General features: G+C 71.5%; 34 protein-coding genes and 1 pseudogene. 23 read left to right on the plus strand and 12 right to left on the minus strand.

Annotated elements, in window-relative coordinates:
• The coding region (locus ACIOKD_RS31675) for a hypothetical protein (RefSeq protein WP_402090790.1) at positions 1-666 on the minus strand (666 nt) is incomplete at its 3' end.
• Positions 667-794: 128 nt separating this feature from the next.
• Positions 795-1319 (minus strand): annotated as a pseudogene (locus tag ACIOKD_RS31680) (YbhB/YbcL family Raf kinase inhibitor-like protein); the annotation flags it as partial.
• A gap of 129 nt (positions 1320-1448) precedes the next feature.
• Between ACIOKD_RS31680 and ACIOKD_RS31685 the strand changes: the two are divergent.
• Positions 1449-2144 carry a GntR family transcriptional regulator gene (locus ACIOKD_RS31685; protein ID WP_402090792.1) on the plus strand — a complete coding sequence of 232 codons (696 nt, stop codon included), beginning with the start codon at positions 1449-1451 and terminating at the stop codon, positions 2142-2144.
• A gap of 107 nt (positions 2145-2251) precedes the next feature.
• Here ACIOKD_RS31685 and ACIOKD_RS31690 read toward each other — a convergent pair whose 3' ends face one another.
• The 4 genes from ACIOKD_RS31690 to ACIOKD_RS31705 all read right to left on the minus strand — a co-directional run bounded on the left by ACIOKD_RS31690 (position 2252) and on the right by ACIOKD_RS31705 (position 5525).
• On the minus strand, positions 2252-3157 hold the full coding sequence (locus ACIOKD_RS31690) for an SMP-30/gluconolactonase/LRE family protein (protein WP_402090794.1): 906 nt from the start codon (positions 3155-3157) through the stop codon (positions 2252-2254).
• A complete protein-coding gene (locus ACIOKD_RS31695; RefSeq protein ID WP_402090796.1) occupies positions 3154-3927 on the minus strand; it encodes an IclR family transcriptional regulator in 774 nt (257 codons plus the stop codon). Before ACIOKD_RS31695 ends, ACIOKD_RS31690 begins: the two co-directional genes overlap by 4 nt.
• Positions 3928-4128: 201 nt before the next feature.
• Positions 4129-5370, minus strand: a complete 1242-nt coding sequence (locus ACIOKD_RS31700) for a PucR family transcriptional regulator (protein ID WP_402090798.1) — start codon at positions 5368-5370, stop codon at positions 4129-4131.
• A gap of 2 nt (positions 5371-5372) precedes the next feature.
• On the minus strand, positions 5373-5525 hold the full coding sequence (locus ACIOKD_RS31705; RefSeq protein ID WP_189777135.1) for a hypothetical protein: 153 nt from the start codon (positions 5523-5525) through the stop codon (positions 5373-5375).
• 348 nt (positions 5526-5873) lie between these two features.
• On the opposite strand from ACIOKD_RS31705, the gene ACIOKD_RS31710 reads away from it, so the two are divergent.
• The 10 genes from ACIOKD_RS31710 to ACIOKD_RS31755 all read left to right on the plus strand — a co-directional run bounded on the left by ACIOKD_RS31710 (position 5874) and on the right by ACIOKD_RS31755 (position 18664).
• Positions 5874-6851: a DUF3068 domain-containing protein gene (locus tag ACIOKD_RS31710; protein WP_402090801.1), complete on the plus strand. Its 978-nt coding sequence runs from the start codon at positions 5874-5876 to the stop codon at positions 6849-6851.
• A 362-nt stretch (positions 6852-7213) separates the two neighbouring features.
• Positions 7214-8401 (plus strand): glycosyltransferase family 4 protein, encoded by a 1188-nt coding sequence (locus ACIOKD_RS31715; protein ID WP_402090804.1) that lies wholly within the window; start codon positions 7214-7216, stop codon positions 8399-8401.
• Positions 8402-8502: 101 nt separating this feature from the next.
• On the plus strand, positions 8503-9225 hold the full coding sequence (locus tag ACIOKD_RS31720; RefSeq protein ID WP_402090877.1) for a class I SAM-dependent methyltransferase: 723 nt from the start codon (positions 8503-8505) through the stop codon (positions 9223-9225).
• Entirely contained in the window at positions 9222-13814 is a 4593-nt protein-coding gene (locus ACIOKD_RS31725; protein WP_402090806.1) for an alpha-(1->3)-arabinofuranosyltransferase family protein, read from the plus strand. The genes ACIOKD_RS31720 and ACIOKD_RS31725 overlap by 4 nt, the downstream gene beginning before the upstream one ends.
• Positions 13811-15184 (plus strand): condensation protein, encoded by a 1374-nt coding sequence (locus tag ACIOKD_RS31730; protein WP_402090808.1) that lies wholly within the window; start codon positions 13811-13813, stop codon positions 15182-15184. The genes ACIOKD_RS31725 and ACIOKD_RS31730 overlap by 4 nt, the downstream gene beginning before the upstream one ends.
• On the plus strand, positions 15181-15975 hold the full coding sequence (locus tag ACIOKD_RS31735; protein WP_402090811.1) for a class I SAM-dependent methyltransferase: 795 nt from the start codon (positions 15181-15183) through the stop codon (positions 15973-15975). The genes ACIOKD_RS31730 and ACIOKD_RS31735 overlap by 4 nt, the downstream gene beginning before the upstream one ends.
• A 3-nt stretch (positions 15976-15978) precedes the next feature.
• Entirely contained in the window at positions 15979-16986 is a 1008-nt protein-coding gene (locus ACIOKD_RS31740; RefSeq protein WP_402090813.1) for a DMT family transporter, read from the plus strand.
• The gene (locus ACIOKD_RS31745; protein WP_402090815.1) at positions 16898-17209 is read left to right on the plus strand and encodes a Trm112 family protein; all 312 of its coding nucleotides are present in this window, start codon (positions 16898-16900) and stop codon (positions 17207-17209) included. Before ACIOKD_RS31740 ends, ACIOKD_RS31745 begins: the two co-directional genes overlap by 89 nt.
• Positions 17206-18054 carry an FkbM family methyltransferase gene (locus ACIOKD_RS31750; protein ID WP_402090817.1) on the plus strand — a complete coding sequence of 283 codons (849 nt, stop codon included), beginning with the start codon at positions 17206-17208 and terminating at the stop codon, positions 18052-18054. The genes ACIOKD_RS31745 and ACIOKD_RS31750 overlap by 4 nt, the downstream gene beginning before the upstream one ends.
• The gene (locus ACIOKD_RS31755) at positions 18023-18664 is read left to right on the plus strand and encodes a hypothetical protein (protein ID WP_402090819.1); all 642 of its coding nucleotides are present in this window, start codon (positions 18023-18025) and stop codon (positions 18662-18664) included. The genes ACIOKD_RS31750 and ACIOKD_RS31755 overlap by 32 nt, the downstream gene beginning before the upstream one ends.
• On the opposite strand, the gene ACIOKD_RS31760 is transcribed toward ACIOKD_RS31755, so the two are convergent.
• A complete protein-coding gene (locus tag ACIOKD_RS31760) occupies positions 18645-19541 on the minus strand; it encodes a RimK family alpha-L-glutamate ligase (protein ID WP_402090879.1) in 897 nt (298 codons plus the stop codon). The genes ACIOKD_RS31755 and ACIOKD_RS31760 overlap by 20 nt on opposite strands.
• Positions 19542-19717: 176 nt before the next feature.
• Between ACIOKD_RS31760 and ACIOKD_RS31765 the strand changes: the two genes are divergently transcribed.
• Positions 19718-20836: a MerR family transcriptional regulator gene (locus tag ACIOKD_RS31765; protein ID WP_402090881.1), complete on the plus strand. Its 1119-nt coding sequence runs from the start codon at positions 19718-19720 to the stop codon at positions 20834-20836.
• Between the two features lie 49 nt (positions 20837-20885).
• Here the strand turns inward: ACIOKD_RS31765 and ACIOKD_RS31770 are convergent, their stop codons facing one another.
• Both ACIOKD_RS31770 and ACIOKD_RS31775 read right to left on the minus strand, forming a co-directional pair.
• On the minus strand, positions 20886-21425 hold the full coding sequence (locus ACIOKD_RS31770) for a GNAT family N-acetyltransferase (RefSeq protein ID WP_402090821.1): 540 nt from the start codon (positions 21423-21425) through the stop codon (positions 20886-20888).
• Positions 21410-22672, minus strand: coding sequence for a twin-arginine translocation signal domain-containing protein (locus ACIOKD_RS31775; protein WP_402090823.1), 1263 nt, complete (start codon positions 22670-22672; stop codon positions 21410-21412). Before ACIOKD_RS31775 ends, ACIOKD_RS31770 begins: the two co-directional genes overlap by 16 nt.
• A gap of 157 nt (positions 22673-22829) precedes the next feature.
• Between ACIOKD_RS31775 and ACIOKD_RS31780 the strand changes: the two genes are divergently transcribed.
• Positions 22830-23252: an ATP-binding protein gene (locus ACIOKD_RS31780; RefSeq protein WP_402090825.1), complete on the plus strand. Its 423-nt coding sequence runs from the start codon at positions 22830-22832 to the stop codon at positions 23250-23252.
• A 74-nt stretch (positions 23253-23326) separates the two neighbouring features.
• Here ACIOKD_RS31780 and ACIOKD_RS31785 read toward each other — a convergent pair whose 3' ends face one another.
• Both ACIOKD_RS31785 and ACIOKD_RS31790 read right to left on the minus strand, forming a co-directional pair.
• Positions 23327-24130: a Type 1 glutamine amidotransferase-like domain-containing protein gene (locus ACIOKD_RS31785; RefSeq protein ID WP_402090827.1), complete on the minus strand. Its 804-nt coding sequence runs from the start codon at positions 24128-24130 to the stop codon at positions 23327-23329.
• Positions 24131-24254: 124 nt separating this feature from the next.
• Positions 24255-24977, minus strand: a complete 723-nt coding sequence (locus ACIOKD_RS31790) for a FadR/GntR family transcriptional regulator (protein ID WP_402090829.1) — start codon at positions 24975-24977, stop codon at positions 24255-24257.
• Positions 24978-25168: 191 nt separating this feature from the next.
• On the opposite strand from ACIOKD_RS31790, the gene ACIOKD_RS31795 reads away from it, so the two are divergent.
• The 3 genes from ACIOKD_RS31795 (at position 25169) to ACIOKD_RS31805 (ending at position 29539) form a co-directional block, all read left to right on the plus strand.
• A complete protein-coding gene (locus ACIOKD_RS31795) occupies positions 25169-26530 on the plus strand; it encodes an SLC13 family permease (RefSeq protein ID WP_402090831.1) in 1362 nt (453 codons plus the stop codon).
• Between the two features lie 107 nt (positions 26531-26637).
• Positions 26638-28155 carry an acyl-CoA synthetase gene (locus ACIOKD_RS31800; RefSeq protein WP_402090833.1) on the plus strand — a complete coding sequence of 506 codons (1518 nt, stop codon included), beginning with the start codon at positions 26638-26640 and terminating at the stop codon, positions 28153-28155.
• Positions 28148-29539 carry a carboxyl transferase domain-containing protein gene (locus tag ACIOKD_RS31805; protein WP_402090835.1) on the plus strand — a complete coding sequence of 464 codons (1392 nt, stop codon included), beginning with the start codon at positions 28148-28150 and terminating at the stop codon, positions 29537-29539. The genes ACIOKD_RS31800 and ACIOKD_RS31805 overlap by 8 nt, the downstream gene beginning before the upstream one ends.
• Positions 29540-29546: 7 nt before the next feature.
• On the opposite strand, the gene ACIOKD_RS31810 is transcribed toward ACIOKD_RS31805, so the two are convergent.
• Positions 29547-29702 (minus strand): hypothetical protein, encoded by a 156-nt coding sequence (locus ACIOKD_RS31810; RefSeq protein ID WP_402090837.1) that lies wholly within the window; start codon positions 29700-29702, stop codon positions 29547-29549.
• 86 nt (positions 29703-29788) lie between these two features.
• On the opposite strand from ACIOKD_RS31810, the gene ACIOKD_RS31815 reads away from it, so the two are divergent.
• The 7 genes from ACIOKD_RS31815 (at position 29789) to ACIOKD_RS31845 (ending at position 41891) form a co-directional block, all read left to right on the plus strand.
• Entirely contained in the window at positions 29789-30274 is a 486-nt protein-coding gene (locus tag ACIOKD_RS31815; protein WP_402090839.1) for a hypothetical protein, read from the plus strand.
• 53 nt (positions 30275-30327) lie between these two features.
• Positions 30328-31365, plus strand: coding sequence for a rod shape-determining protein (locus tag ACIOKD_RS31820; protein WP_402090841.1), 1038 nt, complete (start codon positions 30328-30330; stop codon positions 31363-31365).
• 61 nt (positions 31366-31426) lie between these two features.
• On the plus strand, positions 31427-33046 hold the full coding sequence (locus ACIOKD_RS31825; RefSeq protein ID WP_402090843.1) for a GAF domain-containing protein: 1620 nt from the start codon (positions 31427-31429) through the stop codon (positions 33044-33046).
• Positions 33047-33221: 175 nt separating this feature from the next.
• Positions 33222-34442 (plus strand): hypothetical protein, encoded by a 1221-nt coding sequence (locus tag ACIOKD_RS31830; protein ID WP_402090845.1) that lies wholly within the window; start codon positions 33222-33224, stop codon positions 34440-34442.
• The gene (locus ACIOKD_RS31835; RefSeq protein WP_402090847.1) at positions 34439-39595 is read left to right on the plus strand and encodes a hypothetical protein; all 5157 of its coding nucleotides are present in this window, start codon (positions 34439-34441) and stop codon (positions 39593-39595) included. The genes ACIOKD_RS31830 and ACIOKD_RS31835 overlap by 4 nt, the downstream gene beginning before the upstream one ends.
• A gap of 1121 nt (positions 39596-40716) precedes the next feature.
• Positions 40717-40941, plus strand: a complete 225-nt coding sequence (locus tag ACIOKD_RS31840; RefSeq protein WP_402090849.1) for a hypothetical protein — start codon at positions 40717-40719, stop codon at positions 40939-40941.
• Positions 40942-41075: 134 nt separating this feature from the next.
• Positions 41076-41891 carry a DUF6236 family protein gene (locus tag ACIOKD_RS31845; protein ID WP_402090851.1) on the plus strand — a complete coding sequence of 272 codons (816 nt, stop codon included), beginning with the start codon at positions 41076-41078 and terminating at the stop codon, positions 41889-41891.
• Positions 41892-42208 lie beyond the last annotated feature (317 nt).

Raw genomic sequence — 42208 nt, forward strand, 5'->3', positions numbered from 1 at the left:
GGCGTCCGTGGCCTCGGAGTCGAGCCAGCCGCGCGCCACCAGACGTGCCGTCGCCGCGGCCCACTCCTCGTCGTCCCACTTGCGGGTCGTCCGCACGAGAGCTGTCGGGAGGGCGCCCGCCGCGGTGCTCAGGACCAGGCAGTCGCACGGCCCGATGCCGTTGTCCGCGAGCACGACCAGATGTGCGTCGCCGCGCCACTCACGCACCACAGTGATCTGCTGCCACAGCGCGACGAGCGGGTCCGGCGGAAGCGCGACCGACGCGTTCGCGGCGGCCAGCGGCTTGCCCGCGTAGTCGGCGCCCGCGATAACCGGGTCGATCAGCGAGCGCGCCTCGGCGAGCTGGTCGGCCGTCATGCGCACGCCCACCCGCCGCATCGCCCGCCCGGCGGCCAGGAATCGGGCGGCCTGCCACCGCTCGGGCGGCGCGGCGTCCCACACGCCGTCCATGGCCCGGACCGCCCGGGGGCTGAAGTTGTAGAAGGCCGCGAGCGTGACCTGCCACGGAACCGCGCCCATCGCGGCCGACCGGAACGCCATGTACGCCGGTCCGCGGTCAGTGACGCCGAACTCGGCCGCCTCCAGGGCTCCTTCGGGGGCGAAGTAGGTGAACAGATGGGCCGCGCTGACGGCGTGGCCGGCTTCGCGGACGGTGTCGAGGTTCATCACGGTTGCCTCTCTTGGAAGGTGGGGCGGCGCCATCAGGCGGAGGTCTCGGCGGGGGTCTCGGGAGTGGTCTCGGCGGAGGTCCGGGCGGGGGTCTCGGGAGCGGTCCCGGGAGTGGTCTCGGGAGTGGTCTCGGCGGTGGCGGTCAGGACCGCGCGGCCGAGGATGTGGCCGGCCATGGTGAAGCCGAGGACGGCCGGGGTGGCGTCGGCCGGGACGCCGATGGAGGCGGTGTCGAGGGCGTGCACCACGACGAAGTAGCGGTGCGGGCCGTGTCCGGCCGGCGGGGCGGCACCGATGTAACGGGCCGCTCGGGCGTCGTTGGGCAGCTGGTAGGCACCCTCGGGCAGGCCCGAGCCCGTGTCGTCGCCGGCGCCCTCGGGCAGTTCGGTGACCGTGGCGGGGATGTCGGCGACCGCCCAGTGCCAGAACCCGGACCCGGTGGGGGCGTCGGGGTCGTAGACGGTGACGGCGTAGCTCCGGGTGCCGTCGGGGGCACCGCTCCAGGACAGCTGCGGGGAGATGTCCCTGCCGCCGGGCAGGCCGGAGGCGTGCTGCCCGGGCGACCAGCAGGCTCCGTCGGCGACGGTGGTGCTGGTGACGGCGAAGGACGCCGCCTCGGGAAGGCGGGCGAAGGGGTCGTTGGAGGTCACGCGGTGGTCCTTTCAGGGTTGTGCGCCGAGGGCGGGGAGGTGGTGGCAGTGGCGGGATCGGCGACCCATCACAGAATCGACAGTAACACCAATAATCGATTATCTGCGAAATCGTCTATGCTGCGGGTCATGACTGACACGCCGCCCCGCCCTCCGGCTCCCGCCGGGAAACAGATGCTCTCCGAGCGGGTCTACGCACACCTGCGGGACGCGATCATGCGCGGGGACTTCGCCCCGGGGGATGCCCTCAAGCCGCAGGACCTCGCCAAGGAGGAGGGCGTGAGCCTGGCCGTCACGCGCGAGGCGCTGGTGCGGCTGGTCGGGGAAGGGATGGCCGACCGGCTGCCCAACCGCGGATTCACGGTCCCGTCCTTCTCGGACCGGCGCTGGCAGGAGATCGCGGAGGCACGCAGGGCCGTCGAACCGGTCGTCCTGCGCATGTCCGTCGAGCGCGGCGACCTCGACTGGGAGGCCCGCGTGCGGGCCGCCCACCATCGACTGGTCCGGACCCCGGCGTACGTGCCGGAGGAGGGCGAGTACTACACCGCCGCCTGGGCCGAGGCCCACCGGGCCTTCCACCGCACGCTGCTGGAGGGGTGCGGCAACCCCACGCTGCTGGAGACCTTCGACCGGTTGTGGACCGCGAGCGAGCTGGCCCGCCGCTGGTCGGCGCACCGCAACCCCGGCCGGGACGGCGCGAAGGAACATCGCAGGCTGGAGGAGGCGGCGCTGGCCCGCGACGCGGACACGGCGGCGGCGGTCCTGGTCGAGCACCTCACCATGACCGCCGCCGCCCTGACCGACGATTCAGGTCGGACCGTCTGAGGCCGGGCCCTGACGGGGGCAGGTCAGGGCAGGGCAGGACAAGCCCACGACCGGCTACCGGCCATCGGCTACCGGCTACCGGCTACCGGCTACCGGCCAGGCAACCCTCAACCCCCGAAGGCAGGTTGCGGCAGGCCCCTGCCCGCGCCGGGTACGACGAGTACCGAGCCCGCGAGCGGGTGCGGTGCCTCCAGGCCCGTACGGGCTGTCGTGATGTACAGGTCGGTCAGGTCGGCGCCGCCGAACGCGCAGGCCGTGGGGCGCGGTACGGGTAGTTCGACGACGTGGTCCAGCACGCCGGACGGGGTGTAGCGGCGGATCGCGCCGCCGTCCCACAGGGCGACCCAGACACAGCCTTCGGCGTCGACGGTGAGCCCGTCGGGGAAGCCGTCACCTTCCTCGATGATCGCCAACTGACGCCTGTTGCTCACCTGTTGGCCGTCGAAGTCGAAGACGTCGATCCGTCGCGTCGGCGAGTCGATGTAGTACATGAGGCGGCCGTCGGGACTCCAGCCCGTGCCGTTGCTCACCGCCACGTCGTCCAGGACGGTCTCGGCCGCGCCGTCCGGGGCGAACCGGGAGAGCGTGCCGCCGCCCGGTGCCTCGTCGTAGCGCATGGTGCCCGCCCACAGGGAGCCGTCGGGCGCGACCGCCGCGTCGTTGGCACGGCGGCCGGGGACCACCTCGCGGTGCAGCCAGCGGAACTCCTGGGGGTCCCCGGCGGGGCTGCCGCCGGGACCCGCGACGGAGTCCGGGCCGTACAGGCCGATCCCGTCACGGAGGTTGACGACCAGGCCGCCACCCACCCGCGGCTTGGCGGCGCCCACGTGCTGCTCGGTCGCCAGTACCGTGCGGCGGCCGGAGACCGGGTCGAACGTGAACACCCGGGACCCGAGGATGTCGATCCAGATCAGCCGCTGGGCGTCGGCGTCCCAGGTGGGGCCTTCCCCGAGGGCCGCCTCCGCCCGGACCGCGACCTCGTACGCGTGCGTCCGCGCCCTCCGACGCTTCATCCGACACTCCGGTGTCCGAGTCGCTCCGACAGCTCGGCCGCGCCCTTGGCGGCGAGCCCTTCCAGCTCGACCTGGCGGTCCTCGCTCCAGCGGATCATCGGTACCGAGATGGACAGCGCCGCCACGACCTGGCCCGTGCGGTCGCGCACCGGCGCGGCGACACAGCTGACGTCGGGGTTCGACTCCCGGCTCTCCACCGCGACACCGCGGGCGCGGATCTCCACGAGGGCCTCGCGCAGGGCGGCCGGCTCGGTGATGCTGTTCGGCGTCATCCGGAGCAGGTCGGCGTCGTCGGGGATCCGCGAGGTCAGCTCGGGCTCGGACAGCGAGGCGAGCAGCATCTTGCCCACGGAGGTGCAGTGGGCGGGGAGGCGGCGCCCGGCGGCGGACACCATGCGCACGGCGTGCGTGGAGTCCACCTTGGCGATGTAGATGACGTCCGTGCCCTCCAGGATCGCCACGTGCACGGTCTCGTCGCAGGTCTCCGCGACGGACCGGGCGACCTGCTGCCCCTCGGCGGCCAGGTCCAGCTGCTCGGAGTAGCGGCTGCCGAGCTGGTACGGACGGACCCCGAGCCGGTAACGTCCGGGCTGACCCGGTACGGGCGTGATGTACGAACGTGCGGCGAGTGTCGTCACCAGTTCGTGCACGGTGGTGCGCGGCAGCTGCAGCCGGCGCACGATGTCGGGGGCGGAGAGTGTGCCGTCCCCGTCGAGGAAGAGCTCAAGTATGTCGAGAGCCCTGGTTACGGCAGGTACGAGGCGTCCCACAACTGGCCCCCTCCCTTATGTTCGAGATTTCAACAGCCGATCGGCATAGCGAACACAGGCTACTCACACGGGTTACGGTGGGCAATGGGCGTGCGCGACCGGCGGGGGGTGGGGCTGCCGCGATCCCCCTCTCCGGGAGGGTGTGGGAGGCCCACCGGTGGGCCGCGGTAAACGGGTGGGTGGGTGGGAAAGGAAGGTGCCTCAGCGGCGGGCGCGGGGGTCGCCGAGCTCACCCCGGAGCCGCTGAGCCCGAAGCACCAGTTCGAGCTCGAAGCGCCGGTCGGGGTCATCGACCTCGTCCCCCCACAGCTCCCTGATCTGCCGCAGGCGATACCGTACGGTCTGCGGGTGGACCCCGAGGCGCGCGGCCACCTCAGGAGCCCCGCCCCGCGTCTCCAGCCAGGCCAGCATCGTCTCGGCGAGCCGCCGCCCGTGCGTGGGACCGCAGTGGGCCAGCGGCTCCAGACACCGCAGGGCCAGGTCGTCGATCAGCTCCTCCGGCTGCAGCAGGACCAGCGCCTCGGTGTGCTCGGTGCAGTACAGCACCTCTCCCGACGGCAGCAGCCCGCGCTCCATCAGCCGTACCGCCGCCTCCGCCCAGCGCAGCGACTTCGCCGCGTCGCGCAACGGCACGGGCGGGCCGATCGCGCCGGCCCAGCCGGTCAGCGCCCGGTGCAGCAGTTCGGGGCGCCCGGCGGCGTCGGGATCGGGCACGACCATGCGGGGCTGCTCGTACTCCATGTCCAGCAGCACGCCCTGGCCCACGGCGGGGGCGACGGCCTCCCGGGCGGGCCGCACCAGTACCCCGACCGCGACCTTGGCGGGCAGCGGCCAGCCGATCCGCGCGGCCCGTTCGGTCAGCGCCTCGGCCGGATCACCGCGGTGGTGCTCGGCGAGCAGCAGTTCCATCAGCCGGCGCTGCAGCCGCAGACGTTCCCCGGCCTGCCGGGCGGCGGCCTCGGCGTAACCGCGTACGGACTGGTCGACCAGCCCGTCCAGGTACTCGTATCCGGCGTCGACCAGCTCGTACATCGCGGGCGGTGGGATCTCCACGCGCGTCCCGATCTCGGCGAAACGGCGCCAGGCGAGCCGTACACCGAGCCGGTAGATCGCCTGGAGCGAGTCGAGGCTGCGGCCGTTGATGCCCTCGCCGCGGCCGAACTCCTGGAAGACCTCGGGGTGGACGCGCGGCCGGCCCTCGGCGGTCTCCAGATGCTGGACGAACACCTCGATGGCCCGGCGGATGCCGACCAGCGCCATGGGCTCGCCGGAGTCGTCGAGCACGACCGGCAGATGGGGATACTCATGCTGTATCTCCGTCAGGATCTCCTCGGCGAGCGCGGGTGCCTCGGCCATCGCTATCGCGGCGAACTGCCGCACCTGGAGGCGCGGTACGTCGTGCCAGGCCGAGCGCACGGTGACGGGTGCCGGGCGGAGAGCCATGGTCAGCGCTCCCGGCCGGCCGTCTCATAGGTGATGAGCGGCGTGTTCGGCTGCTCCGGGGTCGCGTCGAGCAGCGCGACGACACCGAGGGCGGCGCCCACGGCGAGCACGGCGGCAACCGTCACGGTCAGCAGGACGGCGGGCAGTCTGGACATCGCGGGTCAGCCTCTCTGTCGAAAGGTCACTCCCACCGAAGCGCTCCGCCGGGAGCGCCGTCGGAATCTGCGGGCCGATCGCGGCCGGTCGCGGCTGATTGCGGCCGGTCGCGGCTGATCACGCAGTTCCCCGCGCCCCCTTCGGGGCGCGGCACGTCCCCTTCGCCACCGGGCCCACCTCGTCCCGGCCGACGAGTCCCCAGTGCCGGCAAGTCCCCAGTGTCATCAACGCATTGACACTTCGTCAAGGGTGCGCCTACGGTTCCCGGCCCATACCGCACCTGCACCCTCCCCCACCGTGCCGGCACCTGTTCGTGCCGCGTCACCAAGAGCCCTTGGAGTGCCCGGATGCGCCGTACAGCCACACCCTTTTCCCTGGTCGTACTGGGTCTGGGCGTCTTCCTGCTCGTCCTGGCCCCGCTGCTCGCCTGGTACGTCGAACCACGCGCCGAACGCACTCCCGTCGACACCGACCAGACGACCGTCTTCACCGGCACGGGCAGCTATTTCGACACCGACGAGATCGAGACCGTCCGCGACAAGAAGATCACCATCACCCGGCAGGTCCGCGGCGACGTCGCCGACAGCGAGAAGAGCGGCCGGGCGGTCTGGGACGTGTCCACGTCCGTCGACACCGCCAAGTCGCTGCCCGCGACCGACCCGCACGACTCGCTCCAGTGGACCATGGAGCGCTGGGTGACCGACCGCAAGACGAACAAGCCGGTCCACTGCTGCGAGGAGAAGCCTTACTTCGAGGGCGAGGCCTACCTCAAGTTCCCCTTCGACGTGCAGAAACGCTCGTACATCTGGTGGGACAACACCCTCGGTTCGACCGTCACGCTGAAGTACCGGGGTGAGAAGCGGATCCAGGGGTACAAGGGTCTGCGGTTCACCGGGACGGTGCCCGCCACCAAGACCGGCACCCGGCTGGTGCCGGGCACGCTCGTGGGCGTGGAGGACGCCGGCCAGGTGCTCGCCGAGGAGTGGTACGCCAACCACGGCGTGGAACTGGTCGCCGACCAGCGCACGGGGCGGATCATCTACGCGGCGATCGGTCCCCGCAAGACGCTCCGGGCGCCCGGGACGAAGGAGGACGCCGTCGTACTGCTCGACAGCAAGCGGATCGCGTTCACCACCGAGACCCAGAAGAAGCAGGTGGATCTCGCCGACACGGACAGCGGTCTGCTGCGCATGGTGGGGCGGACGTTGCCGCTGGGAGCGGGGATCGCCGGTTTCGTCCTCGCGGCGGTGGGTGCCGTTCTGGTCGCACGCCGACGCCCGCATCCCGGTACGCCCGAGAGCTCCCAGCAATCGCTCACGATGTGATGAGGCGTCAGCTCCACAAAGCCCCGAAATTGTCACTTCGGTGAGTAGCCGCATCGAACCAGCGGGCGAAAACTGTCCACTCCACCCGAACACAGCCCGCCCCCACCCCCGTCACGGCGGGCCCCGTTCACCCCCACGGAACGCCCCACCGAAGTCCCACCGAAGTCCCATCAGGCCCCACCGAAGTCCCGTCGCAGTCCCGGCAGAACGGTTTCACCGATCGGTTCCACCCCTCCATACGGATCCTTTCCGCGGGACATTCAGGATTCCCGCACCGAACGCACCAAGCACCGACCGCACCGGAACGCACCAACCCCCACGCCCCACTCTGGTTCCGCACCCCGAGACGAGTTGGAGCACCCATGCCCCAGCACGTGCCTTCGTCGCTGCGCGCCGCCTTCCCCCGCTCCGCGCAGCGACACCCGGCGCTCCCCCCACAGCCGCGCCACATCGTTTTCCTCGCCCGTCGTGACTACGGCAACGAAGCAGCGGGCGGCTCCGAGCTCCTCGTCGACAGACTCGCCGAAGGGCTGACCCACCTCGGCCACCAGGTCACCCTGCTGTGCGGCGGCCCCGCCTCCCCCACTCCCGGCTCCGCTCGACCGGGAGGTGCCCCCGCCCGCGACTACCGTGTCGTGTCGGCGGGCGGCGACCTCGGCCACTATCTGCGCGCCAGATCGGCGTTCCAGCGCCAGGTCGGCGACTGCGACCTGCTCGTCGAGGTCTGCAACGGCATGCCGTACCTGGCGCCGCTGTGGCACCGCGGACCGACCCTGTGCCTGGTCAACCACGTGCACACCGACCTGTGGCGGATGCGGTTCGGCGGACCGCTGGCCCCCGCCGCCCGGCTCGGGCGAAGACTCGAACACTGGGCACTGGCGGGCGGGCAGCGCGGCGGCCTGCTGGTCGCCGTCTCCCCGTCGACGGCCCACGCGCTGCGCGCCATCGGCGTCGAGCGCGAACGCATCCGGGTCGTGCACAACGGTGTGGAGGAGCCGGGCGCACCGGCCGAACGCTCACCGGAACCGCTCTTCCTGGCCGTGGGACGGCTCGTCGAGTACAAACGGATCGAACTGCTGCTGCGCCTGTGGGAACGGGTCCGTCCGGTCACCGGCGGCCGTCTGGTGATCGTCGGCGACGGACCCGAACGGCACCGGCTCCAGCAACTGGCCGGTCCCGGCGTCGAGTTCACCGGCCATGTCTCCGAGGGCGAGAAACATCGGCTGCTCTGTGCCGCCTGGCTGCTGCTGCACCCCTCCGCCGTGGAGGGCTGGGGTCTGGTGGTCACGGAGGCGGCGGCCCGCGAGACGCCCGCGATCGCCTTCGACGTACCCGGCCTGCGCGACTCGATCGTGGACGGCGAGACGGGCCTGCTGGCCCGCGGCGAGTCCTCGTTCGCCGCGGCCTGGTGCACCCTCGCCCTGTCCACCCACCGTCGCACCCTCATGGGCAAGGCGGCCGGCGACCGCGCCGCCCAGTACCGCTGGCACCGCACGGTACGCCAGTTCAGAGCCGTGGCGACGGAGGCGGTGAGGGACTGGACACCATGATCCCTTGGCGGAAGGACCCCCGGCGGAAGGACCTCGGGCGGAGAGACCCCCGGCGGAAGGCTCCCCGGCGCAAGAGCGTGGGCCCCGGGCCCGGCACCGGCCTGCGGGACCCCTCGCTGCGCCGATCCCTCGCCCTCCTCCGTGCCTTCCGCCACGAGCAGGACGACCCCGAGGGCTGCTACTCGCTGCTCGCCCGGGACGCCGCCGACCAGGTGGAGGCGTACGACGGTCCGGTGAAGGGCCGGACCGTCGTGGACGTGGGCGGCGGGGGCGGCTATTTCACCGAGGAGTTCCGCAAGCGGGGCGCGCACGGCTACCTCTTCGAGCCGGACCCGCGCGAACTCGGCACGGAACCGCCCGAGGGATCGGTCGTCGCCGACGGATATCTGCTGCCGCTCGCGGACGGCGTCGCCGACGTCTGCTTCTCCTCCAACGTCCTGGAGCACGTCGCCGACCCGCAGACCTTCCTCAGCGAGATGGTCCGCGTCACCCGGCCCGGCGGGCTGATCTACGTGTCGTTCACCAACTGGCTGTCCCCCTGGGGCGGTCACGAGTGGGCGCCCTGGCACTACCTGGGCGCCGAACGGGCCCGCGCGCGCTACCGGCGCCGTACGGGCAGGCCCGCCAAGCACACCCTCGGCGAGAACCTCTTCGCCGTGCACATCGGACCCACCCTGCGGCAGGTGCGCGCCCGGGACGACGTCACGGTCGTCTCGGCGCGCTCCCGCTACTGGCCGTTCCTCGCCCAGGCCGTCGCCAGTGCGCCGGGACTGCGTGAATTCGCCACCTGGAACCTCCTCCTCATCCTCCGGCGGTGTCCATGACCAGCACGGTCCAGGCCCCTCCTCCAGCGGCGACCCGTCCCCTCGCCCCGGACCCCGGCCCCGAGCAGGGGCCCCGGTCGAGGCGGTGGCTGCTGGGGTTCTGGGCCGTGGTCCTCGTGCTGTTCCTGGCCGTGGACCCGGGCCGGCAGACCTTCGACACCAAGCTCGGTGTCGCGCTCGACCCCGGCCAGTTCCTGGCCGACCTCGGCCAGCTGTGGCACGACCGGGGCGGCTTCGGCGGCATCGCGGACCAGTACGTCGGCTACGCCTTCCCGATGCTGCCGTACTACTGGCTGACCGACCTGATCAGCATGCCGGTGTGGCTGGCCGAGCGGCTGTGGATGTCCTTGATCGTGTCGGTCGCCTTCTGGGGCGCGCTGCGGCTCGCGGAGCGCCTGGACATCGGCGGTTCCGCGTCCCGGCTCCTCGGCGCGGTGGTGTACGCGCTGTGGCCGGTGTTCACCGTCGTCATCGGCTCGACCTCGGCCGCGGCCCTGCCCGGCGCCTTCCTGCCGTGGGTGCTGCTGCCGCTGACGAACGACCGCCACAGCGCCCGGGTCGCCGCCCTGCGCTCGGCGCTCATCATCCCCTTCATGGGCGGTGTCAACGCGGCCTCCACGCTGGCCTCCCTGCTGCCCGTCGGCCTGTACCTCCTGTCCCGCCCGCGCGGTCCACGGCGGCGCAAGCTGATCGCCTGGTGGGTGCCGGGCGTACTCCTGGCGACGGCCTGGTGGGTCGTCCCCCTGCTGGTACTGGGCATCTACGGCGAGAACTTCCTTCCCTACGTGGAGAGTTCGCAGACCACGACGGACACCATGGCGGCGACGGAGTCCCTGCGCGGCGCCGGCAACTGGGTCGCCTATCTGCACTTCGGTGAGGCCTGGCTGCCCGCGGGCTGGACCGTGGCAGCCTCGGTGGTCGCCGTCGTCTCCTCGGCACTGGCGGCCGGCCTCGGCCTCGCCGGACTGGCCCGGCGGGACATACCCGAGCGGCGCTGGCTGGTGCTGACCGTGCTGACGGCCGCGCTGATCACCCTGGCCGGTTACGGCGGTTCGTTCGGCGCGCCCTTCCACGGCGTGGTCCAGGACTGGCTGGACGGAGGGCTCGTTCCCTTCCGCAACATCTACAAGTTCCAGACGGGGCTCGCTCTCGCGCTGGTCCTCGGGCTGACCCACCTGGTCGGAGTCGCCGCGCGGGCCCAGGGCGCCCGTCCGGTACGGGGCCGCCGGTACGCGCCCCTGATCGCGGCGGCCCTCGTCCTGCCCGGCCTCGCCTGGCCCTACCTCAACGGGTCGATCCTGCAGCCCGGTTCGTTCCAGGAGCTTCCCAAGTACTGGAAGTCCACGGCGACCTGGCTGGAGAAGTTCTCGCCGGACTCCCGCGCCCTCGTCGTACCCGCCACCGCGCACGGCATCTACACCTGGGGCAACCCCATCGACCAGCCCCTCGACGTGCTCGCCGACTCCCGCTGGGCCCAGCGGGACTACGTGCCGTTCGGCACCGCCGGCAACCGGCGCGCGATGGACGCCGTCGAGCAGTCCCTGCAGAGCGGCGGCCAAGTCCCGGGTCTGGCGGACTACCTGGGCCGGGCCGGCGTCCACTACATCGTCGTACGCAACGATCTCGACCCGGACCAGCTCGGCTACGTACCGACCACGACCGTGAAGCGGACGCTGGAGGAGTCGGGCTACCGGCGCCTGACCGGCTTCGGCCCGCTGATGACGGGCGGGCGCATCGCGGAGAACACGCCCATCCAGATAGAGGGGCTGTATCCGCGCCAGCGGGCCGTCGAGATCTACGAGCCGGCCGCCGACGTGCCCCGGCCTGGCCAGGCCGGGCTGAAGGCCGTCGCCGACACGGCCGTCGTGTCCGGCGGGCCCGAGGCGCTGCTGCCGCTGTCCGCGGACCCGGCGATGCGGGACCGGGCGACCGTGCTGACCGGCGACAACCACCCCGGTCTCGGCTCCCCCGGCCTCCAGGTGGTGGGCGACGGACTGCGGCGCGCCGACACCCGCTTCGGCCTGGTCAACGCCAACACCTCGTACACGTACACCCGTGACGAACGCAATCACTCGGGCAGTCTCCAGAACCCCGGTGAGGAGCCGCACCAGATCCTGCCGTCGGACGGAATCCGGCACCAGACGGTGGCCGAGCTGCGCGGGGCGCGCTCGGTGAGCGCCTCGTCGAGCGGCAACTGGCTGTACCACCTGCCGCAGTACGACCCGGTGAACGCCTTCGACGGCAACCCCGACACGGTGTGGGCCGAGGGCGCGGTGGGTTCGGCGGACGGGCAGTGGCTGCGGATCGCCTTCACGGACGAGACGGAGGTCCCGGCGTCGATCCAGGTCACCCCGCTGCCGCAGGACAGTGTGCGCTCGGCGCCGACCCGGGTGCGCGTGGAGACCGAACGGGGCTCGGAGACGAGCACGCTGCGGGCCGACGGCTCACGTCAGCGCATCAAGTCACCCGAGGGCCCTACGAGTTGGCTGAAGGTCACCGTCGTCGAGTCGACGGCCCGGCACTCCGGGCTCTCCGGCGCGGGCTTCTCCGAGATCAGCGTTCCTGACGTCCAGGTGACCCGCATGCTGCGGCTCCCGAGGGACGCCGAGGGCGCCGACGCGGCCGCCGAGACCATCTCCCTGCACCGCGCCGCCGACCCGGGCAGCTTCTCGCCGACGGGCACGGAGGCCGGCCTGCACCGCCGCTGGACCTCGGACGCGGCCGGTACGTACGCGGTGAAGGCGAGCGCGGTCCCCGTACCCGGTGACGCGCTCGACGCGCTGCTGTACGACGTGGCGCCCGAGCAGAACGACCGGATCACCGCGACGGCCGCTTCGACGGCCCGCCTCGGCACCGGCCTGTCGCCGCGCAACCTCACCGACGGCGATCTCACCACCGCCTGGATCGCCGGGGCCGACCCGACCATCCGGCTCAGCTGGCCGGACAAGCAGCCGGTGGGCGAGATCGTCCTCGCCCCGGCCGGCGGACTGTCCACCCGGCCCACCGAGGTGAACATCAGCTCCCCGGACGGCGCGGTCGTCGCCGGTGTCGACGAGAACGGCGCCGTCCGCTTCGACCCGATCACCACGGACCGGCTCGACATCACCATCACCGAGACGGCCCCGATGACCGTCCACAACCCCCTGGCCGACGAGGACACGCAGCTACCGGTCGGCCTGACCGAGGCGTACGTTCCCGCCCTGGACGACCGCTACCGCACCCCGAAGGCCCTCGCCTCCCGCGCCTTCGACCTGCCCTGCGGCAAGGGTCCGACGCTCGCCGTCGACGACGAGCTGTACGAGACCAGCGCCAAGGGGACGGTCGGCGACCTGGTGGCGCGGCGGCCCGTCGAGCTGACCCTCTGCCAGGAAAGGCGTGCGGACGCCGACTTGTCGCTGGGCTCGGGCTCGCACCGGGTCGAGGCGGGCGACGCGGGCCCCCTGGCCGTCACCGATGTGACGCTGACCCGCGGCACGGTCACCACCCCGACCGCGCAGAGCCGTGAACTGGGCATCCGGGACTGGCTCGGCGACCGCCGCGCAGTCACCGTCGGCTCGGGCGCGGCCTCCTACCTGACGACGTACGAGAACTTCAACGACGGCTGGAAGGCCACACTGAACGGCCGCGAACTCGACCCGGTACGCCTCGACGGCTGGCAGCAGGGCTGGCGGATCCCGGCGGGCGAGGGCGGCACGGTGAAGCTCTCGTACGAACCGTCCACGGTGTACGAGGCCGGGCTGATCGGCGGCGGCGTCGGAATCCTCGTCCTGGTGGGGCTCGTGCTGTTCCGGCGGCGCTCGCCCGATCCGGACGCGCCCGCGCCGGTGCCGCCCCCGCCCGGCCTGATCCTGGGCACGGTCGCGCTCACCCTGGTGGGGATCGTGATCGCCGGGTTCCTCGCGCTGCTGGTGCCGGTACTGGCGCTGCTCGCCCGGCGACGGCACGCGCTGCTCGTACCCCTCGCGTTCCTCGCGCTCGCGGGGGCCGGGATCGCCGCCGCGACGGGGGCCGGGGAGCCGGTCGCCGAGGGCGCCGGGGCGTTCGGTCGCACCGCTCAACTGCTGGCGCTGATCGGCCTGTTCGCCGGTCTGGTGACGGTCGGCGAGACGTCGTACGGCACGCGGGGCGGGGGTGGGGGTGGGGGTGGGGGCCGACCGGGCTCCGGACACCCGGACCGTCCCGGCTACCCCGATCATCCCGGCTATCCCGGCGGTCCCGATCGTCCCGGCTATCCCGGCGATCCCGACCGTCCGGACAGGGGCGAGTCGCCGGGCTCCGAGGCGCCGACGGCACCGCTGCCGCACCGGACGCGGGGACAGCACGCGGGCCCGGGGGCGAGCGCCACCTCCGGTGCGCCGGGGGCGCCGGGAACACTGCCGCCGCCCTTCACGCCGACGGGCCCGCCGCGCACCGGGCCCGGCCCCAGCGCTGCGACGGGCCCGCCGCGGCCCGAGTCCGGTCCGACCGTCTCGGCCCGCGGGCCGGGGTACCCGCGACCGGCGGAGCCCGGAGGGACGGGGGCCGCGCGGCCCGAGGACCGCGGGAGGGCCGCAGACCCCAGGAGTCACAGGGAGGGCGAACCCATATGACCGCGCTGGACCACCCCGCACGCGACGGCACGGACGGCCCCGCGGGACCGCCCGCCCGCATCCCGTTCCCCGTCGTCGACGAGGTCGCCCGGCACTGCCTCCAGGAGGAGGAACCGGAGACCGTCCACATCGAAATCCATCTGCCGGGCCGCCTCGACCGGGACCGCCTGCGCAGGGCGTTCGCCGGGGCCCTGCGCCGCCACCCCCGCATCCTGGTGCGCGAGGCGCCCCGCCCCTGGTACGGGCGGCGGTACGAGTGGGAGCTGGCCCCCGACGCCGATGTGGACGCCGTCCTGTTCCCGGCGCCGGACCGGGACGCGCTGAAGCACGCCCGGGACCGGGCGCTGCGCGACGCCCCGCCGCTCTCGGCCGCACCGCCGATCCGGCTGGAGGTCGTCCAGGATCCCGCGGCCGACGGCACGGTCCTGTTCCTCACCATCAACCACACCGCTCTCGACGGTCCGGCCTGTCTGCGGGTCCTGGCGACCGCGGCGGAGCTGTACGGCGGCCGGGACAACTCCCCGGCGGCGCCCCCGACCCGCACCACCGCCGAGGTTCCCCGCGCCCCCGACACCCCCTCCACCTGGGCACCGCCCGCCCGGGTGGCGCACGGCACCCCGGAGCCTCGCCGGCACCACGGCAACGGCATGCTCGTCACCGAGCTGGGCGTTCCGCGGCGGCCCAAGGGCTCCCCGTACACCGTGAACGACCAGCTGATGGCCGCCACCGCCCTGATGATCGCCCACTGGAACCGGGAACACGGGGCCCGTCCGCGTCCGCTGCGCATCACGATGCCGGTGGACGACCGCTCGCGCGCCGCGGACATGCCGATCGGCAACGGCACCCGGCTCGTCGAGGTCCCCTTCGCCCCCGAGGAGCTGGACGCCTCCGACATGGCCGCGCTGCTGCGCCGCACGGCGGACCGCACCCGCGCCCTCAAGGCCCAGCCGCGCCCCCAACTGGGTCGCGGGGCCTCCCTGTTGACGGCACCGGTGATGCCCGTCGCCTGGCGGGCCGCGTTCACCAGGGGGTTGCGGAGGGCCGCCGGGCCCTGGACGCCGACCACCCTGCTGAGCAACATCGGGCGCGTTCCGTACGCCCTGGACTTCGGGGAGGAGGCCGGGCGGGCGCACGCCGTGTGGTTCTCGGCGCCGGCCCGGATGCCGCGCGGGCTGACGGTGACGACGGCCGCCACGGCGGGCCGTCTGCACGTGGCGCTCCGCTGGTCGCGCGCCCTGCTGAGCCACGGCGACGGCCACCACCTCCGCGACCTCTTCGAGCACTACCTGCACGCCACGGAACACGTCACGGAACACACGACGGAAAACGCCACGGAACGCCGCACAGGGCGCACAGGGGGCACTCCATGACCACGGCCCCGTCCCGCAGGCAGCCGCACGGACCGCAGGGACCACACGGGCAGCACGGGCAGCACGGGCAGCACGGGCAGCACGGGCTACGGGACTTCTACGAGGACCCGGCCGTCCCGGTCGCCTCCGGCACGCCCCGCAGTCTGCGCCAGGCCCGGATGCTCGCCGCCGCACTCGGCCCGGCCACCTCCGGCCCGCGCACGGTCCTGGACATCGGCTGCGGCGACGGCACCGCGGCGGCGACGGCCGCGCCCTTGCTCGCCGGTCACCGCGTCATCGGCGTCGACTGGTCCCAGGACGCCCTCAGACGCGCCCACGCCCGTCTCCCGTACGCGGTACGCGGTGAACTCACCGACGGCGGACTGCCGTTCAGGTCCGCCTGCGCCGACGCCGTCCTGTTCAGCGAGGTCGTGGAACACCTCGTCGACCCGGACGCGGCGCTCGACGAGATCCGCCGGATCCTCCGCCCAGGAGGTCATCTCATGCTCTCCACCCCGAACCTGGCCGCCTGGTACAACCGGGGCCTGCTCCTCGCCGGCGTCCAGCCCGTCTTCTCCGAGGTGAGCCTGCGCGCGATCCACGGCCGCCCCGGCAAGGAGGTGGTGGGCCATCTGCGGCTCTACACACCCCGCGCCCTGCGGGAGTTCGTGACCGCGTCGGGCTTCGAGGTCGCGGCGCTGCGGGGTGCGCCCTTCCACGGCGTACCGCGGCCGTTGCGCCCGCTTGACCGGCTGGCGTGCCACGTCCCGTCGATGGCCTCGATCCTTCTCCTGCACGCGCGAAGGACGTAGACCATGTGGTGGGGGGTGGCAGCGGCCCTGCTGGCGAACGTGCTCTACAGCGCGGGATTCGTCCTGGAGAAACGGGCGCTCGCGGCACTGCCGGAGGTGAGCGTCCGCCGACCCGCCCGGCTGCTGCGGCTGGTCCTCGGCAGCTGGCTGTGGATCGGCGGGTCCCTCGCCCTGGCGTCGGGTTTCGGCGCGCAGCTCGTCGTCTACCGCACCCTGCCGATCGCCGCCGCGCAGGGCATCTTCGTCTCCGGTCTCGTCATCCTCGTACTGCTCTCCTCGGTCCTGCTCGGCGAGGAGACCTCCGGCCGCGAGCGGTACGCGCTCGGGGCGATCCTGCTCGCGCTCCTGATGGTGGTGCTGTCCCTGAAGGAGGGCTCCGACACCGTCAGCCGCAGCGCGCCCGCCCCGCTGATCCTGCTGGTCTGCGTACCGTCGCTCGCGCTGGGCGTCTGGCTGTACGGGTCCGCCGAGCGCCGCGCCCGCCACCGGCACCGCATGCCGACGACGGGTGTCGAGTACGGCGTGGCGGTGGGTCTGCTGTACGGGGTCAGTTCGCTGGCCGTCAAGGGCGTGTCGAGCCACCTCACCGGGAGCGGGTTCGGCGGCGCGGTGCTCGGTCTGCTGCGCTCCCCGTACCCGTATCTCCTGCTGTTCACCGGCGTGTTCGGCCTGGTCATGTCGCAGGCGGCGCTGCAGCGCTGCCGGGCCTCGCTGATCGTGCCGGTCTGCACGACGGTGGCCTGTCTGTTCACGGCGGTGCTCGGCACGGTCACGTTCGGTGAGGCGCTGCCCGAGGACCCGCTGCGGCTGGCGCTGCGGCTCGGCGGTACGGCGCTGGCGGTCTCCGTACTTCTCGCGATGCCCAAGCACGACCCACCGCCGAAACCCCGATCCTTATCCCCCGCACAGGAGTTGACCAGCCATGAACCCGGACGATCCGCTGCTGAAGATACTGGCGTGCCCGCTGGACAAGGGACCGCTGCATCTCCTCGAAAAGGAGACGGGGGGTAGTACGCGGGGCGCTGAGGCTGCTGAAGGTGCTGAGGCCGCTCTGTACAACCCCCGGCTGCGGCGGCGCTATCCCATCGTGGACGGCATCCCGCAGCTCCTGCCGTCCTCCGGTGAGCAGGTGACGGACGACGAGCACGAGGATCTGCTGCTGCGGATCACCGGGGACGGCGACCTCAGCGGCTCCCGCGGCGGACCCCTGGAGCCGGGGTCGGTGACGCCATGACCCTGGCAGCCCGTCTGGCCCCCTTCGTGCCGGTGCGACTGGTCGCCGCCGTCGCCCGGTCGGTCTATCCACGCTACGAGCCCGAACTCGCCCGGCTCGACGACCTCTGCCCGCCCGGCTGCGGCACCGCCGTGGACGTGGGCGGCTGGTACGGCCCCTGGACCCACCGCCTGTCGGGCCGGGCACGCCGCGTGGTGACGGTCGAGCCGGTCCCGCACCTGGCCCGGCTGCTCACCGCCGTGACTCCCGGGAACGTCCAGGTCATCCACGCCGCCGCGAGCGACCGGTCCGGCACGGCCCGCCTCTGGCTGCCGGCCGGCGACCAGGGCGACCGGGGCGTCTCGTCCCTCGTCCGCCGGGACATCCACGCCCACGCCCTGGACGTCCCCTGCCTCACCCTGGACAGCCTGAACCTCCACGAGGTCGGCTTCGTCAAGATCGACGTGGACGGCAACGAGCTCGCGGTACTGCGCGGGGCGGACACCCTCCTCGCCCGTGACCGCCCGGCCCTGTTCATCGAGCTGGAGGCCCGCATCCAACCCATCGACACGGTCGTCTCCCACCTCTCCGAGCGAGGTTACGAGGGCTGGGTGCTGCCCGGCGACACCTGGCTGCCGCTGTCCTCCTTCGACCTGGAGGCCCACCAGGCGCGCTCCTCGCACGTGGTCTCCCAGGGCCTGCTGCGCCGGGTGCTGCCCTTCCGGGGTTCGGGATACGTCCGGTACGTGAACTCGGTGCTCTTCCTCCCGGACGGCCGCCGGCCGGGCGGGCCGCACGCAGGACACGTACGCCAGGCGGAGCCCGTGCGGGACGATGGGAGGCATGCCTCCCGCAAAACCGGCTAGCGCCGGACCGTTCACCGCGTTCGACTTCCAGCTCGTCCTGCTGCGCCGCATGGCCGACCACAACGCGGACCTCGTGGAGGACGCCCGCCACACACTGGGCGCCTCGGTCGCCCAGATGCGTGAGGCCAACCGGCGCTGGCAGGCGATGCGGCACGCGCCGCGCAGCCGGGGCGCGGTCGCGCGGTACCGCTCGATCCTGGGCGAGCCGGAGTCGGTGACGCCCCGGCGGATCGGCGACCTCTCCTGCGAGGCGTTCCTGTGGCCGGTCCCTCTCTGGCCTGACCTGCGCTACGAGGTGCTGGTGGCCCCGGGCGGGGTCGCCTGGAACGAGTGGCTGGTGCGCACGCCCGGCGCCCCCGCCCCGCAGTTGCGGTCACTGACCGACCTGACGCCCTGGTCCTGCACGGTCGACGAGGCGGCCCGCGCCTTCGCGCCGGCCCGCCCGCTGGAGGGGTCGGCGCCGACGCGCTGGGGGCTCGCCTTCACGGCACCGGATGGCACGGGCGGCAGGGGCGGCACGGATGGCGCGGACGGTGTACGGCGGGACTGCGTCGCGGAGTTCACGTACGGCCTGCTCCAGCGCGTGGCGGTCACCGAGCGGCGGCCTTGACGACGGCACGGGCGACCACCGGCACGGAGTCCTCGTGCAGGAAGAGGAAGAGATTGGGTTCGACGAGTTCCAGCTCCATGACGCGGGGCGCCCCGTCGTCGCCGTCCACCAGGTCCACGCGGGCGTAGAGCAGCTCCGGCGCACCGGGCACGGCGGCCAACGCCCGCTCGGCTACGGCGAGTTCGGCGGAACTCGGCTCCCAGGTCCGCAGATTCGGGTGCGGGACCTTCTTGTCGTCGAACGCGGTGCCGGGTTCGAGAACGGCTCCCTTGCGGATGGCATGGAGAAAACGCCCACCGAAGAACTGAAGGGCTCTTTCCCCGGCCGTGTCGATACTCCGCACGTACGGCTGCACGATCGCGGTCAGCCCTTCGGCGTGCATGCGCTCCAGGTGCCGTACGGCGGTGTCGTGGTCCTCGGGCGTATAGCGGGCCGCGTACCGTGCTCCGGCCCCCGAGGTCGGCTTGACGACGTACTCGCGGTCGTCGGGCAGGTCGGCCGGGTCGCCCGGGGCGAGGTAGCGGGTGTCGACGACGGGCACACCGGCGGCGGCCAGGTCGCCCAGGTACCGCTTGTCGGCGTTCCAGCGCACGACCTCCGGCGGGTTGGCCAGGGTCGTCGCGGCCCCGCACCGGTCGGCCCACGCCAGGAACTCGGCGGCCCGCCAGCTGTAGTCCCAGGTGGAACGGATGAGAACGAGGTCGAAGCGGCCCCACTCGACCTCGGGGTCGTCCCAGCAGACGACGGCGACCTCGGCCCCCGCCCCCGCTCCCTCCCCTGCCCCCGCCTGCCGCACCGCGTCCGCAAGGACGGGCAGGTCGCGGTCGTACCCGGCTTCCCGCACCTCCTGGCAGGTCACCAGGGCGATACGGGGGATGGTGCGTGCCACGGCGGGCTCCTCAGGGGGTCTGTCGGCTCCGGTCATACCGGTCGCAGGTTAACAACCGTCCCAGGGACAGCCCACGGGCCGGCCCGGGAGTAGAAGAGGGCACTTGACCTTCACCTTCGGTGAGACCACACCATCGGTGGCAGAACAGGAGGAACGCCATGTCGATGTCGATGATGACGATCGGGGCCTTCTCGAAGGCGTGCCGGCTGTCGCCGAAGGCACTTCGGCTCTACGACGAGCTGGAGTTGCTGCGCCCCGCACGGGTGGACCCGGAGACGGGCTACCGCTACTACGCGCCGGAGCAGTTGGAGCGGGCGCGCCTGGTGGCGTGGCTACGACGGCTCGGCATGCCGCTGGCAGAGATCCGCAAGGTCGGCGCCCTCGAACCGGTGGCCGCCGCGCGGGAGATCCGGGCGTTCTGGTCACGGGTCGAGGCGGAGACGGCAACGCGCCGCGACCTGGCGTCCTTCCTCGTGAACCACCTCGCGGGCCTTCCCACGGGCCCTCTCCCGAGCAAGGAGACCACCATGACCCCTGTCACCCCTACGCCCCCCGGCCTTGAACTGCGCTACGCCGCTCTCTCCGACACCGGCCGGGTCCGCCCCGCCAACCAGGACACGGCGTACGCGGGCACGCGCGTCCTGGCGGTGGCGGACGGCTTCGGAACCGGGGGCGCGCCCGCGAGCGGCGCCGCCGTGGAGGCCCTGAAGTTCCTCGACACCGAGCCGCTCGCCGCCGGGAACGTCCTCAACCTCCTGGAGGACGCGGTCCAGGGCGCCACGGAGGCGGTCCGGGAGGTGGCGGGCCCGGCGGACCCGGAGACCGGCACGACCCTCACCGCGATGGTGTGGACGGGCTCGCAACTGGCCCTGGTCCACATCGGCGACTCCCGCGCCTATCTCCTGCGCGACGGCGACCTCTTCCGGATCACCCACGACCACACGCTGGTCCAGTCACTGCTCGACGAGGGTCGCCTGACCCCGGAGGAGGCCACGACCCACCCGCAGCGCACGCTGCTCGCGAAAGCACTGACGGGCGCAGGCTCGCCGCCCCCCGACGTACGCCTCCACGACGCCCGCCCCGGCGACCGCTACCTGCTCTGCTCGGACGGCCTGCCGGCCGTCGTTCCGGAGACCACGATCAAGGAAACGCTCACGACGACCCCCGACACGGCTGAGGCGGTAGGAACCCTGGTGGCAACAGCGAACGCCGCCGGCGCCCCGGACAACGTGAGCTGCGTGGTGGCGGACGTGGTGAGGGCTGCCTGGCCCGTCACCGCGTAGGACGGATGGCGCGATGCGCTGGAGGACGAAGGTCATCCGCCTGGTGGATCTAGCTCAACGGCAGCTGCGCGAGCATGACGGCGTACACCGGGGAGTCCGGAAAGGGCTGACGCTTCCCGACCTTCCGGAAGCCCCAGTCCTCGTACAGCGCCTGCACGCGGGGGTGCTTGATGTCCACGAGAAGGACGGCGAGGTCCTCGGGCCGCTCCTGCAGAAGCGCGCGGGAGAGCGCGTCCGCCACACCCTGCTTCCGCTTCTTCGGGTGGACGGCCAGCTCGGAGTAGGAGAAGGTCGCCACCTTTTCCGGAGCCGGGTCGACGTGCTCTCGCCACCACTCCCTGCCCTCGACGGCAGGAGCACCGTAGGCGAAGCCCACCGCCTCGTCACCGTCGTACGCGATCACACAGGCGAAGTCCGGGTTACCGCCCCAGTGGTCCACGAACCAGGGGAACTTCTTCCTGAAGTCGTCGTCCCGGTCGGGTCCCGCCGCTGCGGCGTGCAAGTCGATGATCGTCTGCCGGATCTGCGGCAGGTCGTCGTGCCCGAAGCGGCGGATGTCCAAGCCATCGGCACTCACAGTCGGCTCCATTCCGATCGGTAGCGGTCGCCCCACTCTCGGGCGATCGTGGCGCCCGGTGCAAGGCTGATCAAGTCCCGGTAGTAGTCACCGAGCAAAGAGCGCATCCGTCCGGGGATCGGGTGGCCGGACATCTGATTGAAGACGGCGGAGGCCGTGGCGCATGCCTGGTCGACGTCACGCTGGTGGAGCTGGGCCAGCGCGAGCCGCGCGGTGGCGAGGGCCCGGTTCCTCTTGAACTCCTTCGGGATGGTGCTCAGGGCGCTGTGGGAAGCGGCCTCGGATTCGGCCGGGTCGCCGATACGGTGCCGGACGATGGCGGTCATGGCCAGCAGCTCAGCAGGACCGTAGAAGGCGATCCACGACGGGGCGGGCTCGCCCATCTCCACCTTGCCCAGGGCCTCCTGGGCGTATCCGAGGGAGCGGATGGCGGCTTGAGCGTCTCCAAGATTCGAGTGGCCAACGGCCGTACGAGCGTGGGCCAGGGAGCTGTACAGCGGCTGACGCCGGGCGACGGCCGTCCCCTGGGCCGCGTAGGCGGCATCGACGGCTTCCGCGTACTCGCCCCGGTGGTGGGCGAGCATCGCGTAGGAGTTCCAGACCCGCATCTCCGCGACGGGGTCCTTGGCCATCCCGGCCAGGTACAGGGCCCGGCCGAGGAGCTGGGAGGCGCGGTCCATCCTCCGGGCGTCGATGGCGCTCCATGCGGCCGTGGCCGTGTAGTCGGCGGCCACGGAGAAGAGCCTCTGACGGATGCGCTGCGTGGCCCCGAGCTTCTGCTTCTCCAGAGCCTCGGCGGCCCCGGCCAACGCGGCCCGTTCCAGGCCGTCGTGGCCACCTCTGCTGTGGTCCAGCACCACCAAGGCATCCAGGCCCGATCGGAGTCGGATCACGTCGGAGGTGCCGACCCGCGGCGGCGCACCGACGAACGGCGTCACGGCTGCGGCTGTTGCGGTGGCGGCGGTAAGGAAGTTCCTGCGATCCACAGGGGACTCCGGTTCAGAGGAGGAAGGTCGTCGACGGCCCGGAGGGCTGAACCCCAGCGCCCTGGCCGTACATCCGAATACTGCCTCCAACGCCAAGCGCTGCCGGAAGTGCGGCCACCGAGATTTTCCGGTCAGCCAGTTGCGGACGGTCCGGTCGCTGACCGTCCCCACGTTCCCCGAGGCGTCCAGCCGGACGTTCACCGCGTCGGCCAGTTCGACCTGTGTCAAACCGCGCTCCCGCATGGCGCTGTTGAGGGCCTCATTGCCGTTCACACACCCACGGTAAGGACTGATGACCCGTCCGTGAGTGGAGATCGTCCAGAATTTCCGGTCCAGGCCGATACACGGACCGCCGGAATTTCCTGCCTCCCCGCGCCCCGGAGCCGTTCACTCAAAGTAAGGCCCCTCACACCCGCACCCCGAGGTTCTTATGACTGTGACGGCAACACCTCGCCCCACCGGGCATCCTGGCTACGCACAGACGCTCGACAGGCTGCCGGAGAGCGCAGGGGTGGCCCGAAGCCTGGTCCGCACCGCCCTCGCCGCCTGGCACCAGGACGAGATGACCGAAGACGCTCTGAACATCATCACCGAGCTGGTCTCCAACGCGGTGGACCACGCACGCTCCCCCTCTATCAGAGTCATCGTCACGCGTCCTGCTGACGGCCGTATCCGCCTCGGGGTCGTCGACCGTTCCCGCAAGCTCCCGGAGATGCGGACCGACTCCATCGGGGACCAGGTCCGGGGCCGTGGCCTCGTCCTGGTCGAGGCCCTCTCGGACCGCTGGGGCACCGACCTCCACCGCAGAGGCAAGACCGTCTGGGCCGAGATCCAATGCGAGCCGGCCCAGTGACCGAGTAGCCGAAGGTACGGGTGAGGGACCAGGTATGGGACGAAGACGCGGCAAGGACGGGCTCGTCACCGACGTCAAGAACGGCTCCTGTGTCCTGCCGCCTCGACACCCGGCAGGCGGCGCGGCTCCACCCGCTCCTCCACAGCCGCGTCCCCCTCACGCCGCACCACATACGCCCCCTTCCCCGCGACCTCCGCAACAGCCTCCACCAGCTCCGTCCCCCGGTACACCAACCCCACCCCGTCATCGGTGCAGTGGGTGGTGGGAAGCGTGCCGTTCGCGACGAGGTCGTGGATCAGGGGCCGGCGGCCCGGGTCGGAGTCGTAGTGGACGCCGTTGCCGTAGGGCAGGAAGCCCAACGCGTCTGTCACAGGGCGCAGTTCAGGGCCGAACGAGTCCGTCGTGCCGCCCTCGAACCAGCAGATCGACCCCGCGCTGACCCCGCTCAGGACGACACCGGAACGCCAGGCCCCGCGCAGGATGTCGCCGAGGCCGTGCACCCGCCAGACCGCGAGAAGGTTGGCCACCGAGCCGCCCATGACCCAGATGACGTCCTGCTCCAGGACAGCTCCCTCGACGTCGTCGAAGTTGGGCCTCGGGAAGAGGTTGAGAGGAACGAGGTCGAACCCCGCCACCCGCGCGGCCTCGGCCATCCGCGCCGCGAAGTGTTCGGCGTCGCCGATCGCCGTACCGATGTACATCACCCGCGGACGGCGGCCGTGCGCGCCCGACAGCTCGACCGCGTGATGCACCAGCGAGTCGAACTCCACCATGGTCCTGGCACCCCAGCCGCGGTGGCCGCCGGACGTGGCGAGGATGGTGGGCGGCCTGGCGGCGGAGGAGGTGGGATCGGTGTGTGCTGCTGTGGACGCGGTCATGCCGACCGATCCTAGCCACGCCCGTCAGAACCCCCCGCCGCTCCCCACCACGCCCGTCAGGACCCCTGCCGCCGCTCCCAACCACGCCCGTCAGGGCCCCTGCCGCTGCTCCCCACCACGCCCGTCAGGACCCCTGCCGCTCGCTCTCCTCGGGATCCCAGTCCAGCAGCCGCACCCTCGCCACCGTCTGCACGTGCCGCCGCATCGCCGCGGCGGCCCGCCCCGGCTGCTGGGCCACGATCGCGTCGAAGATCGCCCGGTGCTGGGTCAGGGAACGGGTCGGCCGGCCCGGCTGGCGCAGTGACTCGTGGCGGCTCTCGGTGATCTGGTCGGCGATCGAGCGCATGAACTCGGCGAGGATCGTGCTGTGCCCGGCGACCGTGACCGCCGCGTGGAAGAGCCGGTCGCCCTCCACCCCGTGTCCGCCCGCCGTGATCTCGGCCCGCATGTGCGCAAGGGCGGAGTCCATGGCGGCCACGTCCTCGTCGGTGCGCCGCTCGGCGGCCAGCTCCGCGAGCTTGGTCTCCAGGGCCTCGCGGGCGTCGAGCACGTCGGGCAACCGGCGCCGCCGGTCGACGAGTTGTTCCACCGGCTCGGCGTCGAGGGTGTCACGAACGAGGTAGGTGCCGCCGCCGTGGCGGACCTCGACCAGCCCCTGGACCTCCAGAACCACTATGGCCTGCTTCACGGAGGCGCGGCTGACACCGAGCCTGGCCGCCAGGTCGCGTTCGGGCGGCAGCCGGTCACCGGCACCGAGGCCGCCCTCGGCGGCGTAACTGCGCAGCCGGTCGAGGACCTGCTCGTACAGGCGCGGCTTGGACCCCATGGGCCGCAGTGGGTCGGTCATGTCCGGTCTTCCCCCTTACCTCTCGATCTGGTGGATGAGTGGCTGAGCCAATTTACGTCATCTCTCTTGACGCTCTCCACCACGGCCGCCCAATGTGGTTCAGCCACTTGGCCACTCAACCACTCATCCACTCAGCCACTTTCCAGTCGGACCAGCCCCACTCGACAAGGGACCCAAAGACGGGAGCCCGTATGTCCGCCGAACTGATATCGATCCTCGTGCTCGTCGTGGTGTTCGTGATCGCCACCACCCGCTCCATCAACATGGGCGCCCTCGCCTTCGCCGCCGCCTTCGGAGTGGGCGGACTCGTCGCCGACCTCGACACCGACAAGATCTTCGCCGGTTTCCCCGGCGACCTCTTCGTGGTGCTCGTCGGCGTGACGTACCTGTTCGCGATCGCCCGCGCCAACGGCACGACCGACTGGCTGGTGCACGCCTCGATCCGGCTCGTGCGCGGGCGGGTCGTACTGATCCCCTGGGTGATGTTCGTGCTGACCGGCGCGCTCACCGCGATCGGCGCGGTCAGTCCGGCGGCCGTCGCCATCGTGGCGCCCATCGCCCTGAGTTTCGCCGCGCGCTACTCCATCAGCCCGCTGCTGATGGGCGCGATGGTCGTGCACGGCGCCCAGGGCGGCGGCTTCTCCCCCATCAGCATCTACGGATCGATCGTCAACGGCATCGTGGAGCGCGAGGGCCTCCCCGGCAACGAGATCGCTCTCTTCCTCGCCTCCCTCATCGTCAACCTCGTGATCGCCGCGGTCGTGTTCGTGCTGTTCGGCGGCCTGAAACTGAGCCGCGCCGAAGAGACCGACCGCGACCGGCAGAAGACCTCGGAGACGACCTCGGGGGCGACCACGAGGGCGACCTCGGGGGCAACCACGGGGGTGCCCGATGAGGCGTCCGGAGAGGCGACCGGGGACGGGGAGGAGCCGGCCCCGGACGACGACACCTCCCGGCTCAACCCCGCCCGTATCGCCACCCTCGCCGCTCTCGTCGCCCTCGTCGTCGCCGTGCTCGTCTTCGACCTGGACGCCGGGCTCACCTCCATCACGCTCGCCGTCCTGCTCAGCACCGTCTGGGCCGAGGACAGCCGCAAGGCCGTCAGCCAGATCGCCTGGCCGACGGTCCTGCTGATCTGCGGTGTGCTGACGTACGTCGGTGTGCTCGACGAGATGGGCACGATCGACTGGGCGGGCGAGGGCGTCAGCGACATCGGCGTCCCGCTGCTCTCGGCCGTACTGCTCTGCTACATCGGCGCGCTGGTCTCCGCGTTCGCCTCCTCGGTCGGCATCATGGGGGCGCTGATTCCGCTGGCGGTGCCGTTCCTGGCACAGGGCGAGATCGGAGCGATCGGCATGGTCGCGGCGCTCGCGGTGTCGGCGACCGTGGTGGACGTGAGCCCGTTCTCGACGAACGGCGCCCTGGTTCTCGCCGCGGCACCCGGTGTCGACCGGGAGCGTTTCTTCCGGCAGCTGATGATGTACGGAGGGATCGTGGTGGCCGTGGTCCCCGCCGTGGTGTGGCTCACGCTGGTGGTCCCCGACTGGGGGTGACGCCGACGCGCCCCACCGTGTCCGACACCCGCATACGAACGAAAACGACCGACGACCAGTGAGCAATGACCAGTGACCAGTGACCAGTGACCAAGGAGTACGCACGCGTGTCCCCTCTCTTCCCTGCCCTGACCGAGGCACTGGCGGACCCGGACGGCACCGCCGCGCACCGGTCGGCCCTGCGCTTCGGCGACCGCTCCCTGACCTACGGCGAACTCGCGGCGACCGCCGCCCCGCTGGCAGCCCGAGTCGGGGAGGCGGGCCGGATCGCCGTGTGGGCCACGCCCACCCTGGAGACGGCCGTCGCCGTGGTCGCCGCGCTGCTGGCCGGCGTCCCCGCCGTGCCGCTCAACCCGAAGTCGGGCGGCAGCGAGCTGGGGCACATCGTGGCGGACAGCGCGCCGGCACTCGTACTCGCCGCCCCGGACGACCGGCTCCCCGACGCCCTGGCCTCTCTGGCACGCGTCGACATCGACGTACGGGCCACCGGGCCGACCGCGCGCCCCGCCCCGGACGCGCGCCACCTCGCCGATGAGCTGCCCGCCCTCGTCGTCTACACCTCCGGCACCACCGGCCCCCCGAAGGGTGCCGTCATCCCCCGCCGGGCCATCGCCGCCACGCTGGACGCCCTCGCGGACGCCTGGCGGTGGACCGGCGACGACGTCCTCGTGCACGGCCTGCCCCTCTTCCATGTGCACGGCCTGATCCTGGGCATCCTCGGCCCGCTGCGCCGCGGCGGATCCGTACGGCACCTCGGCCGCTTCGAGACAGCGGGCGTGACACGGGAGTTGAGCAGCGGTGCCACGATGCTGTTCGGGGTGCCGACGATGTACCACCGGATCGCGGAGGCCCTGCCCGAGGACCCGGCGCTCGCGAAGGCGCTGGCGCGGGCACGCCTGCTCGTGTCCGGTTCGGCGGCCCTGCCGGTGCACGACCACGAGCGGATCGCGCAGGCGACGGGCCGGCGGGTCATCGAGCGGTACGGGATGACCGAGACCCTGATGCTGTGCTCATCCCTGTGGACACCCCCGGACCCCCGGCCCGGCGTCCGCGCGGACGGCGGGCCCCGCGCGGGCACGGTCGGCGTGCCGCTGCCGGGGGTCGAACTGCGGCTCACGGAGGAGGACGGCACAACGGCCCTGGAGGCGTACGACGGGGAGACCGTGGGCGAGATCCAGGTCAGGGGCCCGAATCTCTTCACCGAGTACCTCAACCGCCCCGACGCGACGGCGGCGGCCTTCACCGAGGACGGCTGGTTCCGCACCGGCGACATGGCGGTGCGCGACCCCGACGGGTACGTACGCATCGTCGGCCGCAAGGCCACCGACCTCATCAAGAGCGGCGGCTACAAGATCGGGGCGGGCGAGATCGAGAACGCGCTCATCGAGCACCCCGGCGTACGGGAGGCCGCGGTCACGGGCGAACCGGACGCCGACCTCGGTGAGCGGATCGTGGCGTGGATCGTGCCCGTCGACCCCCATCACCCCCCGTCCACCGCCGAGTTGGCGAACCATGTGGCCGACCGTCTGGCGCCCCACAAGCGCCCCCGCGTCGTCCACTGCCTCGACGCCCTGCCCCGCAACGACATGGGCAAGATCATGAAGCGCGCGCTGACCCATGACTGAGGGCGCCGCGGTCCACCGCCCCCGGCGGTTCACGGCCCGCGAGGCGATCGCCCTCGTCAGCACCGGCTTCACCGAACTCGCCGCCCCCGCCCCCGCTCCACCGGGCTCGTACGGGCCGGACGGCCCTCTTTCCTGGCAGGGCTACGACGCCTCGCGCGGCCGGGCCGCGGACCGCACCGGTGAGGAGGAGTCCGTCGTCTGCGGCACCGCCGTCGTCAAGGCCAAGGACGGCGGTACGACCTCCGCCGTGCTGATCTCCTTCGAGTTCGGGTTCCTCGGCGGCTCGCTGGGCGAGCGCACGGGCGACCGGCTGGAAGCCGCGCACATCTACGCGCGCGAGCACCGCCTCCCGGTCGTCTCCCTCGTCGCGACGGGCGGCAGCCGTATGCAGGAGGGTATGCGCGCGCTGGTCCAACTCCAGCGCGTGGCACGGCAGTCGGCGCTCACCCGTGCGGCCCGTCTCCCCCAGATCGCCGTTCTGCGCGACCCCACGACGGGCGGCGGCTGGGCCACCCTGGGCGCGGGCGCCGATGTGATCCTCGCGCTGCCCGGTGCGCAGGTGGGCTTCGCGGGCTCGCGGGTCCGTCCGCCCGACGCGGACCCGGCCGCGTACACGGCCGAGGCGCAGTGGGCGGCGGGGTCGGTCGACGCCGTGATTCCGGAGCGGGAGCTGCCGGAAGTGCTGGCGCTCTGGCTGCGGCTCCTGAGCAGCCCGTCGACGGACCCCGTGCCGCCGCCCCCGGCGCTGGGCGACACCGTTCTGCCGGCCACCGGATGGGAGGCCGTACGAGCCGCCCGCGCCCCGCGACGGCCGCGCGCCGAGGCTTATCTGGACGCCTACTTCGCCCGGCGCGCGGCGATCAGCGGTGACCGTTGCGGCGGTACCGACGAGGGCATGCTCTGCGGTTTCGGCGCCCGGGCGCGGGACGGCCGTACGGTCGCGTACGCGGCCCAGACCGGCACCGCCACGCGCCCCGCCGGCTATCGCACCGCCGCCCGGCTGATCCGGCTCGCGGACCGGCTCCGTGTCCCCGTGCTGACCCTGGTGGACACCCCGGGCGCCGCCAACGACGCGGAGGCGGAGCGGCAGGGCGCGGGGGCGGCGATCGCGGAACTGTTCGGAGCGGTGGCGGCGGCGCAGACCCCGGTGACCACGTTGCTGATCGGGGAGGGCGGCTCGGGCGGTGCGCTGGCCCTCGCGGCCCCGGACAACACGTGGGCCACGCCGGACAGTTACTTCTCCGTCATCGCCCCCGAGCTCGCGGCCGCCATCCTCAAGCGCCCGGCGGAAGAGGTACGGGCCACCGCGGACCAACTCCGCATCCGGCCGCAGGACCTGGTGGAGCTGGGAGTCGTGCGGGGGATCGTGGAGCGGGGGCGGTGAGTCACGGCTACCGCACACCCACGGTCCGGATGATCTCCTGGGTCACCGAGCCTCCCCGGTCGTCACCCACGGAAGCCCGCAACGACACGTACGCGGCGCCGCGCGGCACGCTCAGCGTCCCCTGCCAGGTGTCGACACCCGTCTCGGCACCGGTCTCGGACACGCGTACCTTCCGCCATGACCGGCCGTCGTCGTAGGAGACTTCGAGACTCGCTCCGTCGAGGGCCCCGAGGGCCCCGAGGGACAGTCATGCGGCTGATGCCGAACCCCGACTGCCTCCTGCGCGCCCTGGAACACCTCGGCGCGCAGCCGAAGGACGCCGTACTGGTCGGCTCGTCGGTCGCCGTACTGGTCGGCTCGTCGGTCGCCGTACTGGTCGGCTCGTCGGTCGCCGTACTGGTCGGCTCGTCGGTCGCCGAACTGACCGCGGCGCGCGCCGCCGGCCTGCGCTTCCTCGGCTACACCCGCTCCGAGGGGCACAATCAGCGCCTGGCCCGCGCGGGCTGCGAGGTGACCACTGCCTCGTGGGCCCCCTCCTCCGGTCCCTCCTCCGGTCCCTCCCCCACACCTGAGCCCCCTCCGGCGCCCGGGGCGCCCGCCCGTCACCTGACGTCCCGTCCGCCGCCCGCCGCCCGCCGCCCGCCGCCCGCCGCCCACGAAAACCACCCGTCCAGCCGCACCCCGCCCGGCCTATCCCGGAAGGCGACACCCCGTCAGTTGCCGCACGATGCGTAGGAGGACCGCCGCCCGGCCGAGTCCCACGGTCTGTGCTCTCGGGAGGACCTGCCATGACCGCCAGCCTGGAGCAGTTGCGCCGCTGCCATTTCGCCGTCGACCTCGGAGCGGCGAGAACGCGTGTCTTCGTGAAGGGCGCCGGGCTGATCGTGGACCAGCCCAGCGTCGCCGCGGTGAACACGAAGACCGGCGCCCTGATCGCGGTCGGTGAGTTCGCCGAGAGGATGACGGGCCGTACTCCCCACTACATCCGTGTCGTACGCCCCGTCTCGGGCGGCACGGTCGTCGACATCGAGATGGCCCAGCGCATGCTGCGCCAGCTCCTCGGGGACAAGGTCCGCCGCACCCTGCGCCGCAAGCCCCGGCTGCGGGCCGCCGCCTGCACTCCGCACGACTCCGACCCGCTGGCCCAGCGGGCGACCGTGGAGACGCTCGTCGGTCTCGGCGCGCGGCGCGTCGAACTGGTCGACACGCTCATCGCCGCCGGTGTCGGCTGCGGACTGCCCGTGGAACGCCCCGAGGCCACCATGATCATGGTGTGCGGGGCCGCCGCCACCCAGGTCGCCGTGCTGTCGCTCGGCTCGATCGTGACCGCCGAACGCATCCCCGTGGGCGGCGAGGCCATCGACCACGCGATCGTCCAGCACCTGCGCCACCACCACGAGTTGATGCTCCCCTCGCAGTCCGTACGTCCGCTGCAGCTGGCCCTCTCCGGGAACGGGCTCACCTCGCAGGGGCCCACGTCCACCGAGATCCACGGCCGGGACGTGGCCACCGGCCTGGCCCGTTCCGTACAGGTCGACACGGCCGCCGTGCGCGACGCCATCCAGACCCCGCTGACCGCCGTGCTCGACGGCATCGGCAAGGTGCTGCGTGCCTGTCCGCCGGACCTGGTGGCCGACCTCGTGGACCGCGGGATCATGATGGTCGGCGGCAGCGCGCTGCTGCCGGGCCTCGACCAGATGCTGCGGCAGGCGACGGGAATGCCGGTGCACATCGCCGAGCGGCCCGAGGTGTGCGCGGTCCTCGGCCTGGGCGCGATGCTGGAGGGCCGGATCGAGCCCCTGGTCCTCGACCCGGCGGCCGGCTGAACGCCCGCACGAACCCGCAGGCACAGAGCCCCGAGCCCCCGCCACCACCGCCGCGGCGCCCATGACGGAGCCCACGCCCACGAACCCCGCGGAGCCCCCCTCCCAGGGGCTCCCCCTCCCCCGTCTCCTCGAAGCCGTTCTCGGTGTCGGCAGCGATCTCGAACTGCGCGCCACGCTCCAGCGCATCGTGGAGAACGCGGCGGCGCTGACCGGCGCCCGGTACGCGGCCCTGGGCGTGCTCGCGCCCGGCGGCAGCGGCCTGGCGGAGTTCTGCACGGTTGGACTGCCGAAGGCCGAGCGGGCCCGTATCGGGCATCCGCCGAGCGGACGCCGGGGCCTGATCGGCGCGCTCGTCCACGAGTCCGCGCCGCTCCGGCTCACCGACCTGACCACCGACCCGCGCGCGTGCGGTGTCCCGCCCGGGCACCCGCAGATGCGCAGCTTCCTCGGCGTACCACTGCTCGTACAGGACGAGGTGTACGGCAACCTCTACCTCACCGAGAAGCGCGGCGGCCCCTTCACCGCCGAGGACGAGCAGGTGACGCGGCTGCTGGCCGCCCAGGCGGGCATCGCGATCGGCAACGCCCGCCTGTACGAGACGGCCCGGCAGCGGGAGCGCTGGATCGAGGGCGCGGCGGCCGTGACGACGGCACTGCTCACCGGCGAGGCGGCGGCCGACGCGCTGATGACGGTCGCCGAGCGCGCCCGCGTCCTCGCCGACGCGACGGCCGGAGTGATCCTCCAGCCCACGGACGAGGGCGGCATGGAGATCGTCACGGCGTCGGCGCCGGCCGGCCGGGACGACCTGATCGGCACGACCATCGCGCCGGGCAGCGCGGTCCTGGAGCAACTCCTCGGGGGCGAGCCGGTGTTCCTGGACGACTCGGCGACCGACGCGCGTATGACGACCCCCGTACGGCACCGGTTCGGGCCGAGCATGATGCTGCCGCTCCAGTCCGGGGGCCGGCTCATCGGCACCCTCGCCCTGCCGCGCCGGCGCGGCGACCCCCCGTACAGCCCGGCCGAGAAGCTGCTGGCCACGCAGTTCGCCTCGCAGGCCGCGCTGGCGCTGGTGCTGGCGGACGCGCAGCAGCGCCGGGAGCGGCTGGCGGTCTTCGAGGACCGCGACCGGATCGCCCGTGACCTGCACGACCTGGTCGTCCAGCGGCTCTTCGCCACCGGCATGATGCTGGAGTCCACGCAGCGCCGCGCGGCCACCCAGGAGCGGGAGGCGGAGGTCCACGCGACGATCGGCCGGGCCCTCGACGAACTCAGGTCCACCGTCCAGGAGGTCCGTACGGCGATCTTCGCCCTGCAGCAGCCGCCCGCGGACGCCCCGACCAGTTTCAGGGGAAAGGTGCTCCGCGAGACGGCGGGCGCCGCGGCGGCTCTCGGCGTCCAGCCCTCGGTCCAGTTCACCGGGCCGGTCGACACCCGCGTCCCGGACGCGGTGGCGGGACACCTCCTCACGGCCCTCGAAGACGCCCTCGCCACGGCGTCACGCCGCGCCGGCACGACCCGCGTCGCGGTCACGGTCGACGCGACGGTGCGGCTCCCGGACGGCCGCCCGGGGGTACGCCTCAAGGTGTCCGACAACGGAACGAGAAACGCGGCCGACGCAGACACAGGAGCAGGCGCAGACCAGAGAGAGGGCACGACGACGTGGCAGTCCCCTCTTTGAACCAGCACGGACGGACGATGGCAGGCTCGCCGCGGCCTCACCCCTCCGGCATCGCGCCCCGTAGTCCCGAAGGGCCGCGTTGTCGGTCGGTCTTTCACCGCACCCGTTCACCTGCCGCAAACCGTCTTGTTCGCTACCGTTGGGCGATCAGGCGGATATGCGGGCGGGGGCTGCCATGGTTGCGTTGGTGTTCGTACACGGTACGGGTGTTCGGAGATCGTCCTACGACAAGACACTCGAAGTCCTGGAGAAGGGGATCGGGCGCGAGCTGCCCGGCACGCGGGTGCACCCGTGCTATTGGGGACACGTCCACGAGTCCGAGGCCGAGGCCGAGGCCGAGGCGCGGACCGAAACCGAGGTGCCCGACCTCCCTCTCCCCGAGCACGACGAGGAAGCCGTCAAGTGGGGCGTCTTCTACGAGGATCCCCTCGCGCCGCTCAGGCAGTTGGGCGATGCCACAGCTGTGGACCCCGAAGGTTTCGGCGGTTTCGTCCTAGGGGATCGCTCGGGCCCGGAATTCGAACGCCGTGCGCGTGCTCTGGCGGCCGCTCCTCCCGAGGAGCTGGCGCGTCTGCTGGACTGGGCCGACCTCCGGGGGCGGTTCCCGCTCGTCGTCGGTGACGTCCTCGCCTCCTCCGAAGGCCGGTCCGCCCTCACCGGCTCCGTGTCGGACGGGGAACTCCCGGTGGCGCTGGCCGTCGCCTTCGTCGCGCGCATGCTGGGGGACGTCCAGCGCGCCGGCCTGCCCCTGGTGTGGAGCACCGAGGAGCGGGATGAGGCGGTCGCGCTGATCAGCGGGGAGCTGGGCGGGGAGTCGGGCGGCGAGCAGCGCGGCGTAGGTCTGGTCGCCCTCGGTGTGCACGGCTGGGCAGCGCACCGCTTCGGTGTGATGCGGGCGGTGGAGAAGCGCAGGGACAAGTGGCTGGAGGCCAGCGCCCCGCAGACGGGCGACATCCTGCGCTATCTCGTCCGTGGCGAGGGCATGCGCGGGGCGATCCTGCATGACCTGGAGCGGGTTGCCCGGACGGCGGGTCCAGTCGTCGTGGTCGCGCATAGCCTCGGCGGAATCGCGTCCGTGGATCTGCTGGTACGGGAGGCGGTGCCCGGAGTGTGCCACCTGGTCACGATGGGCTCCCAGGCCGGATACCTGTACCGCAACGGGGCGTTGCCGAGCCTGGAGACGGGTAAGCCGCTGCCGGACCACTTTCCACGCTGGACCAATGTGGTCGACCCGCGCGACCTGCTCGCCTTCGACACCGAGCCACTGTTCACCGCCGACCGGGTGACCGACGTGCCGGTGGCCTCGGGCGAGCCGTTCCCCGCCTCCCACAGCGCCTACTTCGCGAGCCGTGCCGTGCACAAGCTCCTGGCGAACGCGCTGCGGGAGTACATGTGAGCAGCCTCTCCCCCGAGGCTGACGCGACTCCCGAGGTTCCCCGAACCCCTGAGATACCTGCGGCCGACCCTGCTCGCACTTACGCCGTCCTGGTCGGGGTCGACACGTACGAGTCGCCTAACCTGCACAATCTGACCGGTCCCGCGCTGGACGCGTGCCGTCATGCCGCCTGGCTGCGGAACCGGGGGGTGCCCGCCGCCAACATCCGTCTGCTGATTTCGCCGGACGCCCGGTCACGGCCGGAGGCGGAGCGGCTCGCTCAGGAGCACGGGCTGGAGATCCAGGCGGCCACCGAGACGAACGTATGGCGCGTGCTCGACGAGGAAGTCCCCTCTTGGCAGGGGGACTTGCTGTGGTTCACGTGGAGCGGGCACGCCATCCTCGACCCGCGAAAGCAGCAACGGTTGTTCTACGCCGACGCTCGTCGTGAGCGGCCGGTCAACCTCGTCATGGACGACCTGGAGACCGCGCTGCTGCACGATCCGCGCTACTCCGGCATCGCCCGTAAGGTGTGCGTGGTCGACGCGTGCCGGAACTTCGTCGTGTTCCACGGCGTCCTGCCGCTGCGCACGCTCGCGGGCGTCAGAAGCGGTGAGGGGACGCTGCTCGGGCTCTACGCGACCCAGGACGGAAGCACGGCCGGAAACATGGGGCATCGCAGGATCGGTGTCTTCTCCTCCTTCCTGTTGCCGGAGCTGGAGAACTCCCGGGCACTGCCGCCCGATCCGAATCCGATCCTGCGTCGTGTCAAGCGCGCGATGGCGGAGGCCGACATCCTCCAGGTTCCCTTCCTGCGCGAGCGGGGCTGGGACGGCCGACAGCAGGAGTCCGGAAGCCGGGCGCGGCTCTCCCCCAACATTCGCGGTCACAGCGAGGAATTGGAGCGGCTGAGCGGCAAGGGACGTTATCTGAAGGAGGAGTTCCTTCCTTTCGTCAGTCCCGGAGCAGGCCACGAGGCCGACCCCGCGAGCCTGTTGTCCCGGCTGGCCGCTCTGTCCGGGACGGACGAGGACGGGACGTCCAACGACCCCGCCAAGTGCGGCCTGCTGCTGCTCGGTACCGCCGGGTCGGGGAAAACCCGTACGTGCTTCGAGGCCGCCGCCCTGGCCCGGCGCGAGGGATGGCGTGTGCTGCATGTCTCGGCCGCCGCGACCGTCACCACGGACGAGTTGACGGACGCGGTGTACGAGCAGCGCGGCAGTCCCGTGCTGCTGGTCTTCGACTACCTCGACAGTTACACCCAGTTGGACCTGACCGCACTGGCCAGGGCCAAGGAGGAGTCCTGCGCCTCCGGCTATCCCTTCGCGTGCCTGGCATCGGTACGACCGGGTGCGTTGCGTCAGATCGCCCAGCGGGGCGGCGACCTCGTGTTCGAGCACGTCCTGCTGAGACAGGACGAGCAGCATCACGAGGCGGTCGCCCACCGCATCTTCGAGAAGGTGGCCCCGCGGGCCTTCGGCAGATGGGGTTACGACGTCATCCGCGAGGTCTGCGGCAATCGGCCGATCATCGCGCTGCTGATCGCCCGGGAAATCGAGGCCAGGCTCAACGAGGGTCTCGCCATACCCGAGTTCACCGGACTGCGGGACGGTGACCTGCTCGAATGGCTGCGCCGCCGGACCGAGGAGGACTTTCTCGGCAACTCCCCCGTCTCGCGCCCCGGACCGACTGGCCCCGACACCTGGCTCCTCACCTCCACCGTGGCCGCGGCGGCCTGCGCCCAGGAGCGCGACGCGGTGGAGCGGGCTGTCGACCATCTCCTGAAGATCCGTCCCGACCAGGCCTTCCCGAGCGACGGGACCAGTGTCGTTGCGCGACTGATCCGGCTGGGCTGGCTGCTGACGACGGGCGAGGATACCGATGTCGTCCACGACATCATCACGGACGAACTCCTTCAGCGGTCGCTCATCCCGGACAGGCTGGAGCTGCAGGGCCGCACCGCCACCACGCTCTTCGACGCCATGCTCAGCGACGCCTACACCTTCGGCCGATTCGTCAACCACTTCCGCCGGTGGACCGCCGACCTGGACGACGAGCACCGCGCCGAGGCCGGTCGTGTCTGCGAGAACTGGCTCAGGGACAAAGCACCAGCCATCGCGAAAGTCCTCACTGACGCACCCGCGGAAGGCGGCCGGATACTGCTCGCGCTGCTGTCCAGCTTGCCCTGGCAGTCGGGCGCGGCACAGGCCTGGGACCAGCTCGTCGAGCCGTGGCTGCGGCACGCCGAGACTCATGAACCGGGCCTCGTCACGACCTTCTACACCAATGTGCCCGACGCGCCCCCGGAGCGTCTCCTGGCCGAAGCCCTCGGCTGGCTCACCGAGCACGCCGAGGACGACGGCGCGCGGAACGTGATCACCACGCTACTGCACGTGAGCGCACTGACACCGGAGCAGGCGGCCCTCGCCATGGACCATGCGCTCACCTGGCTCGCGGCTCATGGCACTCGGGACAGAGGCGTCTTCGTTCTACGACAGCTGCTGGAACGCTCCGATCTGGGCGGCGAGCGGACCTTCCTGGCCGCCCGGCTGGCCCTGGCCTGGCTCGCTGCTCATCCGACCGCCGCCGTCGGCCAGTTCATTCTCAGGCCGCTGCTCAGGTCCCGGGACCTGAGGGACGAGCAGGTTCGGCAGGCGGTGCAGTGCGCGCTGTCGTGGCTGGAGCGCGACCGTGGGCGCTCGACCAACGACTTCGTGCTGCGTGCCCTGCAGCAGCGACGGGACCTGAGCGACGAGGAGAGCGAGCTGACGGGCACGTACGCGCTGTCCTGGCTGGCGACCCACGGGACGCGGTCCACCAGCGACTTCGCGCTGAGTTCCCTTCTGAGTTCCAGGCTGACCAGCGGCCAGGCGTTCCGTGCCATCAAGTTCGCCTTCGCCTGGCTCGAACTGCACGGACGTACCGAGGTCGCGGGGTTCGTACTGACTGCGCTGCTCAGCAACCCGTACCTGGCCGGCAAGCAGCACACGCGGGGCGTGGACACCGCTCTGGCCTGGGTCGGCATCCACGGGGAGCTACCGGCCGGCGGTTTCGTCCTGCGGTCCCTGCTGAAGAGCGCGGCGAGCGGCGCCGCATCGGCGCGGGCCGTGGAACACGCCCTGGGCTGGCTCAGGTCGCACGTGGCCATCGAGGGCGCCGGTTATGTGCTGGGCCGACTGCTGGAACGTTCCGACCTGACCGACCGGCAGTTGGCTCGGGCCGCGGACTTCACGCTGTCCTGGCTCCGTGTCCACTGGAAGCTGCCGACCGGCAGGTTCGTCCTCGAACCGCTGTTGAGGGACTCGCGCCAGGGGGAACCGCAGACGCGAGCCGCCGCATACGCCCTGGCCTGGCTCGGAGACCATTCGAAGCAGGTGGAGGCCGCCAGGGTGCTGAGCGCACTACTGGAACGCCCCGACCTCGACACCAAGCAGCGCGCCCGGGTCGTGGAGCACGCTCTGGCCTGGCTCGGCATCCACTGGGAGTCGCCGGCCGCCCAGCACATCCTGCGGCCCCTGCTGAAAAGCTCCACCTCGGCATGGACCTGTCCGCTGCCCGACGACCAGGTCGCGACGGCCGTCACGTATGCACTGGGCTGGCTCATCAAGTACACGACCGGAAAGAACGCGCGGTACCTGCTGGGTATTCTCCTGTACCGCGCCGACCTTCCGTCCGACCGGCAGCCGGAGGCCATCCACCTCGCTCTCGCATGGCTCGATATCCACAGGGACAACGAGAACGCCAACCGTGTCCTCACTCCGTTGTTGAAGCTCTCCTTCCTGGACGACGTGTCGCGCCCCCGAGCCGTTGAGCACGCCCTGGCCTGGCTTCACACGCACGAGACGAGCGAGGTCGCGCATCGCGTCCTGGACTCCCTGCTGTCACTCCCCGACCTGGAACCCGAAACCCGCACCCTAGCCACCGAGCACGCCCTGGCGTGGCTCGGAGCCCGCGGGACATCCCCGTCCGCCCAGAGGTTCCTGCGTCCCGCCCTCAAGCAGTCGTACCTGGACGAGGCGGCCGACGCCCAGCTCGTCACCCACACCCTGGCCTGGCTCGCCGACCACGGCACCACCGAGGAAGCCCAGTTCGTCCTGAAGCCCTTTCTCGAAAGGTCCGACCTGGACGAGGCGACCGGAGGCACAGCCGTCGACCACGCACTTGTCTGGCTCGACGAGTACGGCACCACCGTCAGAGCCCAGTTCGTCCTGGCCCCCTTCTGTAAACGGACCGACCTGGACGAAGCCGAGCTCAGCCGGTCCGTCGCCCACGCACTGACCTGGCTCGACGGGTACGGCATCACGGAGGAAGCCCGGTTCGTCCTCAACTCCCTGCTGCCACGCCCCGACCTGAACCCCAAGTCCCGCACCCCGGTCATCAAGCATGCCCTGACCTGGCTCAAAACGTTCCACACAGCCGAGAGCGCCCGTTTCGTCCTGGGCCCCTTCCTCAAACGGACCGACCTGGACGAAGCCGAGCTCAGCCGGTCCGTCGCCCACACACTGACCTGGCTCGACGAGTACGGCATCACGGCGGAAGCCAAGTTCGTCCTGGCGCCCTTCTGCAAACGGACCGATCTGGACGAAGCCGAGCTCAGCCGGTCCATCGCCCACGCACTGACCTGGCTCGACGGGTACGGCATCACGGAGGAAGCCCAGTTCGTCCTCAACTCCCTGCTGCCACGCCCCGACCTGAACCCCAAGTCCCGCACCCTGGCCATCAAGCATGCCCTGACCTGGCTCAAAACGTTCCACACAGCCGAGAGCGCCCGTTTCGTCCTGGGCCCCTTGCTCGAACGATCGGATCTCGAACCGGAGCTGACCTCGGTCCTGGTCGGTTATGCGCACACCTGGCTCGACACGAGCGGCCCGGCCCCCAGAGCGAGCTACATCCTCCAAGCACTCCTGGAACATCGCGGCCTCGGTCCGGACGCAAGACGCGACGCCGTCATCAGGTCTCTCGACTGGCTCACGGAACACGGCTCGTTGCCCAGAGCCGGCTTCGTCCTGCCGGCATTGCTCGCTACCCCCGCGCTGCCGGCCACCCAGGCAGCGGCCGCCGTAGCCCATACCCTTACCTGGCTCAACTCCACCGAACCCTTGAACGAGCAACGGGCGGCCGTGCAAACGGAGTTGCGAAGACGCGGAATCCTTACACCGGAGCAGGACATCTAGGCCGCCTCGGCGCAAACCCGCAGCGCCCCTCCAGGCAGTCGGCCCCGCGCCGCGAGACAGGGTTACGGCGTCCCGGCGGCCCGCGTCGGCCGGGTGCGCACCGTCACACCCGGCTCCACGAAGGCAGGCGTGCCCCGGTCCCGGAGGCAAGGTCCGGGGCAGACGAACGCTCCGAGCTGGAGGACCGGCGCGATCTCCGGTGTGCAACCCCGACGCCGATGACGACAGCAAAGTTGCTGGTCAGATCGATTCTTCCCGCGTAGCGAGTGGTGGGGCGGGTGGGACTCGAACCCACGGCCGGCGGATTATGAGTCCTTTGAGGATCTTGGCGGCCCTTGCCGATCAACGCTCATCCATGACGCTTTCGCAGGTCAGATGCGGTTATCCATGTTAGAGCTAGTGACCCCTTGTCGGTCTGTTCCTGTCCTTGCGGCCTCAACTCGGCCTCAGGGACAGGAACAGAGAGCCAAGCCGCAGGCGTACGGGAGGAACTCGCGAGCTCAGAACGGGCCTCCCACTCGTGCTCAGCGGATTGCCCTTCCAACACGCAGAGGCTCCGCCCATCCGCGTCGGAGCGGAGACGCAGTGGCCGTTGTCGTGGCAGACCAGGAAGCAGAGTGTTGAGCCCCTATGGAGGTGCCTCAGACGCTGGCGGGTCGTTGACACGGGTCGCCTTTCAGCAGCTGCTTGCTAACCGGCGTCACCACCGGTCAGCACAGCCGCATCATAGTGACGACCGCGTGCTGGGTCGCGCCTGCCACGACCTCCACCACAACATCGCCCTCAACGGGCCTATAGGAAGTCGCCGGCCATCGTGCATGCGCGATCGGCCTGGGGAGTATGCGCGGGCCGATTGTGAGGCAAGCTCCGTGGTCAGCCGCTGGGACAGTGCGGTTCGTCGGGCAACCGTACGGCGAGGGCCTTCGAGTGCCGGGCAGTGCCGGTGAACCTGATTGCAGTGGTGTCGCCGGTGTCCGAGTGGCAGATTTTGGACCTTCTCTGCACGTCACTCGCCTGGGGCGCTCTGAGCCACTTGTATGGGTTTCTCGCGTCTCGGGGAGAGCGTGGTCCGTTCTATCCTGATGCGGAGCCATCCTGCGGGCGCCATGGGGGAAGCCAGAATGCACGATCTCGCGATCTACTACCCGTACATTCACGTCCAGGACGACACGTGGCTGAAGGCGGCAGCCTTGTACTGGCCGCACATCGGACGGATCGTTCCGGAGGACTACCCCATTCAGGAGAGCCACACGGCCGAGGTCTTGAACGGCGAGCTCGGCCTGATGGTCAACGTCTCCCCGAAGTGGTACGGCAAGAGGCCGGGGTGGCCTTTCGCAACTTCGTAGGGAATCGGCTCCACGACCTACGTGAACGGCTTCCTTCTGTTCCTCCACATACAGTTCGTGACGCTCCCTTCCACCGGGTGCCGGGGACACCCGCTCGGCACCTCATAGAATGGGTCGATGTCGACAGCAAGGGTATGTTCGGGGTCAAGGACATACTCGTCGAGGCGGGGCTCGCCGTGATGGCCTACGACAACCACGGTCGGCGATGGCTCGGCATGCATCCGCGTCTCGCGGCGGTGTTCCTCACCGCGCTCGCGCAGCGTGTCGCGGACGCCAACCAAGCCAAGCTGGTCACGGACCAGCCGGACAATCTCGGCGACGTGGAGGGCTGGACCACGGAGGCGATCGCGGGAGAGCTGCTCGGCGGCCCCGCGCGGGGAGCGCCGAGGCGGCACTCGGCCGACGGGATCGCCGCGATGTATGCGGTTCTCGCCATTCAGACCGTGGTGCCAGCGTCTCTGGAAAATGTTCCGGTCAAGAAGATCGTGGCCGCACGGAAGACGCTGCATGCCGAGTTCGATGCGTTCCAGGCTCATCTGGAGTCACTGACCGACGAGTTCACCAGGCTGGCCGAGACGGACGACCCCGGGATCCTCGCCGCGCGCCTGGAAGCACTCGCCGATCGCCATGTGAGGCTGCCGCTGGCGGAGCTCAGACGCGGGCTGCGCAGTGTCGGGCTCCAGCCGGTCCAGGCGACGATAGGGATCAAGTCGCTCAAGTTGCCTGTACTGCCCGCCGCAGCAGCTGCCACCTTTGCGGTCCCTGACACCGCGGCGCAGGCTGGACTCCTGGGCGCACTGATCCTCTCGTCAACAGTGCAGGCCCATACGGCAGCCCGACAGCTACGCAGTAATGCCGTCGGCTATCTACTAGGTCTACACCGGCACGTGCACCCGCACAGCACCGTGGACCGGGTTCTACTCCGCAACCGTTACCCGAGGTTGCTCTGACCTGCTGGGTTTCCAACGATACGACAGCAACGGGATGCCCTGGCCAGACCCGCGGCGGGTGCCCTCTTCTTCACCTGCTTGCGGTTTGCAGCGGCCGGTTGGTCATCTAGCGCAAGTTTTCACAGGTATGGGACCACAGACTCAACGGCATCACCAGACTCGTCGAGGACAGTGTGTCCGGGGTGCCTGGTCTCCAACTCGGCAACGGAGCCGATGCGAGGGTGAGGTTCCCCCGAGATGCGGAGTGTGTTGACAGAGGGTCAGATGGTTCTCATGAGAGGAACATCGACCATGGCCGCCCCCAGGAAGTACTCGCT

The organism is Streptomyces sp. NPDC087844 (assembly GCF_044742785.1).
Lineage (GTDB): Bacteria > Actinomycetota > Actinomycetes > Streptomycetales > Streptomycetaceae > Streptomyces.

What these genes read in the sequence shown, in the direction of transcription:
- ACIOKD_RS31840 (WP_402090849.1), top strand. Translation starts at nt 40,717, where the DNA reads ATGCACGATCTCGCGATCTACTACCCGTACATTCACGTCCAGGACGAC.
- ACIOKD_RS31805 (WP_402090835.1), top strand. Translation starts at nt 28,148, where the DNA reads ATGACTGAGGGCGCCGCGGTCCACCGCCCCCGGCGGTTCACGGCCCGC.
- ACIOKD_RS31790 (WP_402090829.1), bottom strand. Translation starts at nt 24,977, where the DNA reads ATGACCGACCCACTGCGGCCCATGGGGTCCAAGCCGCGCCTGTACGAG.
- ACIOKD_RS31715 (WP_402090804.1), top strand. Translation starts at nt 7,214, where the DNA reads ATGCCCCAGCACGTGCCTTCGTCGCTGCGCGCCGCCTTCCCCCGCTCC.
- ACIOKD_RS31825 (WP_402090843.1), top strand. Translation starts at nt 31,427, where the DNA reads ATGACGGAGCCCACGCCCACGAACCCCGCGGAGCCCCCCTCCCAGGGG.
- ACIOKD_RS31755 (WP_402090819.1), top strand. Translation starts at nt 18,023, where the DNA reads ATGGGAGGCATGCCTCCCGCAAAACCGGCTAGCGCCGGACCGTTCACC.
- ACIOKD_RS31770 (WP_402090821.1), bottom strand. Translation starts at nt 21,425, where the DNA reads ATGGAGCCGACTGTGAGTGCCGATGGCTTGGACATCCGCCGCTTCGGG.
- ACIOKD_RS31780 (WP_402090825.1), top strand. Translation starts at nt 22,830, where the DNA reads ATGACTGTGACGGCAACACCTCGCCCCACCGGGCATCCTGGCTACGCA.
- ACIOKD_RS31745 (WP_402090815.1), top strand. Translation starts at nt 16,898, where the DNA reads ATGAACCCGGACGATCCGCTGCTGAAGATACTGGCGTGCCCGCTGGAC.
- ACIOKD_RS31730 (WP_402090808.1), top strand. Translation starts at nt 13,811, where the DNA reads ATGACCGCGCTGGACCACCCCGCACGCGACGGCACGGACGGCCCCGCG.
- ACIOKD_RS31830 (WP_402090845.1), top strand. Translation starts at nt 33,222, where the DNA reads ATGGTTGCGTTGGTGTTCGTACACGGTACGGGTGTTCGGAGATCGTCC.
- ACIOKD_RS31685 (WP_402090792.1), top strand. Translation starts at nt 1,449, where the DNA reads ATGACTGACACGCCGCCCCGCCCTCCGGCTCCCGCCGGGAAACAGATG.
- ACIOKD_RS31710 (WP_402090801.1), top strand. Translation starts at nt 5,874, where the DNA reads ATGCGCCGTACAGCCACACCCTTTTCCCTGGTCGTACTGGGTCTGGGC.
- ACIOKD_RS31690 (WP_402090794.1), bottom strand. Translation starts at nt 3,157, where the DNA reads ATGAAGCGTCGGAGGGCGCGGACGCACGCGTACGAGGTCGCGGTCCGG.
- ACIOKD_RS31795 (WP_402090831.1), top strand. Translation starts at nt 25,169, where the DNA reads ATGTCCGCCGAACTGATATCGATCCTCGTGCTCGTCGTGGTGTTCGTG.
- ACIOKD_RS31700 (WP_402090798.1), bottom strand. Translation starts at nt 5,370, where the DNA reads ATGGCTCTCCGCCCGGCACCCGTCACCGTGCGCTCGGCCTGGCACGAC.
- ACIOKD_RS31765 (WP_402090881.1), top strand. Translation starts at nt 19,718, where the DNA reads ATGTCGATGATGACGATCGGGGCCTTCTCGAAGGCGTGCCGGCTGTCG.
- ACIOKD_RS31815 (WP_402090839.1), top strand. Translation starts at nt 29,789, where the DNA reads ATGCGGCTGATGCCGAACCCCGACTGCCTCCTGCGCGCCCTGGAACAC.
- ACIOKD_RS31750 (WP_402090817.1), top strand. Translation starts at nt 17,206, where the DNA reads ATGACCCTGGCAGCCCGTCTGGCCCCCTTCGTGCCGGTGCGACTGGTC.
- ACIOKD_RS31725 (WP_402090806.1), top strand. Translation starts at nt 9,222, where the DNA reads ATGACCAGCACGGTCCAGGCCCCTCCTCCAGCGGCGACCCGTCCCCTC.
- ACIOKD_RS31740 (WP_402090813.1), top strand. Translation starts at nt 15,979, where the DNA reads ATGTGGTGGGGGGTGGCAGCGGCCCTGCTGGCGAACGTGCTCTACAGC.
- ACIOKD_RS31705 (WP_189777135.1), bottom strand. Translation starts at nt 5,525, where the DNA reads ATGTCCAGACTGCCCGCCGTCCTGCTGACCGTGACGGTTGCCGCCGTG.
- ACIOKD_RS31845 (WP_402090851.1), top strand. Translation starts at nt 41,076, where the DNA reads ATGTTCGGGGTCAAGGACATACTCGTCGAGGCGGGGCTCGCCGTGATG.
- ACIOKD_RS31785 (WP_402090827.1), bottom strand. Translation starts at nt 24,130, where the DNA reads ATGACCGCGTCCACAGCAGCACACACCGATCCCACCTCCTCCGCCGCC.
- ACIOKD_RS31820 (WP_402090841.1), top strand. Translation starts at nt 30,328, where the DNA reads ATGACCGCCAGCCTGGAGCAGTTGCGCCGCTGCCATTTCGCCGTCGAC.
- ACIOKD_RS31735 (WP_402090811.1), top strand. Translation starts at nt 15,181, where the DNA reads ATGACCACGGCCCCGTCCCGCAGGCAGCCGCACGGACCGCAGGGACCA.